Origin of the sequence: Desulfosporosinus nitroreducens (assembly GCF_023897015.1) — a bacterium.
Lineage (GTDB): Bacteria > Bacillota > Desulfitobacteriia > Desulfitobacteriales > Desulfitobacteriaceae > Desulfosporosinus > Desulfosporosinus nitroreducens.
The window spans coordinates 57672-113113 of sequence record NZ_JAMHFY010000018.1; the positions used below are offsets into that span (position 1 = coordinate 57672).

Annotated in this window: 46 protein-coding genes and 2 pseudogenes (1 of these 48 only partly in view); 7 read left to right on the forward strand and 41 right to left on the reverse strand. The window is 43.4% G+C overall.

What is annotated here, in order from left to right:
* Nucleotides 1-93 carry the beginning of a hypothetical protein gene (locus tag M8E35_RS17925; protein WP_252470859.1) on the reverse strand. The gene continues 117 nt to the left of window position 1, outside the view, so the window shows 93 of its 210 coding nt (coding positions 1-93); the start codon lies at nt 91-93; its stop codon lies off the left edge, out of view.
* Nucleotides 94-144: 51 nt separating this feature from the next.
* Here M8E35_RS17925 and M8E35_RS17930 point away from each other — a divergent pair.
* Nucleotides 145-354, forward strand: a pseudogene (locus tag M8E35_RS17930) (DUF3102 domain-containing protein); the annotation flags it as partial.
* A 212-nt stretch (nt 355-566) separates the two neighbouring features.
* On the opposite strand, the pseudogene M8E35_RS17935 reads toward M8E35_RS17930, so the two are convergent.
* The 23 genes and pseudogenes from M8E35_RS17935 to M8E35_RS18040 all read right to left on the reverse strand — a co-directional run.
* Nucleotides 567-989: pseudogene (locus M8E35_RS17935) on the reverse strand (Uma2 family endonuclease); the annotation flags it as partial.
* A 190-nt stretch (nt 990-1179) separates the two neighbouring features.
* Nucleotides 1180-1440 (reverse strand): type II toxin-antitoxin system HicA family toxin, encoded by a 261-nt coding sequence (locus M8E35_RS17940; protein WP_252470860.1) that lies wholly within the window; start codon nt 1438-1440, stop codon nt 1180-1182.
* Nucleotides 1437-1646 carry a 2-oxoisovalerate dehydrogenase gene (locus M8E35_RS17945; protein ID WP_252470862.1) on the reverse strand — a complete coding sequence of 70 codons (210 nt, stop codon included), beginning with the start codon at nt 1644-1646 and terminating at the stop codon, nt 1437-1439. Before M8E35_RS17945 ends, M8E35_RS17940 begins: the two co-directional genes overlap by 4 nt.
* 1165 nt (nt 1647-2811) lie before the next feature.
* Nucleotides 2812-3516, reverse strand: coding sequence for a glycosyltransferase family 2 protein (locus M8E35_RS17950; RefSeq protein WP_252470864.1), 705 nt, complete (start codon nt 3514-3516; stop codon nt 2812-2814).
* Nucleotides 3517-3524: 8 nt separating this feature from the next.
* On the reverse strand, nt 3525-3911 hold the full coding sequence (locus tag M8E35_RS17955; RefSeq protein ID WP_252470866.1) for a DUF2304 domain-containing protein: 387 nt from the start codon (nt 3909-3911) through the stop codon (nt 3525-3527).
* 5 nt (nt 3912-3916) lie between these two features.
* Entirely contained in the window at nt 3917-5266 is a 1350-nt protein-coding gene (locus M8E35_RS17960; RefSeq protein ID WP_252470868.1) for an ArnT family glycosyltransferase, read from the reverse strand.
* Between the two features lie 28 nt (nt 5267-5294).
* Nucleotides 5295-7628 carry a cell wall-binding repeat-containing protein gene (locus M8E35_RS17965; protein ID WP_252470870.1) on the reverse strand — a complete coding sequence of 778 codons (2334 nt, stop codon included), beginning with the start codon at nt 7626-7628 and terminating at the stop codon, nt 5295-5297.
* Nucleotides 7629-7843: 215 nt separating this feature from the next.
* Entirely contained in the window at nt 7844-9016 is a 1173-nt protein-coding gene (dltB, locus tag M8E35_RS17970; RefSeq protein WP_252470872.1) for a D-alanyl-lipoteichoic acid biosynthesis protein DltB, read from the reverse strand.
* Nucleotides 9016-10608 carry a D-alanine--poly(phosphoribitol) ligase subunit DltA gene (gene dltA, locus M8E35_RS17975; protein WP_252470874.1) on the reverse strand — a complete coding sequence of 531 codons (1593 nt, stop codon included), beginning with the start codon at nt 10606-10608 and terminating at the stop codon, nt 9016-9018. Before dltA ends, dltB begins: the two co-directional genes overlap by 1 nt.
* A 20-nt stretch (nt 10609-10628) precedes the next feature.
* Nucleotides 10629-10802, reverse strand: a complete 174-nt coding sequence (locus tag M8E35_RS27000; RefSeq protein WP_366946785.1) for a teichoic acid D-Ala incorporation-associated protein DltX — start codon at nt 10800-10802, stop codon at nt 10629-10631.
* Nucleotides 10759-11979 carry a D-alanyl-lipoteichoic acid biosynthesis protein DltD gene (gene dltD / locus M8E35_RS17980; RefSeq protein ID WP_252470876.1) on the reverse strand — a complete coding sequence of 407 codons (1221 nt, stop codon included), beginning with the start codon at nt 11977-11979 and terminating at the stop codon, nt 10759-10761. The genes M8E35_RS27000 and dltD overlap by 44 nt, the downstream gene beginning before the upstream one ends.
* Nucleotides 11979-12215, reverse strand: a complete 237-nt coding sequence (gene dltC / locus M8E35_RS17985; RefSeq protein WP_252470878.1) for a D-alanine--poly(phosphoribitol) ligase subunit DltC — start codon at nt 12213-12215, stop codon at nt 11979-11981. Before dltC ends, dltD begins: the two co-directional genes overlap by 1 nt.
* Nucleotides 12216-12318: 103 nt before the next feature.
* Nucleotides 12319-12975 carry a sugar transferase gene (locus M8E35_RS17990; protein WP_252470880.1) on the reverse strand — a complete coding sequence of 219 codons (657 nt, stop codon included), beginning with the start codon at nt 12973-12975 and terminating at the stop codon, nt 12319-12321.
* Between the two features lie 22 nt (nt 12976-12997).
* On the reverse strand, nt 12998-14158 hold the full coding sequence (gene pseC / locus M8E35_RS17995) for a UDP-4-amino-4,6-dideoxy-N-acetyl-beta-L-altrosamine transaminase (RefSeq protein WP_252470882.1): 1161 nt from the start codon (nt 14156-14158) through the stop codon (nt 12998-13000).
* A gap of 45 nt (nt 14159-14203) precedes the next feature.
* Nucleotides 14204-15307 (reverse strand): glycosyltransferase, encoded by a 1104-nt coding sequence (locus tag M8E35_RS18000; protein ID WP_252470884.1) that lies wholly within the window; start codon nt 15305-15307, stop codon nt 14204-14206.
* Entirely contained in the window at nt 15300-16538 is a 1239-nt protein-coding gene (locus M8E35_RS18005; RefSeq protein ID WP_252470885.1) for an O-antigen ligase family protein, read from the reverse strand. The genes M8E35_RS18000 and M8E35_RS18005 overlap by 8 nt, the downstream gene beginning before the upstream one ends.
* Nucleotides 16539-16578: 40 nt before the next feature.
* The gene (locus M8E35_RS18010) at nt 16579-17787 is read right to left on the reverse strand and encodes a glycosyltransferase family 4 protein (RefSeq protein ID WP_252470887.1); all 1209 of its coding nucleotides are present in this window, start codon (nt 17785-17787) and stop codon (nt 16579-16581) included.
* Between the two features lie 73 nt (nt 17788-17860).
* On the reverse strand, nt 17861-18934 hold the full coding sequence (wecB, locus tag M8E35_RS18015) for a non-hydrolyzing UDP-N-acetylglucosamine 2-epimerase (RefSeq protein WP_252470889.1): 1074 nt from the start codon (nt 18932-18934) through the stop codon (nt 17861-17863).
* Between the two features lie 7 nt (nt 18935-18941).
* Entirely contained in the window at nt 18942-20390 is a 1449-nt protein-coding gene (locus tag M8E35_RS18020; RefSeq protein ID WP_252470891.1) for an O-antigen ligase family protein, read from the reverse strand.
* Entirely contained in the window at nt 20377-21717 is a 1341-nt protein-coding gene (locus M8E35_RS18025; protein WP_252470893.1) for a flippase, read from the reverse strand. The genes M8E35_RS18020 and M8E35_RS18025 overlap by 14 nt, the downstream gene beginning before the upstream one ends.
* Nucleotides 21714-22601 carry a hypothetical protein gene (locus tag M8E35_RS18030; RefSeq protein ID WP_252470895.1) on the reverse strand — a complete coding sequence of 296 codons (888 nt, stop codon included), beginning with the start codon at nt 22599-22601 and terminating at the stop codon, nt 21714-21716. Before M8E35_RS18030 ends, M8E35_RS18025 begins: the two co-directional genes overlap by 4 nt.
* Nucleotides 22591-23697: a DegT/DnrJ/EryC1/StrS family aminotransferase gene (locus tag M8E35_RS18035; protein WP_252470897.1), complete on the reverse strand. Its 1107-nt coding sequence runs from the start codon at nt 23695-23697 to the stop codon at nt 22591-22593. The genes M8E35_RS18030 and M8E35_RS18035 overlap by 11 nt, the downstream gene beginning before the upstream one ends.
* 232 nt (nt 23698-23929) lie before the next feature.
* Nucleotides 23930-24775 (reverse strand): N-acetyltransferase, encoded by an 846-nt coding sequence (locus tag M8E35_RS18040; protein WP_252470899.1) that lies wholly within the window; start codon nt 24773-24775, stop codon nt 23930-23932.
* Between the two features lie 177 nt (nt 24776-24952).
* Between M8E35_RS18040 and M8E35_RS18045 the strand changes: the two genes are divergently transcribed.
* The gene (locus M8E35_RS18045; protein WP_252470901.1) at nt 24953-25186 is read left to right on the forward strand and encodes a type II toxin-antitoxin system HicB family antitoxin; all 234 of its coding nucleotides are present in this window, start codon (nt 24953-24955) and stop codon (nt 25184-25186) included.
* A gap of 568 nt (nt 25187-25754) precedes the next feature.
* Here the strand turns inward: M8E35_RS18045 and M8E35_RS18050 are convergent.
* The 7 genes from M8E35_RS18050 to galU all read right to left on the reverse strand — a co-directional run bounded on the left by M8E35_RS18050 (nt 25755) and on the right by galU (nt 35190).
* Nucleotides 25755-26798, reverse strand: a complete 1044-nt coding sequence (locus M8E35_RS18050) for a Gfo/Idh/MocA family protein (protein WP_252470903.1) — start codon at nt 26796-26798, stop codon at nt 25755-25757.
* A 437-nt stretch (nt 26799-27235) separates the two neighbouring features.
* Nucleotides 27236-28591 carry a nucleotide sugar dehydrogenase gene (locus M8E35_RS18055; protein WP_252470905.1) on the reverse strand — a complete coding sequence of 452 codons (1356 nt, stop codon included), beginning with the start codon at nt 28589-28591 and terminating at the stop codon, nt 27236-27238.
* A gap of 97 nt (nt 28592-28688) precedes the next feature.
* Entirely contained in the window at nt 28689-30563 is a 1875-nt protein-coding gene (locus tag M8E35_RS18060; RefSeq protein WP_252470907.1) for a polysaccharide biosynthesis protein, read from the reverse strand.
* Between the two features lie 141 nt (nt 30564-30704).
* Nucleotides 30705-31823 (reverse strand): acyltransferase, encoded by a 1119-nt coding sequence (locus M8E35_RS18065; protein WP_252470909.1) that lies wholly within the window; start codon nt 31821-31823, stop codon nt 30705-30707.
* Between the two features lie 312 nt (nt 31824-32135).
* A complete protein-coding gene (locus M8E35_RS18070) occupies nt 32136-32774 on the reverse strand; it encodes a hypothetical protein (RefSeq protein ID WP_252470911.1) in 639 nt (212 codons plus the stop codon).
* A 529-nt stretch (nt 32775-33303) separates the two neighbouring features.
* A complete protein-coding gene (locus M8E35_RS18075; protein WP_252470913.1) occupies nt 33304-34047 on the reverse strand; it encodes a hypothetical protein in 744 nt (247 codons plus the stop codon).
* A gap of 255 nt (nt 34048-34302) precedes the next feature.
* Nucleotides 34303-35190 carry a UTP--glucose-1-phosphate uridylyltransferase GalU gene (gene galU, locus M8E35_RS18080; protein WP_252470915.1) on the reverse strand — a complete coding sequence of 296 codons (888 nt, stop codon included), beginning with the start codon at nt 35188-35190 and terminating at the stop codon, nt 34303-34305.
* A 235-nt stretch (nt 35191-35425) separates the two neighbouring features.
* On the opposite strand from galU, the gene M8E35_RS18085 reads away from it, so the two are divergent.
* Complete coding sequence (locus M8E35_RS18085; RefSeq protein WP_252470917.1) at nt 35426-35836, forward strand: putative ABC transporter permease; 411 nt, start codon at nt 35426-35428, stop codon at nt 35834-35836.
* A gap of 193 nt (nt 35837-36029) precedes the next feature.
* On the opposite strand, the gene clpP is transcribed toward M8E35_RS18085, so the two are convergent.
* Nucleotides 36030-36647: an ATP-dependent Clp endopeptidase proteolytic subunit ClpP gene (clpP, locus tag M8E35_RS18090; RefSeq protein ID WP_252470918.1), complete on the reverse strand. Its 618-nt coding sequence runs from the start codon at nt 36645-36647 to the stop codon at nt 36030-36032.
* A gap of 96 nt (nt 36648-36743) precedes the next feature.
* Nucleotides 36744-41063: a non-ribosomal peptide synthetase family protein gene (locus tag M8E35_RS18095; protein WP_252470920.1), complete on the reverse strand. Its 4320-nt coding sequence runs from the start codon at nt 41061-41063 to the stop codon at nt 36744-36746.
* A gap of 198 nt (nt 41064-41261) precedes the next feature.
* Between M8E35_RS18095 and M8E35_RS18100 the strand changes: the two genes are divergently transcribed.
* On the forward strand, nt 41262-42533 hold the full coding sequence (locus M8E35_RS18100; protein WP_252470922.1) for an HD-GYP domain-containing protein: 1272 nt from the start codon (nt 41262-41264) through the stop codon (nt 42531-42533).
* Here M8E35_RS18100 and M8E35_RS18105 read toward each other — a convergent pair.
* Entirely contained in the window at nt 42524-44293 is a 1770-nt protein-coding gene (locus M8E35_RS18105) for a two-component system sensor histidine kinase NtrB (protein ID WP_252470924.1), read from the reverse strand. The two genes, M8E35_RS18100 and M8E35_RS18105, sit on opposite strands and share 10 nt — an antisense overlap.
* A gap of 186 nt (nt 44294-44479) precedes the next feature.
* On the opposite strand from M8E35_RS18105, the gene M8E35_RS18110 reads away from it, so the two are divergent.
* Nucleotides 44480-45139, forward strand: a complete 660-nt coding sequence (locus tag M8E35_RS18110; protein WP_252470926.1) for a hypothetical protein — start codon at nt 44480-44482, stop codon at nt 45137-45139.
* 152 nt (nt 45140-45291) lie between these two features.
* On the forward strand, nt 45292-46629 hold the full coding sequence (gene gdhA, locus M8E35_RS18115) for an NADP-specific glutamate dehydrogenase (RefSeq protein WP_252470928.1): 1338 nt from the start codon (nt 45292-45294) through the stop codon (nt 46627-46629).
* Nucleotides 46630-46792: 163 nt separating this feature from the next.
* Here the strand turns inward: gdhA and M8E35_RS18120 are convergent, their stop codons facing one another.
* The 7 genes from M8E35_RS18120 to M8E35_RS18150 all read right to left on the reverse strand — a co-directional run bounded on the left by M8E35_RS18120 (nt 46793) and on the right by M8E35_RS18150 (nt 54419).
* A complete protein-coding gene (locus tag M8E35_RS18120; RefSeq protein ID WP_252470930.1) occupies nt 46793-47101 on the reverse strand; it encodes a hypothetical protein in 309 nt (102 codons plus the stop codon).
* Between the two features lie 699 nt (nt 47102-47800).
* Complete coding sequence (locus M8E35_RS18125) at nt 47801-48139, reverse strand: P-II family nitrogen regulator (protein WP_252470932.1); 339 nt, start codon at nt 48137-48139, stop codon at nt 47801-47803.
* 75 nt (nt 48140-48214) lie between these two features.
* Entirely contained in the window at nt 48215-49444 is a 1230-nt protein-coding gene (locus M8E35_RS18130) for an ammonium transporter (RefSeq protein ID WP_252470934.1), read from the reverse strand.
* A 343-nt stretch (nt 49445-49787) separates the two neighbouring features.
* Nucleotides 49788-51098, reverse strand: a complete 1311-nt coding sequence (locus tag M8E35_RS18135) for a DUF445 domain-containing protein (RefSeq protein ID WP_252470936.1) — start codon at nt 51096-51098, stop codon at nt 49788-49790.
* Nucleotides 51095-52348, reverse strand: a complete 1254-nt coding sequence (locus tag M8E35_RS18140; RefSeq protein WP_252470938.1) for a DUF445 domain-containing protein — start codon at nt 52346-52348, stop codon at nt 51095-51097. The genes M8E35_RS18135 and M8E35_RS18140 overlap by 4 nt, the downstream gene beginning before the upstream one ends.
* Nucleotides 52349-52708: 360 nt before the next feature.
* Nucleotides 52709-53947, reverse strand: coding sequence for an acyl-CoA dehydrogenase family protein (locus M8E35_RS18145; protein ID WP_309446482.1), 1239 nt, complete (start codon nt 53945-53947; stop codon nt 52709-52711).
* 76 nt (nt 53948-54023) lie between these two features.
* Nucleotides 54024-54419, reverse strand: coding sequence for a MerR family transcriptional regulator (locus tag M8E35_RS18150; RefSeq protein WP_252470942.1), 396 nt, complete (start codon nt 54417-54419; stop codon nt 54024-54026).
* 252 nt (nt 54420-54671) lie between these two features.
* Between M8E35_RS18150 and M8E35_RS18155 the strand changes: the two genes are divergently transcribed.
* Nucleotides 54672-55223, forward strand: coding sequence for an NADH-quinone oxidoreductase subunit NuoE family protein (locus M8E35_RS18155; RefSeq protein WP_252470944.1), 552 nt, complete (start codon nt 54672-54674; stop codon nt 55221-55223).
* Nucleotides 55224-55442 lie beyond the last annotated feature (219 nt).

A 55442-nucleotide genomic window follows, 5' to 3' on the forward strand; every position in this document is an offset into this window, starting at 1 on the left:
CGACATCTTATCGTGTTCCGCTTTATTGATCTGCGCTAAATGTTCTAACGCCTTTAATATCAGTGTATTCTCTTGAATCTTACGATTTTCCACCTTAATATCCAACTCAAACTTTGGGCAATCCGATAAGGATGGGCAGCCAGTATGAGGATGGAAATTTCCAACAGGACGCCTGAGCAAATCGCGTCCGAGCTTAACTTTATTAAGGAACAAAGCGGCAAAATGCTGCTTAGCAACGCCGTTGAGCTGCTATCCCATGGAGAGTGGCTTAAATGGCCGACTGAATCAGTGAGTTACTCCCCCGTCGGGGAAGAGAGGCCAAATGGTGCACCGGTGCAACATTTGATTTTAACTCCATGGGCACGGTTTTTGACGCCAAAGGCTGTTTTTCCATGCACATTATTTATTAAGGCACTACCCGTAAACCCTTGTGAAGTCTGGACTTTTCGATAAATTAGCAAGCCCTAAATAATTATATCATACCTTGGATGAAATCCATGGTCTATTTTTATCTTTACTTGTGAGATCAGTATAGTTATAAACTATCAAAAACTTTGCTTAAATCAATACTCCTTTACGCCAACCTTATCATAAATGTTAAATTTTAAAAGCCTATCAATTCGCACTGTAGAGGGTGATAATATTTCAATCGCCAGACTAGGAACCCCATGATAACCAGTTCCTTTTAACCGGCTTTTATCACAAACGACCAATAAATCTGGCTGATAAACATTCGTAACATCTTCCTCAATGTCTTTTTCCTCAATCTCAGGCAAACGTAAATCAAATGGTGACGCAAACACCTGACACTGATTATTGCGCAAGTACTCGCCAAACTGCAACATTAATTCTCTGGATATACTTTGATGCTGCCAACTTGGAGCTGATTGCATATAGGATATTCCATCTATGATCTCCCATCGTTCAGAGTCTGGAAATTTCAGATAGTCAGCAAATGTATATTTCTTATTTTCTTTTGACGACGACATTTGACTTCCCCCTTACTTATATATTACCAAATACTTACATATGTGACATCTGGTTTCTATCTATAAATAAGACTTTTATGAATTCTTAAGTGAACTCGTTCAACTAAAGATGAATTTAAAAAAACAAGATCGAAAGGTTCCAACCCTCGATCTTAGCCTTAATCTTACTGGTGTAGTTTTAAAAAAATTGCTAATCATGACCGCGGGGAGTAAAAAGTTTAATAACTATTTCATCTTTACTTACGTTTAAATAATTTGCGATGTCAACCAGAACAGCGCTCAAAGTTCCTATTCTCAGAGGACTATGGTCTGGAATAGTCACATGATGTTCTTCTCCACATATTGTTGAAGTTAACCTAATATGACTACCGGTTTGTCTTGTTACTTTATAACCATATTTCGCAAGCAGTATAGTGAGTTGTTTTCCATCAATATCACGCGGAATCCTCATATAGCGACGATCTCTTCCCTAATAAAGTGCAATCGAATAATTCGAGGAACTTTGTCTTCATCAAAGTGACACCGAACTGCATCCTTTGCTCTTTCTCTAATAGCATCAAGAGAATCACTTTCAGTAAATATCGAATAACCTAAAGCTCTCGCAACATAACCGCCTTCTGGGGCTTCTTCGACCAAAAAAATAATCTCCTTGTCCATTATTTCACCTTCTTCTCTATCATTATATTCAATTATGCCACAAAAAAGCCTTCAAGAGTCATTTCCCAAGAAAACTTAGCAAAGCAACAAGTGAAGACGGTCACCTTAGTTACAATTATGCTTACCCTAATTCATGCTTTCGGATAGTGCAGAAAAGCACTCCCCCCCGTACCCAAGCCCAAGGAGCGCCTTTTACAAAGCTATTCCCTTAAAACTCACCCCAGAGGAGCGCTTTTTTGCTAAGCGGAAGCATTAGTGAAGCCGCGGTCCAGACGTGCGCCGACGGTTCGCGCCCCGTAGCGCGCCGCAGGGCTTGTCCATGGATGGACTGATGCCGCGGTGCCAAGGATGGCAAGGAGCGGCGCACATGCATCACGCCCTGAGGTTCGGACGCGCTCGCGAACCGTCCAGCACGTCAGCGGCGTAACGTGCTGACGTGTGTATAGAAAACTTGGCTAGCGACAAGCTGCAGGCGAAGGCGGTCGCCTTAGTTGCACTTATGCTTACCATAATTCATGCTTTCGGATAGTGCAGAAAAGCGCTCCGCCCGTATAGCCCAAGGAGCGCCTTTTACAAAGCCATTCCCTTAAAACCTACCCCAGAGGAGCGCTTTTCTGCTAAGCGGAAGCATTAGTGGAGCCGCGGTCCAGACATGCGCCGACGGTTCGCGTCCCGTAGCGCGCCGCAGGGCTTGTCCATGGATGGACTGATGCCGCGGTGCCAAGGATGGCAAGGAGCGGCGCACATGCATCACGCCCTGAGGTTCGGACGCGCTCGCGAACCGTCCAGCACGTCAGCGGCGTAACGTGCTGACGCGTGCAGAAAAGCGCTCCCCCCGTATCCAAGCCCAAGGAGCGCCTTTTACAAAGCCATTCCCTTAAAACTTACCCCAGAGGAGCGCTTTTCTGCTAAGCGGAAGCATTAGTAAAACCGCGGTACAAACGTGCGCCGATGGTTCGCGTCCCCGTAGCGCGCCGCAGGGCTTGTCCATGGATGGACTGATGCCGCGGTGCCAAGGATGGCAAGGAGCGGCGCACATGCATCACGCCCTGAGGTTCGGACGCGCTCGCGAACCGTCCAGCACGTCAGCGGCGTAACGTGCTGACGCGTGCAGAAAAGCGCTCCCCCCCATAGCCACCCCCAAGGAAGCTTTGTTCAAAAAGCTCTAATCATTCCAAATCCTACTCATCATCGAGTTAAGAATAATCGCCAAACTCACTTTAAACATATAATACCCGCTCTTAAACGGCGTAATCGACGAACTCCCGGACAAGCGTGCATCCATTTCAACAGAAATCTCTATCACCCGTAGTCTATTCTTAAGCAAAGTAACAATGGCATCGGGTTCCGGATAATCCGTGGAATAATGGGCAGACACAATCCTCAAGGCCTTTTGATTATAAGCACGGAATCCTGACGTAGGATCCGTAAAATTCTTTCGCACAACGGACTGGAGGGTTTTACTCAACAGATAGATCCCTAATCGCCGGGGCCAAGCTGATTTATACGAGGTCTTTTCTAGAAATCTCGATCCGATGGTTACGTCCGCTTCCCCAAGAAGGACAGGATCCACCAATTTCTTGATTTCTTCTCCTCTGTGCTGTCCATCCCCATCAACTTGCAGGGCCACGTCATAGTGGTTCCTTAAGGCATACAAAAAACCTGTTTGTACCGCGCCCCCGATGCCCAGATTAACAGGCAAAGAAATCACTTTTGCTCCATGGGCACGGGCAACCTCGGCGGTCTGATCAGTTGATCCATCATCTATGACCAGCACATCCAGCCAAGGGGATGTTGTAATTAAGTTCCTCACTACGGGACCGATATTATCAACCTCATTTAACGCGGGAACAATCGCTAAAATTCTCATGACTTATCCTACACGTCCTTACAGAATGGCTTATTTTCCAGATTAGCAGAGTTTTCTTCCAAGTTTTTTAAGTCATCCTCAAGCAGGGCGATCCGTTGCACCAAGACTCGATTGTTCGAACTTAATCTGGAAATCTCTAACGAGAAATGAACACATAAAACAAACACCAGAATCCCAAAAATGACAAAGATTGCAGACGGAGCATAGTAAATGCCCATCAAGTCTGCTATGTACTCTATCCCGTCTTTCCAGAGGGATAAAACGATCATTCCCATTCCTGCGACAATCCAAATCAGAGAGTATTCCACAGCTAAACGCCGGCGACGAACTTGCTCAACGATAAAGCCGGTTACAAATAAGCTGATTATTAGAACGACCAATTGTACACGTGACATTAAACTCATAACCTCCTGCCCGTTCGCCGATTAGCTCCAGTTAATTTCCCTATGCCCTTTATAGCTATAACCAAAACCAGAGATCCTAAAAGGATCATCCCAGGCATTACCGGCAGGCGATAGCGAGCGCCATCAACCACAGTGAACATACTCACTATAAAACTGTAATAGACAATAAAAAGCAAGAGAAAGCTATATTTTTTCAAACTAAAAAGGCAAAGCAATGCCCCAACAAGGCCCAAGAGGAGATACCATTTGTCCAGGAGAACTCCCTTGATTTTGTAGGCTCCACCTAAGGTAGGAACCGGTTGCCAAAAAAGGTCCTTTTCTTTGGCAAAGGTTCGCTGCAAAAACAGTACAGGATGTTGAATTATATAGGACACTGCCAATTGCTTATATTCCTTTTCTTGTTCGGGGATGGGCAATTTTTCGATCCGAGCTTTAACTTGGGGGTCATAGCTCGGTTGAGCAAAATAAAAGTATTGATCCGTAATAGTCAAGGGATTATTTCCCAGATAGAACTCATAAGAACCATAATTTGATACGGCAATGAACTGATGGTATTTGATGCCATTGCGAATCCACCAAGGGCTCATCACCACCACTGTCATCACAACGATGACGGCAAAATCCCGCAGAGCCATTTTCAAGTTCCAACCCTTGGCCCACCAAATCCAGATTCCCAAAACAGGGAAATAAAGCAACAGGAGCGGACGAACCAGGTTCGAAACCCCCATGGCTGCCCCTAAGAGCAAGAGGGTTTTTAGTTTCGGCCGGTCGACTTCTTTCGCATAGCGGGCTAAAAGATAAAGGAAAAGTGTGATGGTAAAAACGTAGGTTGCCTCTGTGAGAACGTACATCCCCCAGAAGGCAAATAACGGATATCCTAGTGTCAAGCAATAGGGGATCCAAGCATACCCCTTGCTAAACAAGAGTTCACCCGTCTTATAAGCGAACACCGCGCTGGCAGCTCCGAGCACAGAGTGCAGAACAAGGATAACCATCTTAAAATTCATCATTCCAAATATCCCGTAAATGATGGCCAAGAGCATAGGATAGACTGGGCCTACCACATACTCCCGCGTTTGGGGGACTTCCCATATGTCACCGTCATCCCCCTGGACAAAATTCGCTGTATTCACGAGCCCATTGCCATGAAGGAAATTCTCAGCTATGTTGGAATAATGTAAACCATCAGGAGAAATAAAGTACCCTGCACCATATGATCTGAAATATAGGACTTCTATAGTGAGGGCAATGAGAAATAAGAGCCCCGTAAACCACAACTTTTTTCGAAGCACTAAGTTCGAGGCACGAGATTCGAACTCTTGATTTATTCTATACTCTCTAGTCAATAATTTTTCATCCTCTGCCGATTTAGGATCATTGAGAAGTCAAGAGACTCCCCATTGTTTTTTCATTTGTGCTTGGGATTACCCCGGTCCCACCCAAAATATAAGCTGTTTTGGTCTTCCCGCACAATCCCTTTAAGTAAGTACTGGTATCCGAATTTAGATCTCCTTTGGGGACGAGAATCATTGGGCTTCCAGTCAACGCTGCAAAAGCACCTCCGGATAAGCCATCTGGGAAGGTCTCCCCTGTGGCTATGACGATCGATTCAGGATTTTGGTTAAAATGTTTCACAATTTGTAACATCGTATCATATTTTGTATTCCCAGCCAAGCGCAAAGGACCATAGGATTCTAAGGGACCTCCTTTGGCATCAAACGCAGTGGATACCGCAAATTTCCCTCCTACGATGATGGTCTTTGTCACCCCGAAGTCTTTTAGTATTTGCTTAGTGGCAACGGGCAATTTGTTTTGCTCTGTTAGAAGAATTGGAATCCCTAAAGCCGCTGCCGGAGCAGAAGCTGAGAGAGCATCTGGAAAGCTGGTACTGGAAGCTAAGATCACCTGTGAACTGGGTCCAATCTTCCTGGCAATAGCGGCGGCTGTATCTGCTGCTGACTCTCCGAAGATTCGTTCAAAGGATAAACCCTCTTCTACAAGGACGTTTGTAACTGGCTTCAGTATCGCTCCCTCACCACCAATGACATAGACTTTAGCCTCAGAGGACAGACGTTTTATCTCTTGTAAAACCTCTTTGTCTAACTGATAAGGTGACGTTAAAAGTAAGGGTGCCTTAAGCTTCTTTGCCAAAGGGGCTGCTGCTAAGGCATCTTGGAAGCGGTCTACTCGTGCAAGGAGCACGACTGGGGCAGAATTGTTTGCCCAGCCTGCTTGGGATATTTTGATCGCCGTGTCTTCCGCCCTCGTTCCATAGAGCCGCTCGATGCTTAACTCCTTGGGGTCGGGGTTTGGAGTCGGAGTCGGAGTTGGCGTTGGCGTTGGCGTTGGTAACGGGTTAGGAGTTGGCAAAGGGTTAGATCCCTTAATTTTTTCGTACCCAACTCTAGCGTGTTCTGTGAGGCTGGCATCCAGGACTTGTCCCTGCACAACCGTCAAATAGTATTTTGCCGCAGTCTCATTCGAGGAGGCTGTCCCTTCCAGGGCTAATTTATCTGCTTCAGTCAAGAGTTTAGTATAGGTGTTTTGAAGGCCATTTTTAGCACGTTCTTCAAGGCTGGCATCTAAATTCGACCCCTGTAATATTATTCCATAGTCCTGGGCAGCGGTCGCGTAACTGATGCTGTCTGCAAGCGCCAATTTATCAGCTTCAGCCAAGAGCTTGTTTAAGGCACTGAGATGACCTGTTTGCGCACGTTTCTGGATGGAAGCATCCAGGTTTGGTCCCTGCAAGATTGTCCAGTAGTATTTAGCCGCACTGGCATAGGAAGTGTCGTTCTTTTCAAGCATCAAAATATCTGCTTCCGTTAATAGTTTGCCATAGGTGTTAAGAATTTTCTTTTCGACAACCTCTTTATCAGTAACCGATGGACTCTTATAGGCAGTAACGTAAAATCCTAAAGCATAATACGAACTCCAACGGGCATAGTTGTACCAGTAATCACCATTGGCGGAATCTGCACCGATTCCTCCACCGGAATCAACCAAGCTGTCTTCATCAATCTCTAAATCTCCTAAATGAATCGAGGCCGGGGTACTCCAACGACTGGATAAGTAAGGAGGATTTACCGGAGGTAAGAGTTCCTTCGGGAATTTTGTGGCTCCCGGAGCAAAGGTAATTGCACTATTGTACTTTTGACCCATCAGACTAAACACTGAATCCTGATAAGCAGTTTTACCTGTTAAGCAATTTGGATTATTTCTTGTTGCCCAACTATTGTAACCCCAGATGGCAAAATACCAGTTTTCTAAAACATTACGGTCCCCGTCACCAATCTTGGGGTAAGCCCGCCATTTTTGGTTGAGCATCTGACAACCAATTTCAATATTATAGTCGATATCATTTTTTAGTCTGTCCATCGTCACTGTATCCTTGGGATCGTATGAAGAAACTTGCATGATCCCTATTCCTATTCCGTCACGTCCTATTAACGCTTTATCGGTAATAGGCTTTCCCGTCGCAGTATCCATTTCCCATTGCTTCCAACCACTCTCCATCCAAGCAACTGCTTTGAGGAGTACAGGCGGAATATTATATTTATTGGCCATATCCTCTAACTTTTCACCAATCTCATTATAATAGGCCTTCTGATCTACGGCTGCCATGACCGGTCTAGCTGGGACCATCTGCATCATAATGAGCCCGACGATAAGTAATGCCATGACCTTCTTGAAGCGTTGTACTCTCATACTCCTACTACCCCTCTCTAAATGTGTCCAAGACAATATTCCATTTATTATTCGACACCAAAGGAGAGGATTCCTGCCCAAAAACTGTTAGTCGGTTGCTTATAGAAAACTTAGTCTGACTAGTGGAGAAAATAGTAAAAAAGCCCCCTAAATCTAACTGATACAGTAGACCTAGCGGGGCCGAGAGCATACAAGATGAAATTGATCGCCACCATTTATACCAGGCGGCCGGAAAAGATCAGAAAACCAAACATCACAAAATGAAAGGTAACCAATATCGCTGACAGATCCCAGATCGGTCCTGTCCCCCAATACTTCCAGGTTTTGTTCTTGCGGTCCAGAAAGTCAAAGCCAATCATCAGTCCCGCATGATAGAGCCCATACAAGACATACTGGAGTTGGGTTCCGTGCCATACTCCCATAATGCCAAAAAGGAAGAGATAACCTACATAGGAAGCCGTATAACGATTTTTAAAGCGCTTTTTCTTAGCTGAATCAAGGACAAAACGCATGTAGATGTAATCTCTAAACCAAAATGACAGCGAAATATGCCAGCGGTTCCAAAAATCTTTGATATTTTTAGACATAAATGGTTTATCAAAGTTGATGGGGGTCTTAATACCCATCAGATAACTGACTCCGATGGCAAAGGCGCTGTACCCTGCAAAATTAAAGAAGAGATAAAAGCCGTAAACGTACATGTATTTAAGGGTTGGCAGGAATCCAAAGGTATGGTTCAACGGCTCAAGCCAATACTTATTGATAAGATAGGCGATAATAAACTTATACAGAAAGCCTCGGAAAATATAGTCCATTCCCTGGATGGCCAGCTCTCCATAATCGTGCCGGGTAAGGGGTTTATAGAGATCCGTAACAAAGCGTCGGTAGCGGTCAATCGGACCGGAGGCAATCGTCGGGAAAAAGAGGACAAAGCTGATGAAATCCACTAACCGAACCTCTTTAATCAACCCATCGCGAATTTCTATAATGATCCCTGCCGTACGGAAAGTTAAATAGGAAATCCCTATAAACCCGATCACAGTTTGCCAAAAGCCCAACGCTATAAAGCTTGGGTTAATTTTTACGACCACTAAGGGCAGAATCGCTAAGAAAATTACCAGATAAAAGACACCGGCGCGATTTTTTCCCAGTGCACTCAGTCGATAGGACAAGTAAAGCCGCACTATAATCCATTGGAACAAAAGATAAACTACAATCTGATAGAGCACGCTCAGCGGTTGTCCAATGAGCAGAAGCATACCCAACGTAGAAAGTAAGACCCAGGCAGCTCGTACTTTACCGGATACTCCAAGAATCCCAAGCAAAACTGCCGGCAGCATTGGGATAAGCAAATAGATGAAAAAGGAAAAGTCCTCAAAAGGCGTCATTATTGACCTCCCAGCAAAGCACGCCGGTCTGCCTTACCATTCGGTGTCATGGGCATTTTCTCGAGGAATTTAAACCGGCGCGGGATCATATATTCGGGCAAGTGTCTGCGCAAATCTTCCTTCAGAGCAAGAGTCGCCTTGAATTCGTCTTCCACAGGCTTACTCACTGTAATAAAGGCCTGTAAATATTCCACTTTACCACGTCGTTCAATGGGTAAAACTACGGCATTCTCAACCATCGCTAGTCGCCTGAGATTTTCCTCGATTTCTCCTAATTCGATCCGGTAACCATGGAGTTTAACCTGGAAATCTAACCTGCCTTGGTAAAAGAGGAAGCCCTCTTTAAACAGCCCAGAATCTCCCGTTCGGTAAGCATTCCAAGTTACGCCTTGTTCTTGCCAGCTAAAAAAAGCCTTGGCAGTTTGCTCTGAATTGTTAAGGTAGCCCACACTCACATTAGGGCCTGCAATAATCAGTTCCCCTGCCTCTCCCTCTGACAGGGTCTCAGGTCTTTGGGGCAAAAGCCCCTTCTCGGCGGCTATCGTTGCCGTGAGTCGATCGGTATCACAGATGAGGACCAGAGCATCCGGTTTAACGCTTCCTACCGGAAGTGGATTAAAGGTGTTCAGAATGTCTTGGGTGATCGTCAGATTAGTTACCGCCACTGTGGCTTCGGTGGGGCCATAGAGATTTTCCACCTTAGCTCGCGGAAATCGCTGAGCCAGTTTGGTTGCACAATCATGGGTAAGTATCTCTCCGCAGAAGAGAAAACGCTTGACCTGGGGCAGCAGGGTATCATTAAAACTGGGATCCATTAAACATACCTCGGCAAACGAAGGGGTTGATACCCAGTAACTAGTTTTCGAAGAAGCCAAGGAGGCAAAAAGTTCTTTGGGGTTAGCAATTTGGTTTTTGTCCACACTCCAAAGGGTCCCTCCTGTACTTAAGGACATATATAAATCCATCACTGAAAGGTCAAAGGAAAAAGGAGCCTGATTGAGAAAGACCTCATTCAGTTCCTCTGGCTGAAAGGCGGGGTTGACCCAGTTGAGAAAACTCTCTAAGGCCCCCAGGGTAATCTGAACTCCTTTGGGTACTCCTGTACTGCCGGAGGTGTAGATTATATAGTAAACTTCATCCGGTTGCACCTGCCAAGAGGATGACGGTACTTCCAATTGATATCCCTTAAGGATACTGCCCTGCCCGTCCAGTGAAATCATTTCTTCGATCATAACTTTGTGAGAGGCATTGCCTTTAGGCACAATTTGAGGAGAAAGGACTGCCCTTGCACCAGAAGCCTCAATAATTTGCCAAAGCCGCTCCGCAGGCACGGACGAATCCACAGGAATATAGGGATGGCCTGCTTTGACGCAAGCCATAAATAATACCAGCATCTCATTTTCTTTATGCCCGTACACGATAACCGGGGTTTGACGAGTTATTTCCTCAGTTAAATTCAGTTCATGAAGCCATACTGCAACAGAATTAGATCTGCTTTCTAAAGAAGCATAGGTTAAAACTGAATTGCCATGTCGATGTGCCACCCGCTCCGGACATCTTATGGACCAATCATGGATTTTTTGACTAAGCATGAAACACATTCCCCATTCGCCTAAAAGTTATTGTAAATAAACGGAACTGTAGTTTGTTGCTTTTGCACTAAATAAAGAATAAACAAACCCATCAGGATGAGGTAGTAATAGGCAACTCGACCACACCATATTAAGGTGGGATTCCATTCCTTAGGTCCCTTCCCCTTCGTGATAAAATCCGTCCAATATTTCATCGATGTTCACCCACCCTTTCCAGCCCAAGTGCATCGTGTCCTGCAAGAAGTAAGAATCATATTCGTGATTCCCGAAATTTGCAACCACAAATCCTCTGTCCTTGATCATCTTCTCAGCTCGTAAATAATACGCCTTTCGTTCCTCTATCGAAAAACCTGTATAATCATACCAAGTTCCATTGACCGGCACTATAATAAACATTGGTTGAGCCTTAGTCTCTTGGAGTAAATTTAACACTAATTCCAGATCCTGATATTCAGGAGACGGATATAGTTCTGAATGGGACGATGAATTCCTATTCTCCGCGAGCTTAGGTTGTATATTCTCTGAATAGTACTGATCCAAGATGCCAAATCGATTATTTTGGGTCATTTTTTCACCCTGCCTGGTGGCCTTCTCTTTTAATTCCTGCCATGAGGCAAGAGGCGGCGCCGTTACAGCAGCATTTATTGAAACACTTTTTGGGTTGATTAGCCGGGCGTAGGCAATGGTTTTTAACGCGTCTTGAGCTTCGAGCGCGGCCATTTCAACTCTTCCCCGAACTGCTAATCTCAGACTCCCAAAGCTTGGTTTTTGGCTTGTAAGCAAGTGCTGCTTTAGAAACGCATGGAGAGTGGGTTGCTCCTCAAAGGCTTCAGGAAAGTCTAAGAGGCGGTTTATTAATGAAGTTTTAGTCTCTGCAGATAAAGAGGAGTTAAAAACCATTCGATAGGCGTGGAGAGGGGAAAAATTCTGTTTAAAATACGCGGGACTGATTCCTTCTGGAGTAAACCACTGCGCCGAAAGTATAACGGCAATTTTTTTACCCCTAAGAGACTCTCCTAAAGCTGCCATGTTTAAAGCATGGATGATGTCCTGGGTCCCTCCTCTCCCCACAAGAAAAGGGGCAAACCCGGTGGGTTTTCCCTCAAAAAGAAGTGACGGATGGAATTCCGAGACAGCTGAAAATTCCGAAGACCCGTAAACAGGGAGAATATCCTGGGATTGCAGGGCTTTTTCCTGCAAGATCGTGCCCTGAAAGCTAACAGGAGTTTGCGAGCCGCCGATGGTTTGGGTAACGCCTTGTTTAAGCCAAAAAAGCCCCACAACCTGTTGGGTCAGTGGGCCCATCCAAACTATTGTTACAGCAAAGAGAAGCACGGCAATAAGCATTGGCCCTAGTCGACTTCGAATCATCAACCCTTACGCTCCTCCAGGTAAGCAATGATTTTATTGGCGGTCTCCCATTCCTCACGTTCCATTTCTGTTGGTGCCACTTCAATGGCGAGTTGCTCGTGAATGGCCACAAATAATTCAATGATTCCAAAGGAATCAAGCAATCCATTCTTAAACAATTCCAGATCTGGGTTCCGCTTTATCTCATCCGTACCACAAATATCGGTAAGTATGTCAAGAATCTTTTCTCTTATCACGTGTATACCTCCTCCACCATTCTTTTTCTATTCGACAAGGAAGAAAGTAGTTCCTGCCTCATCCAAAAACCATAGATTCAAGAAATATCATAACCATTATTCATTAGTAAGCCCCTTTACCGGAGAAGACGACCGAGAAAGTTTTCCACAAAATCGATAAATCTAACCAGATATTCCAACGCCTGACGTATTCTACATCATAGGCCAGCGTTTCTCCCAAGGTTAGCTCACTCCGCCCGTTGACTTGGGCCAATCCAGTGACCCCCGGCAAGACGTTAAGGCGCAGGCGTTGTTCTGGCGTGTAGTGTTTTGCGATATCCGGAACCTCCGGGCGAGGTCCTACAAGACTCATATTGCCAAGCAAAATATTCAGGAGCTGAGGGAGTTCATCCAAACTGGTTTTACGCAAAAACTTCCCGCTCCGTGTAATCCGGGGATCATTTTTCTCCTGGAAAACGAAGTTCTCTAGATTTTTTACTTTTTCCAGCTTTGACTTCATTAAGGCATCCGCATTCGCTGACATCGTTCTGAACTTATAAATAGTATAGGGCTTGCCCCAAAGTCCCACCCGTGTTTGCGTGAAAATGGCCGGGCCCGAAGAATCCAAGCGAATCCAAAGGACTATAAAAAGCCACAACGGTGATATGATCACAAGAAGAACAGCAGCAACAAAAAGGTCAAGCAGCCGCTTCAGAGCAAGTTGCCAACGAGAATAAATAAACTCTTTACTTTCAGCAGATGCCGCCAATCTCTGACCCATTGGTTTGTCTCCTTTCCGTATCTTACTTGCGAAAACCCTCGACAATTCGCTCGACAGCTTCAATGACATCTTCCGTATCTTGTTTACTCATCTTCGGATAAAGGGGCAAGGAGATAATACGTTCAAAGGTCGTTTCCGCCTGTGGAAAATCTCCTTTTTGGAAACCGAAGGTATCTCTATAGAAGGGATGCATTGGCACGGGAATAAAGTGCACACTCGTTCCAATCTGTTCCTTTTTCAATTCTTCGATAAACTCTGTTCTGTCTATGGATAGTTTCTCCAGATTTAGCTTTAGGATATACAGATGCCAAGCGTGGCGGGCATATTCCTTTTCAGGTGGAATTTCCAGTTCGGGCATCTTGCCGAATGCTTCGTTAAATCGCTCGGCTATTTCCAGTCGAACTCCCTGCATGCGCTCGAGTTTAGCCAATTGGGACAGACCGAGAGCCGCCTGAATATCCGTCATATTGTATTTGTATCCGGGGTGGAGAATTTCGTAGTACCAGGAACCTGACGCCGAATAGCGGTTCCAGGCATTTCGGCTCATGCCATGTGAACTCATTATCCTGATTTTATCCGCAAGGGCCTCATCGTTCGTGGTGACCATACCCCCTTCTCCAGTCGCCAAGTTCTTTGTGGCGTAGAAAGAAAATGCCGTTGCATCTCCGATCGTACCGATTAATTTCCCTTTGTACTTAGTATACACAGCATGGGCTGCATCCTCTAGTACAAAAAGATTATATTCCTTGGCCAGCTCCATAATTTCATCCATTTCACACGGATGTCCGGCAAGATGAACCGGAATAATAGCCTTAGTACGCGGAGTTATCTTTTTACGAACTTCGTTGACATCGATGTTCATCGTCACCGGGTCGATATCTGCAAAGACTGGTGTTGCTCCAGTATGAATAATAACGTTTGCAGAGGAAGCAAAGGTCATGGGAGTTGTGATCACTTCATCCCCTTCACTGATTCCGGCAGCCACAAGCGCGAGATGCAACCCTGCCGTGCAGGAGTTCACAGCTATAGCATATTTAACTCCGATATACTCAGCAAAGCGTTTCTCGAACTCGTGGGTTTTGGGTCCCTTGGTAATCCAATTTGATCTGAGACTGTCCACAACTTCTGCAATATCATCCTCTTCAATAAGAGGCAAACCGTAGGTTAAAAATTCTTTACGCATTGGATTTATGTCTCCTTTCAAATTCGAGCATATAAAGAATTAACGTTATACTTTCTGACTAGTTTGGAGTAATTGCTGATACACGGCTTCCATTTGAGTTACATTTTTTTGCCAATCATAGTGCTTTAACACATTTGCCCTGCCTTGTCGGCCTAACTTATCTCTCAGGGCAGGATCTTTAATTAGACGTTCCATAGCCTCGCCTAACTCGGCGATATTTTCTGAAGAAACAAGTAAACCTGTCTCTCCTTCTATAATTACTTCGGTTAATCCGCCGACCCTGCTGGCAATCACGGGACGGGCGCAGGCCGATCCTTCCACTGCTGTTACGCCGAAGCTCTCTTGACGGGAAGGAATGACCACAATATCAATACTTTGATAGAAATCAGCAACGTTAGCATTGGGAAGTTGCCCCAGCCATTCAATATATGCGCTAACTCCAAGCTTCTCTGCTAAGTCCTCTAGCTGGCCGCGCTGCGGGCCTTCCCCCGCAATCCGCAGACGAGTCTGTGGAAACTTGTAATGAACCTGAGCAAACGCCTCGATCAAAAGATCTAATCCATACACAGAGTGCAGGCCTTTGGCAATTCCGAACACAACGAGATTATCTGTTCTGCCGCTGCCGCTTTTCGGATAAGAAACGTGTTCTCCCTGCGGGGGAGCAAAGCGAGTCGTATCCACTCCAAACGGAATAATTTCTATAGCTTGTTCCGAGCCAATATAGCGATGCATCTCCTGGGCCATTATTTCACTGCTTGAGCATAGCACATCTGCACGACTCAGAATCCATTTTAACAGTCTTCGATGCAAAAAAGAGGTTCGGGGAAAAGAAAAAATATCACTGCCCCAGGCGGAAATAACCAAAGGATGCCTGCGGGTTAACGCTCCTAGCAAGCCAAAGCTCGTCGCATAATGTGAATGGATCAGATCCGGTTTAATCTCGGCGACCTTTTCCTTGACCCAAGTCTGACGCAATAGTACATCCACCTTATCTCCGGCCAAGCGAGGTATGACATGCACTTTAATCTTCGGCAGCTCTGCAGACAGAAAACTTAGGATTTCTACCTCCCACCCTCGTTCTGACAGAGCTAACGCCCATTTCTCGGTATGAGTGCTGGCTGCGTTGGCCAATAAGCAAAGTTTAGCCATCCCAGCCCTCTCCCCAAGGTTTCCATTGAATGGCTAGGCTCAATCCCCAGAAAGCCCAAACCATAGGGTCTTCGAAAAACCTGCCTTCCCCCTGGGAGCTGAGCCAAACCACGAAAATACTGATTAACATCGCTTGTGCAAAAGAATTCATCTGATTCAACACACGCAAATTCATAGTCGCTATAATAATAAGAAAAACAAACATGCTTACAAGGCCAAGTATGCCCATCTCAGCCGCTACTGTAATTAAACTGGTATGAGAACGAGTGACTGCATCACTCCAAGGTACTAGATAATGGTACGGCTGTTCTATTGCCCACTGAAAATTTCCCAACCCCACTCCTGTCAAGGGGTCTTCGATAAACATGGCCCAACCGCCCTTGATCAGGTGCTCACGCTGTCCGAGAGCGCTCATCCCAGTGAAGAGTGTTTCAAAGCGGATGCGGATACTTGGGATCAGATAAAGAGCAATTGCCCCCACCCCTCCAAGCCCCATTATACTCCAAGTCGTCCTGCGATTTTTCGCTGAGCTAATGGCTATAATAACAATTCCTATCAGCAAGGTCAACCAGCCTGTTCGCGAAAACGTAACTCCCAGAGCTGCCACTTGGATGAGGAGTGCCAATGCTGTCCCGATATTTAAAAACCATTCCCGCCGCACGAGAAGGAGTAAAGTCCCCAGGATAGAGATATTCAAGTAACGTGCAAATAGATTAGGATCAATGAAACTTGCATTCACCCTCCGTACTCCGGAGATATTAATACCTCCGCCCCAAATCCAGTTCCCACTAAAATATTGGGCTAGTCCAATGAGTGCAGTAAGAGTCGCCATAGCAAAAATCACCTTAAACACACGGTCAAAGACTGTTTTTCGGTCCGCACCCAAAGCCATGCTTATCCCGACAGCAAATAGAAGAAGCAGGCGCACCCCTTCATTAATCGTTGTTTGTGATTGCAAGCTTGTGGTCAGTGAAACAAGGACAGCGATAAACAAGGGAATGACCGCCCAAATCAATGGAACCCCAGCAAGACGCTTTAAGGTCTCCCCTATTCCTAATTGAACAAAACGCACTGCTCCCCAAGCTAACAAGAGAATCATCCCTATGCGCAAAAAGGTTAAAGAGGTTGGCGTATCCGCACCGCTTTGATAGGGGGGAAACAGCACTTTACTGATATCCCAAGGCACCAACGCAAAAAACAAGGGAATAATCCAATCACCCCACCGTTTCACACAGCCACTTCCTCTCATTTATAAACTGCTTAACCTCCGGCTATTTTAGCTCTTTTAGCCACTGACTGACGATGCTGTCCCAAGAATAATGCTCTTCTACATAGCGCCTGCCGTTCTCTCCCATAGACTTACCCTGGTCACTTAACTCGTATAGGGAACGGATGGCTTGGGCCATCTCAACAGGGTTTTCCGGTTCAACGGTAAGTCCTGCTCCAGCCTCTCTGATCAGCTCTACGGCTTCCCCTTCTCCACTATAGATAACAGGAACTGCACAGCCCATAGCCGGAAACATCTTAGACGGACGTGCCCCTTCAAAGAGTTTTAGCTTCTTTAAGGGAATTATACTTCCTGCAGCTAAGGACAAATAGCGCGGCATATCTGTAACCGGTTGAAATCCGAGAAATTGCACATTCGGCAGCTTCATCTCTTTGGCCATTTCCTCAAGTCTCGGCTTTTCCGTCCCATCCCCTAGAAAGAGAAAATGATACTGTGGTTCAGAACGTAATAAGTTAGCTGCTTCCAATACGCTTTCTAACCCCTGCGCATATCCCATCGTCCCGGTATAGACCAAGACAAATTTATCTTGAAGTCCCAGCTTCTCCTTAAACTCTTGATCTGGTGGAAGCGAACAAAAGAGATCGAGGTTTACTCCGTTAGGCAAAAAAGCGATTTTCTCAGGCGGTATTCCCCGTTTTATCCAAGTGTCGCGAATTCCTAACGTTACCGCAGACAGTTTCCAAGAACGATTGTAGAGCCAGGTTTCCAAGGCCTCTGTCATACGGATCATCGTCTTATTGGTAACCAATCCCAAAGCTACTGCGGATTCCGGCCAAAGATCTGAAACATTAAACACCAAGCGGGCACGTTTAATCCAGCTTCCGAGCACAGCGGTCATCCCCAGAAATAGTGGCGGGGACTCCACGAAAAGGACATCACAAGGCCCTGCCTTTAGGATTCCCCATAAAGACGAAAAGGTAAATGAAAAATAATTTAAAAGGCGTTTCCAAAAATGTCCCCTTTGTACGGGGTAAACCCACGTCCGGTAGACCGTTAATCCTTCCACTTCATCTTTCATAGACCAATATCCTCGATACTTTGGCGGAATCACCCCTGAGGGATGATTAGGAAAGGCAGTGACAATGACAACCTCATGCCCCTGGCGTTGCAATCCTTTTGCCAGTTCTTTAAGCCGCACTTGGGCAGCCCCTGTTTCCGGAGGAAAGTATTGGGTCAAAATTAAAAATCGCATTGATTTACCTTCCTTATCCAACTTTCTGAGATTGGAGCAATACTTTATTTATCGCCAATTAAAGTCACAAACTTTAGTATTGGTTAATATTTTTCATTCCAAACGTTGCTACAATTTGTTCTGCGGCCTTGCCATCACCGAAAATACTCGGGCGGTTTTCAGGAGGAGTAAACATCTCTACAGCCTCTAGAATTTTCTCTTCATTCGCGCCGGTCAAGCGGTTCCATCCCACGTCGACTGTTTCGACCCACTCTGTTTCATCCCTCATCGTAATGCAAGGGACACCCGCAAAATAAGCTTCTTTTTGGACTCCGCCTGAATCCGTGACCAGTTTTAAAGTATGCGCTTCAAGTGTAATCATATCAAGATAACCAACCGGCTCAATTACGTTGATTCGATCAAGCAGTGAGGTTAAACCCAATTCATGCACTATCTTACGGGTTCGAGGGTGTAACGGAAGGACCACAGGCAGTGAAATCTTGGATAATGCTTTTAATATTTGAGTTAAACGTGCTGGATCGTCCGTGTTTTCAGCGCGATGTATTGTACAGAGAATATATGATTTTGGTCCCAAACCCAGCGTCTGGAGAATATTTGATTTTTCCTTGGCCAACTCAAGGTTATAAAGAAAAGCATCGTACATGACGTCTCCGTCTTGAGCTACTCCCTCAGTAATCCCCTCAGCGCTAAGGTTCCTAACGGCAGTTTCAGTCGGACAGGAAAGCCAACTGGAAAGATGATCTGTTAAAATTCGGTTAATCTCTTCTGGCATTCTGCGATTAAAACTTCGAAGTCCCGCTTCGATATGGATCACTGGGATATGAAGCTTCGAGGCTGCCAAAGCTCCCGCCAATGTCGAATTCGTATCCCCATACACTAACAGAGCATCAGGAGTTTCTTGAATGAGCACTTCCTCAACCTTTTCCAGGATTGCCCCAGTCTGAGCGCCATGTCGACCAGAACCGATTCCTAGGTGAAAATCCGGTCGAGGAATATGCAATTCATCGAAAAAAATATCAGACATGTTAGTGTCATAATGTTGTCCGGTATGAATTAGTATTTCTTGATGGTCCCTTCTTAAAACACGGGAGACTGAAGCCGCCTTAATAAACTGGGGCCTTGCTCCTACGACCGTTGCAATTTTCATAGTTTCCTTATTCCTTTCTTATCTGTTGGTTGGCTAACTGAGAAACTGAGACTAACATTGCCCAAAGGATCCAAAGCAACGGTTCTTCATATAATCGTCCTTCTCCTTGAGCACTGATAAAAATTGCTATTACTCCTGCTACTATGCTGGCATTCAAAAACCGCAGACGTTCATGACGGATTGTACGGGAAATGTCCCACCCTCTCTGGAGTGTCTTACCAAAAAGAAAATAAAGAACGGCAAAACCGATAATCCCAGTTTCCGCCAATACGGTAAGGATCGCCGTATGCGACAGAGAAACATAAAAAGTAGAGTAGGGATTGAAGTAAGGATAGATCGTTGTAAAGGCTACTCCAAAGGCCCCCACTCCAATGCCCACCACCGGGTGATCCCTCACCATGGCCATTCCGGACCGCCACAAATACTCTCGAATCCCTCCGGAGGCACTCAATAAACCCGATCGCAAACTCTCTATCCGTGCCATGATCGCCGGATTCAAAAAAGCTGCCGCAATAATGGCAAAAATCATTAGCACCATGGCATAGAGTGTCAATTTGCGTCGGGGAATAAGAATCACGAAAATGATCGCCGAAACACCCAGAGCCAAAATCCCGCCTCGTGATCCGGTGATTCCCAAACCGGCACCCTGAAGCAAAATGGCGACGAGCGGTATAACACGGGATGACCATGATGTGCGTCGCTCGAGCTCAGCCACGGAGAACAAGAACGTGATAACAAGAAAACGGGCAAAGATATTGGCATCGGCAAAGGTGGCGTTAGAGCGGCGATTAATGACGACAGCCGAGGTCGGGATGAAAAACCACTCTGTTAGATACTGCACAATGGCAATTAAACCCAGAACCGCTCCAGCTGCAATCAGCGTATAGCCTAAGCGCTGCAAATCCTTTTCGTCTTCGACGTAGGCTATGACAAGGTAAAGGGTGATAATCAAGGAAAGCAAGCGCACGGTTTCTGCAAACGAATGTGCCGGCGCAATAGAAAAGGCCGTTGAAAGCAAGTAAACTCCTAAAAGCGCGATTGGGAGCCATAAAAGAGCATCTGTCTTTATACGTTTCCAAATCTTAAATTTATCGGCTATGTGTGCCCGATGGTCTTTATGAGTCTGCCAAAGATCACATAACCAACGCAGGCCTAAGGCCAGTTGTGTAAGACGAAAAAAATCTAAGATTGAAACATTAAAACCAGCTAATCGCTCTGGTAAGCTGTAAGCCGGTATGAACATTTTCGAAACCTCAAGGGGAAATGTGACGATAAGGACTGCCGGCAACCACCTGGGACGTTTTACGGCAACCCAAACAATCCCCCACAGATAACCCAAGGTTATTAAAGTCGACGGATAATAGACCCAGCGAAGGATCATATAAAGCCATAAAATGGTTACAAAGACTTCAAGAATCAGGAGCAAACGGTTTTCACTCAGATTATTTTTTTCCATCTTGCATCTCCTTTCTCCTCGAGATCCATTTAGTGCTCACCTGCTTAATAAACAACGTCATCTCTCTTATGTCCTCCCGCGTAAAAATAAAAACGGTTTTAAACTTTTCGCCGCTTTCACGGCGGTAAAAAACATAGTTCAGGGTAAAAAGTGATATGTAAACTAAACTCGAGGCCATGGAGGCTCCCATAATACCCCAAAGCGGGATGAGCGTAAAATCAAGGATCAGGGTTAGTACGACCGTGATCCCGGAAGAGATACTTGAGTAAATCGGCTTTCCTCGGGCCATTAAATCCCCCGAAAGCACTACGGATCCACCAAGGGCCACAATCCCAGGCAATAATACCAGCAAAGGGTAGAAAGCTCCACTAAAGCGAGCCCCAAAGAAGAGGAGAATCAGCGGGTAAGCGATTATAGCCATTCCGAGCGCGGCAAGAAAGGTCAGCATTATGGTTAGGCGCGTGACTTTCGGAGTCATAGAGAAGGTAAGGCTGTCTTTCTCCGAAGCAAGTTTTGGAATGAGAGCCGTATTGACCGCATTGCCCAAGTATCCGACCATTTCGGCGAGGGTGACAGCAGTGGCGTAAAGACCAACTTCAGATAAGGGCAAAAATCCGGCGATTATGAAGAGGTCAAGTCGATAGTTTATGACCATCATGACGTTAGCTAAGTAGGACTTAGCCCCATAGCTGAGAGTTTGCCTTATGTACGACAGGCTAAAGACGTGGAAACGCCAGCGGACAATCTTCGCCATTTCTGGCAGCATATACAGGGTTGTCAAAATATTTCCTGCCACCCATATCCCAAACCCAGTGGTCACCGTCAAATGATCCAAGGCAGCTGCTGCCGAAACTCCTGCGGAGAGGACAACGAACTGAACCAGTAAGGCCAAGTTGTACTTGCCTATTGAGTCCAATCCCCATAACACACTCAACCAATACAGATTAAGCAGTCCGAAAGGAATTGCCAGCAGAATCAATCCCAATTGGAGGGGCGTTACTGCCTGCATGTACCCATCTTTTAAAAAATGATAAGCAATACCTACACATACAACCATAAAACCGCCCAAAAAGGCAGCCATACCCAGGGAACTTCCCACGGCCTTTTTCCCATCTTCGGGGTTTCGTGCAACGTAGTATGTATTGGCATAATTCAATCCTAAACTGCACAGCGGTACCAATACCGTGGGGATCTGGACAAGAAAGGAATACAAGCCCTTTCCCACGGGTCCCAGTACGCGAGAGATAATGATTTGAGTTACCATGGAAAAAACAACGCGTCCCAGGGTTCCAAACAGGGTCAAAAAACTGTTTCGAACAAAACTCATGGTTTTTCACCATTATCAGGATTACCCCACAAGACATCGGGATCCACAGTCTCCCGTGTGACCACTATACTTGACGGGAATATGGAAGAATACTTTACCTCTAAAACATTCCCGTTTTTCAGCAGATCTCTCTGCTCTTTTGTCAGATAAAATGTCCAAGTATATTTGGCATTCGGCCTTGGCGCCAGAGTGATATAGTAGGGATATTTTTCGAAGTCAAAATCCCTTTCCAATTCTAACCCTTTGATCATGGTGGTTAACCAAAGATCAGTGATATAGCCCGTAGCTACTTTTTGGGTATTAGGGACTAGTTCGACAATACTATCCCCCGGTGAGTGATACGTTACCTGAACACTGTTCAAGGTTTTAAGAGTTGCTAGTTTAGCAGCATCAACAATAAAGCGTTGAACTGTGTCCTCTTTAAAGGAGTATACAACACAATAGAATTGATCATTGTTCTTTGGAGAAATTCTCTCTAAAGAATTGATTTCTCCATCCATGATCCTTTCCTCTGGAAAGACCGTCGTCACGTATGAGACATAATTGTCCACCCCAACCCATTCAACCTTTTGACCTGGGCTTGGTTTGTCCTGCGGGGTAACAAAGGATATTAGGTTCTTTCTGCCTTGAGCTGTTTCTACTTCATAAACCGTTCCAACAAAGAAGTAATGCTTTATATCAATAAGTTGACCTTGACCGATCTCCAATTCTCCGTTAAGAAAACGGGTAGCCCCACTCTGTGCTTCCTGGATTTCGGTTTCTGTAAACGGCCCTTTTACCTGTTTATACCCTGAAAAAATACCCAAGAGCACAAATAGAAACAGGCCGATTAGAACAAGATTCCCTCTGCGCAACGGTCCTAGCTTCCTAACGCTATTTTCCACGGTATACTCCTTCGATCACGCGGACAATTTCTTCTTGCTCCGTTCTTGAAAGTTCGGGATAGCAAGGAATTGCCAGGGCTTCCTTACATGCTTTCTCCGTGATTGGGAAGGAGCCCTCTTTATACCCCAAATCATGAAAAGCCTTCTGTAAATGCAACGGAACCGGATAATAGATTGCACAGGCGATATCCGCTTGTTTCAGCGCCTCCATCAGTTCCTGGCGACGATCCGACCGTAAGACATAGAGATGATATATCGGGGTGCCCGCCGGATCCCGGCCAGGCAGAGTGAGTGGCAGTTGCCCTAATAGTTCGTCATAAACTGCCGCCTTTTCCCGACGACCTTCATTCCATCCATTTAAATAGCGTAACTTAACCCGTAAGATGGCAGCTTGAAGCTCGTCAAGACGGCTGTTATAGCCGATCTTATCATGATAATATTTTACTTGGCACCCGTGAAATCGCAGCATACGCAATTCTGAGGCCAAATGCTTGTCGTTAGTGACGATCATGCCTGCATCCCCATAAGCCCCTAAATTTTTGGTGGGGAAAAAACTAAACGTTGCAGCATGTCCAATTGAGCCAGCTTTTTTACTTTTGTATTCTGCTCCAATAGCTTGAGCAGCATCTTCAATGACCTTCAGGTCGTGGCGTGCGGCGATTTCCATAACTCTCTCCACATCCAGCATCTGACCAAAAATATGTACAGGGATAATGGCCTTTGTCCGAGAGGTTATTTTCTTCTCTAATTGAGTTAAGTCCATGTTAAGTGTCACCGGGTCAATATCAACGAATACAGGGGTCGCACCAACCTGAGCAATCGTTTCTGCAGAGGCAAAGAATGTGAACGGAGTAGTAATTACTTCGTCTCCAGGTCCGATGCCAAAGGCTTTAAGAGTCAGCACTAAAGCATCTGTACCGTTAGCAACTGCGACAGCTTCCTCCGTGCCGCAGAAAGCCGCAATTTCTTTTTCCAAAGCCTTCATCTGCGGCCCCAGAATATATACCGACGAATCCAGCACATCCGTAATGGCTTGATTGATCTCATCCTTTATCGTCAAATACTGAGCCTTAAGATCTAAAAGAGGAATTTTCATTATAATCTTCCCTTTCTCTTCTATATTCAGCCCACGGCACTAGAAACAGTTTGTGGGTTCATTTTGTTGGTCTTTGAGGTCTTTGCAAATAAAGGGCCATTGTACATTCACACACCTTACGTTTCACTTGCTTGTTGGATGTTGAAGTCTTCAACATCTGCACTCGCTTTACTGTGAACTTCACTAATGTTCACTTAGTAATTGTCCCCTCAATTTCTGGTCGCCCGGGGCGCTATAGTAGCTCCTCTTCTGGAACTGCTCGAAGATCTTTGGCGGGGAACCCTTTGATAACTCGCTTTTCCGTGGTATCTTTGCTAACCAAAGCCCCTGCAGCTACAAAGGTTTCCGGGGCTACCTTCACGCCTGGCAAAAGGATCGAGCCTCCGCCAACACGGGCTCCTCGCTGAATGGTGGGGCCTTTGATTTCTTTAAAGCGTTTTTCTGTTCGTCCCATGTAATTGTCATTTGTTGTCGTAACCATGGGAGCTATAAACACTCGTTCTTCGATTTCCATATAGGCAGTTATATATGAACCTGTCTGTATCTTAGTGAATTCGCCAATCTTAGTGTCATTTTCTACTACTACTCCGCTTCCGATAACCACGTTCTGCCCAATTGAACATCTCTCACGAACGACTGCTCCATCTCCGACAAAGGCCTTATCAGCATAGTTGGTGCCGGCATAAAGAACGGCAGAACATCCTATCGTAAATCCATTACCCATCTGAAGAGAGGGCATGTCCGCTTGTGCTTTAACGGTACTCGTTGCCGAAGCCTTCGGCAAACGTCCGATTGAAGAATTGCTGCCGATAAACCCATCTTCCCCAAGAATAGTTTGCGGATAAATGGTGGTATGATCTCCTATGCGAGTTCGCTGTCCTATTACTGCACCTCGACCAATACTCACATAATTACCCAGCTCAACCCCGTCCCCGACTCTTGCTCCGTCGCCAAGGACACACCCAACTCCCAAGATGACATTTTCCCCAAGCACAACATTTTCTCCGATCACACAAAACGGCCCGACGGTTGTGGTTAAGGGCACGGTTGCACTATGGGCTATGAGATTATGATTCATTATTCTTCGCTCCTTTCATGGAAGTCAGTCAGATCTTATCCATCCTGGATTCGCAGACCAAGTAAGGTTAACTACAAGGTATAATTTACGTTTTCACCTAGTTTATTGTTCATGATATAATAATTCAAAAAAGGAAACCTTTGGCTATTAACAATGCAAACTAATGGAGGGATTCAGATGAGCAATAGATTCAAAATTGTTTTAGATTTCAACGAAGAAGACGGTGGTTTCACTGTGACAGTCCCGGCCTTGCCTGGATGTATTACTGAAGGAGATACTATCGAAGAGGCGCTAACTAATGCAAAAGAAGTCATCAAGGGCTATCTAAAAGCTTTAGAGATTCAGGGGCGTCCAATCCCGCAGGGAGAGTTTCTACCTTTTGATAAACAAGAACTGGTGATCAGTGTATGAGAGTTGGGTTACAGCCGCTCCGCCCCCACGCTCGCAGACCAAACTAAAGGCAAACCTGCTAATGCAAGCGGGCGGGGTTCCGCCAAATTCGACATCCGTGTCTCAGTTGGCGCGGGATCCGTCCTTGGATCCCGCCCCGCTGATGTAAGGCAGGTTGGCCTAAGTTTGGTGGGCTGCTCACGTAGAGGGCTCACTTGCTGTAAATCAACTCTCCTAGGCTAAGATTACGGGTCTTTCGAAGCTATGCATGTTTCCATAAATGCTACGAAGACAATCATGCACGTTTCTCATGAGCAGTACGTGGATTTTGATTTACAAAAGAGAACGACTTAAGCGAGTAGCTAACCAAACTTCGCGAAAAGCAGGCAGCGGAGACGAGTTGGAAACAAGGACGTTTCCAACCGGCACTGAGCCAAGGTCGCCTGCCACCATCCTTGGTTCCGGCGACACTCGGCCGTCCTTGGCCATCGGATGGCGAATTGCCGGGAACTCGTCGGAGCGGACGGCTTTGAGCGGTAGTTTGGTCTACGCAGCTTACGGAGCGAACGTTGTAAATCAAAATCCGCCCCTACTCAACCAATGGAAACACGATCGGTTCCTTCGTCTCCTGGCACTTATAAATCGCCAGAATAATCTCTAATGCCTTGCGTCCCTCTTCTCCCGGTATGGCCGGTACTCTGTCTTCTCGAATCGCTTGAATCATATCTGAGATGATTTCTCGGTGGCCAAAGCCGTAAACGTTTGGAGGGTCTCCAGCTTGGCTGGCGAAGATCTTTTCTTTTTCCTCTGCGCTGTCTGGGAATTCCCAGACTTCGATGCGGTTGACTGCGATTCCGCCGACAATGACGGATCCCGTCTCACCGAAAACGTTTAAGGTCTCTTCAATGTTCGTAGGGTAAATAGTAGAGGCCGCCTCAATGATTCCGATGGCACCGCTTTTAAATTTGATAACGGCTGCTCCCATATCTTCCATTTCAATTTTGCGCATAAAGGTTTCTGTATATCCAAAAACTGACTCCACGGGTCCAAAGGTCCACTGCAAGAGGTCAATGTTATGTATCGACTGATTCATGAGTACCCCGCCGTCATGGAGTTTTGTCCCGCGCCAAGGTGCTTGAGTATAATAGTTATCATTCCGATTCCAACGCACTGTAGCCTGTCCATGAGTCAATTTACCAAAACGTCCATCTTCTAATGCCCCGCGAAGGAGTTTCACTGAGTCATTAAAACGGTTTTGATGAATGACACCTAATTTTACACCCGCTTTACGGCAAGCCGCAATCATGGCATCTGCTGTTTTCAAGGTCATAGCCATCGGCTTTTCTACAAGTATATGTTTGCCGGCTTCAGCTGCAGCAATTCCGATTTCGGCATGTATGCCACTGGAAGTTGCGATCGTAATGACATCAATGTCTGTCCTTTTCAGCATTTCCATATAGTCGGTATAGGGCTCTGCCCCATATTTATCGGCAAAGGCTTGGGCCAACTCTGGCACTATATCACATACGGCGACTAGGTCTGCCTCAGGAAGGGAAACTATAGATTCTGCATGTTTTGGGGCAATTCGCCCACACCCTATAATTGCAAACCGAATTTTGTTTTCTCCGTTCATATAAATACAACCACTCTTTCCTTGATTTATCAATTCCGAGACACCCACTTCTTCAAGTGGGTGTCCCTTATTCTACTTCGGTGACGATAGTCTCCGGTGGAGAGTATCGCCGAAGCCGTGGTCCCAATAGGAATGCCTACCGGCGTAGGATAGAGTATCGCCGAGCGCCTTTCCCAGCCGAGCGCCTTTCCCAATAGGAACACTTGGCGCGAAGGAGGTAGACTCCCCAAAGTCTCGATGTTCAGCTTTAGCTGAACGAGTTCACTTTCGACACTTAATGGAATTATCCACTTCTGAGGCTGTAGAGCTAAGGGACTGTCTGTCGGGGTTAGTTTTAAGAATATGCTGTTCTCTGCTGTACTGTACAGCTTTAAGGGGAATCTGATGATTCCCCTTAAAGCGTGGGTTTCTATACTTTAATCGCCATATTTCAGAGTCTAGATTTTAGCGATCTTCTCACGATTGCTGAGGACATTTTTCGTGGCATTACGGGTATCCACTACGAGTTTGGCCTTGTCAACAACTCTCTCATAATCTACTGCCGTATGATCGGTTAGGATTAAGACAGCGTCCGAATTAGCTAAGACTTCATCCGTCAGCGGGACACTCTCCAAGTGAAGCATACTTCCACCGTGTGGCTCAATAACCGGAATATAAGGGTCATGGTAGGTGATACTTGCTCCTTGCTTGCGCAAGAGTTCGATGATTTTCAATGCTGGAGATTCGCGCATGTCATCAATATCCTTTTTATAGGCTACCCCAAGAACAAAGATCTTAGCATCTTTCAAGCTCTTGTTGACACTATTTAAGGCACGCACGACTTTGTTGATAACATAATATGAAACTTCTACATTGATCTCACCAGCAAGTTCAATGAAGCGGGTATGGAAATCATATTCACGAGCTTTCCAGGTGAGGTAGAAGGGATCAATAGGGATACAGTGACCTCCTACTCCCGGACCAGGGTAAAAGGTTTGAATTCCGAATGGTTTTGTTCCTGCGGCTTCAACAACTTCCCATATATCGATTCCCATGCGGTCACAGAGCATCATTAGTTCGTTCACCATAGCAATGTTTACCGCTCTGTAAGTATTTTCAAAGACTTTGGTCAACTCAGCCGCCGCTGGTGAGGATACCGGAACGACATTGGATATGGTTTGGGTATAGAGTGAATAAGCAATCTCTAAGCATGTCGGAGTCATCCCTCCCACCACTTTAGAGGTGTTTTTCGTACTGAAGCGTTTGTTGCCTGGATCGACGCGCTCCGGCGAGAAGGCGAGGAAAAAGTCGTGACCCACTTTGAGTCCTGTCTTTTCTAGTAAAGGCAGAATGACTTGCTCTGTTGTGCCTGGATAGGTCGTGCTCTCTAAGGTGATTATCTGGCCCGGACGAAGATATTTTCTGATCTCTTCTGTCGATGCCTGCATGTAGGAAATATCCGGGTCACGGGTGATCGTTAAAGGCGTGGGTACACAAATGATTATGACATCGCATTCCGCTAAGCGCGAGAAATCTGTGGTTGCGATCAACAACCCGCTCTGCACAACGTCCTTGAGATCTTCATCTTTGACATCCCCAATATAGTTGTCCGCTGCATTGACGCGGTCAACACGTGCCGGGTTGATGTCAAAACCTGTCACGGGAAATCCGACTTTCCCTTTTTCTACAGCTAAAGGAAGTCCTACATATCCTAAACCGATAACTCCAATTCTAGCTTCATGCTTTTCTATTTTTTCTTTGAGAGCTTTGGCTACTACATCTTCGTCAGTTATTACATTCTGTACGGTTAACATCTTATAAATCTCTCCTTAATCCCATTCTAAGACTCCCACTCCATAGTAGGAGTTTCACTTTTCTGTTTCGTCTCAAGTCTGGCTTTTGCTAGCAAGTTCAGTGATTAACCAAAACTTTTTCCACCTTCTTACGGAAAGTGGGGATCACGGTCTGCAACAATTCAATAACTTCATCTCTGGTTAAAAAGCTGCCTCGTTCTCGAATGACATGGGTTAACTCTTCCAGGAGTTTTACGTCAATTCCATTCGGTTTTGCAACGAAGATTCTACTGTGTTTAGTCGACGTGACTCCTTCTTCAGCCGTCAATAATTCTTCGAAGAGCTTTTCACCCGGCCGAATCCCTGTGAATTGGATCTTAATATCAACATCGGGTTGGAAACCCGAAAGCCTGATTAGGTCTTTGGCTAAATCCACGATCTTAACAGGTTTCCCCATATCTAAGATGAAGATCTCACCGCCGCGTCCCATGGCACCTGCTTGGATGACTAACTGGGCCGCTTCAGGAATTGTCATAAAGTAGCGAACCATATCCGGATGAGTAACCGTAACTGGGCCGCCTTGAGCAATTTGCCGTTTAAAGGTAGGAATCACACTGCCACGGCTTCCTAAAACATTGCCAAACCGGACGGCTACAAACTTCGTTTGAGAACGAAGATCCAAGCTTTGGATAAGCATTTCCGCGGTACGCTTAGTAGCTCCCATAACACTTGTTGGATTAACCGCCTTGTCTGTAGAAATTGAAACGAAGGTCTTTACTTTTACTTGATCGGCCGCTTCAGCTAAATTCTGTGTCCCAACAACATTATTCTTCAGAGCTTCTTCTGGGTTTCTTTCCATTAGAGGGACATGTTTATGGGCTGCAGCATGGAAGACAACACCCGGCTTATATCTTTTAAAGATTAAGAAAACCTTTTCCCGGTCTTTGATATCCAAGATCTCGGTTATATAGTCGATTCCCGGATGTTCGACACGCAATTCTTGTTCGATGTCAAAAATACTGTTTTCCCCGTGTCCAAGCAGAACCAGCTTCCCTGGATTAAACCTGGCAATCTGACGGCAGATTTCCGAGCCGATCGATCCACCGGCTCCTGTGATAAACACCGTTTCTCCTGCAACATAACCTGCTACTTCCTCCAGATCAACGGAAACCGGGTCACGACCAAGCAAGTCCTCCACCTGAACTTGTCGAATCGGGTTAACATTTATGTCTCCGCTAATAATGTCATAGACACCCGGCATTATTTTTAAAATGACCCCAGATTTTTCGCATATTTGCACAATTTCGCGAACGGATTCGCCTGAAGCCGATGGCATGGCAATGATAACTTCATCCACATTATGTCCTTTAACAATACGGGCAATATCGATCCTCGTGCCTAAGACTGGGATTCCAAGTAACTGCAACTTCTGTTTCGAATGATTATCATCGATAAAACCAACTGGGCGACCATCCCGATAATTACGGTTTTTTAATTCTCGTGCAGCTAATACTCCAGCATCTCCTGCCCCAACAATAAGTACTTGTTTCTGCGAGCCTGGGACATGACGATCTAAGGTATTTTCCTGTAAGATCCGCCAAATAAACCGCGAACCTCCAATCAAAAAGACCATTGCCAGCCAAAGAAGCACCGCAGCAGTATGCGGCATTCTAACATAAGAGAGAGTGTCAGCATTAGAGAGACCATAAAAATAAACCGCCGCGACAGTTCCGCCCGTTCCAACGGAAACAGCATAGACAATTGAGAGTAACTCCCCTGTGCTTGCGTACTGCCAAAGCCGGTTATACAGCCCAAAGACATAGAAGACCACAAGATATAAAATAGTCCCGCCAATGGCTGTGTGATAATAGGTTTGATAATAATCTAAAGGTATGCCTTCTTCAAAGCGCAAATAAAAACTGCCGAAAGCTGCCAAGTTGATTAACAAAGCATCAATCAGCATTAAAATCAACGTACGTTTGCGGAATAACACGTTGCTCAACCCTTTCTCGCTACACCTCAACATTAAACTTTATCGTTCTAAAGTTTACTACAACTCACATGGTTTTACAACTATGAACAATGGGCAGCCTCTGTTCAAGGCAACTCAAAAAATCCCTTTAATGATCTTAATTTATGGTCTATTTCTGCTCTGAGATCCTACTAAATAGTAACTAAAAGGAAGGAAACTAAGCAGCCTAATACTTAAATAGCTTAAAATAATGGTGACAGCAAATACTATTGGATAAAAAGCCCAACTATCAAAATCAATCTGATAGTTTTTGAGGATTTTGATAGCGGATTGGTTAAAAAAGATATGGATTAGATAGATTCCAAATGAATAATCTCCGATCCTTTTAATAACTTTAGCAAGGATACTTCTCCTTTTCCCAAGAAAGCTCATAGACACATTAAAGAGAAATAAAAAGGTGATGACTCTAAAAACAGGATATATGAGCTCCGGACCTATGAAGAAGTAGGCTGGAATGGAGTCATATCTATAGCCTGTCGATAAACCGATAATTATAAAAAAACTAGTTCCTAAAGTTAGGGCAATGGACATGATGAATAAAAAGGACTTTGGCAACGTGAATTTCCTCTTAAAGGAGTCAAAATGATCCCAGGTATAAATCCCTGAGCAAAAGTAAAAAAGAAAGCCCATAAAGTTAATTTTTGTACCTGATAAATATGAGGTGTGCAGGCCAGCCATAAATAACGTCTGTATCACTAACATTAGAACCAACAACTGTTCTGCTCTATTTCTCTGTTCGAATAACGAGTAAATTCTTATGATCAGGGGATAGAGGATGTAAAATTGAATGATGATCGAAAAAAACCATAGATGATATGAAGCATCTGCAAGCCAAATATTCTTTAGTAAAAGTGCAACGTTAGTATCCAACGAGCTCTTTTTCATGATGTCCCAATTGTTAAATGCTGTATATAAGATAGAAAACAACAAGTATTGGGGAATAATCGAGCGTACTCTTTTTCTGTAGAACTCCTTTAATGAAAATGACTCACGATAGTTCTTAGCTAACACAACCCCCGATATCAAGATAAACAGCGGCACTGCGAATTGAGAAAAAATATCTGCCCATAAATTCACCAGAACCAGGGAATTAAACTGCTTAACTTCTGTAAAGTAGCCTGTTGTATGAATAGCGATTACTGCTAAAACCCCAAATCCTCTTAAATACCCAATTTCCTCAATTATACCGGGTTTAGCAATACTTGTTCTGCTTCGAATCATGTAGATATTCCCTTCTCTGATTGGTGGGTTCTCCGGGTGCAACGAGTTTTCTATATGGAATTGAAGCAACGAGTTCACTAGAGGTGCGCATAGGTTTAACTGAGCACTAGTTTATCATACACCCTGGTTTTATGCATAAAAAAACTCGGCAAGCGCCAAGCTTTAAGAGTGTGGTCAGTCAAAGGCCAAAGCTGCTCATCGCTTTCCAAGCCTAACACGGTGTCATCGTCACAGTTGGATCTTAAAATAACTTAAGCCTATATACCTAAAAAGGACTACTTAGTCATTTTGACTGTAGCCCTTTTTAACGAATTACTGTATTGTACTCTCTCCCGTAATTATCCAACGCGAATTTTGTTTAACAAGATTGACACGAACTTGAACAATCTGTTCATGCTCTTCCCCGACTGCAGTTCCATCAGTTAAATTGTAATCCCTTGCTGTATAACGATAATCCACTCGCAGGGTGGCCGTATTTTCAGTGATACTTTCCACATCAACCTGGTCGAAGACTATTCGACTCACATCTAAGCCTATGCCTTGTACCAAATACTCCTCTGCCCGTCTCGCATGTTTTTCAAATAAATCCCCCGTATACGCTTTAGCTAGTTTGAGACGAAAGCTAGCCATATCTGTTGATTTCCAGGCTCCGAAAAAAATTCCGATGTTCTGCTTATAGTCTGTGATAACTTGTTGCGCCATGAGTGAATCCTTATTAGAAAGGGAGTGAAGATCACTTTCAGACATGCCGGCTGTTGCAGGGTCTAGCGGCGGGGTCTGAATCGGGTCATTCACGGTACCCGAAACTGTCTGTATCTTATCTTGGCCACGCAACTTGGAGATAAATGAAGTTGGGGAACTCGAATTCGTGAGTAAAGACACACCTAGTGTCCCAACCAGTACACCAAGTCCTAACGCCAGCGCTCCAAACAAATAATTCATCTTACGCATAAAGACCAATATCTCCTTCAAATGGTTTTTATTACTATATTGACCAAAGTAAGGGGATATTAGACATTTATTTTCTACCATTAATAAATAACTCAAGGCCTGTCCATTATAGACGGCCTTGAGTTATTTATCATTTATTTAATTTTAAAACAATCTTGATCAGCTTCTAACCTTGTAAACACAAGGTCATTCTCCACTAATCCAATTGCCGATTCAATTTTCAACGGAATAATATTCTCAATTTATTCTTTTCGATAGGCCGGTCTCCCTCCGCTTTAGCAGATTGTCAATCCATAAAATAACCAATTTGATGGATCAATATATATAAAAAATCCGAGAGTCTTATAATGCTCATCAAAACATTGTACTTCTTAGTCTTATCTACGTCTTATCTACAAAAACCTCATTATTAACTACAAGGGCGCCATTGTGCACCTTGAATACAATTTAGTGCAGTTAGTTATCGCTTATAGTGCTACAGCTAAGCTTCATTTCATTCTTATGTTCATTGCCTCAGTTAATACCTAAATTATGTCCGTTTGGTTGCAAATGGCGTCGCTCCGTAGATTTTTGAACTTGCGTCATTGCGCATAAGATGAGCATCGAGATCGTGAATTCCTTGGTGGAACTGTTCGATCCTGGTTTTATCCTTCGAATCAAACGAATCGATCCCACTGTTTAACAGCACATCCAGGTAACTCGTAAAGGCTGAAGCTTTAGAAGCATTCGCTTCATTTTTATACTGCTTGTCCAGCAATGTTTTATGGAATACAATGTACTTCTTAATGTCTTCTTCGTTCATCTGGGGACCCGCTGCTGGCCCATAGAGATAACCATCTACATATTGGTGGATATTCCATGCGGAGCCAAAGGCTAATGTTTTTGCATCATTGCTTAATGCAGCCTCTCCGAAGAATGCAGTGATAGACGGCGCCAAGTCTATCAGCTTAGTGTCCGGTTCCTTGTACTTATTTTTTGATCCCGAATCACTTTGTGGAGGTGCATTAATGGTCGTGGGTGCTGCAGTGGGCGTTGTTTCCGCTCCTCCTTTTACTGCAGGTGGAGCAGTCCCTTCAGGCAACATCGTGCCATTACTGCCGTTATTATTGCCGTCAACGGCTGGTGTTTGAATAACCACCTGGTCAGTAATAGCGCTTTGTTGCCTAAAAACCTTCCAGACACTTGGGCCATACACCCCTGCTGCAACAACAGCACCCGCAAGAACTAACGTTCCGGCTAAGGTTACTATCCTCTTTTTGTCTATTGGTATCATTAGTCTCTTCCCTCCTTTAGACTTTTTTTATACTACGAGAGCATTTTACCAATTTTTGGGAGAGAAGGGTGTCGTTTTTGCTGTAGAGTCTGGTTCATTTTCTGTTCTCTATGTTCACGAACTGTCAAAAGCCTTCAAGCAGTCCGTATAATTCGCGATAATCAAGCAGCATTGTCCAAAAAAAGTCGGTAATTTAAAGGCAAGGAACCTCTGTAAAATATAAAACCCCCACCAACGCGGTGAGGGTTTGAAATATTATCTGTTCTCGGCTTCCCTTCGAACTAACTCTCGAAGATAGTCAAATAGGTCTTCCGAAAGATCTCCTCTGCGCAGGGCATAGTCGATCGTTGCTTCCACAAAACCTAGCTTATCTCCGACATCATACCGACGACCTTCAAATTCATAAGCGAGTATTTCCTGATAGCGCCCCAGTTCCTTTATTCCATCTGTGAGCTGTATTTCTCCACCCCTGCCAGCTGGCAGACACTCCAAGATACCAAATATTTCAGGGTTTAAGATATATCTACCCATGATAGCTAAGTGAGTATCCGGAGCCTCCTCCGGACGCGGTTTCTCTACCATATTCTTGGCACGATAAAGTCGATCAGCAAACTTCTCACCATCCACGATCCCGTATTTAAGAGTATCCTCGAGTGGAACCTCTTGAACTCCTACTATACTTGCCCCATAGCGCTGATAGTGATTGATCATTTGCTTCAAAGCAGGCACTTCTGAATAAATGACATCATCCCCTAAAAGGACCGCAAACGGTTCGTTACCAATGAATTTCCGGGCACTGTAAATTGCATGTCCCAGGCCTAAGGCTTCTTTTTGCCGAACGTAATAAATATCCGCCATCTGAGCAATATCCTGAACCAAATCTAGAAGTTCGTCTTTAGCATTCTTTTCCAAGAAGGCTTCAAGTTCCATCGAACGATCAAAGTGGTCTTCAATGGCCCGTTTATTTCGTCCTGTCACAATAACAATATCTTCTATTCCAGATTGGATAGCCTCTTCTACAATGTATTGAATAGTTGGTTTATCCACAATCGGCAACATTTCTTTCGGTTGGGCCTTTGTTGCTGGTAAAAAACGAGTTCCCAGCCCGGCTGCCGGTATTACTGCTTTACGAATCTTACGCATTTATAACGCCTCTCCTTTTGTTATAAGACTTTGTGCGCTCTATTAAGGTATCTTTGAGCATACATAATATTCGCACATTCTTTACTGGGAGGGTTTCGACATACAACCATTAATTACCTTCTGCCCTCAGAGTATATGTAAAATAATTCAAATTATGGTCTTTTAAAAGACTATTTTCCCAATACATACCATATATTTTTGGAATGCTCTAAAATTATCTTACCATACTAAGAAAATGGAAAAACTTAAACGCTTCTTTATCTACGGAATTATTGGCCTCGTCGTTGAGGTCATGTATACGGGTTTAGCTTCCCTTCTCAAAGGGGACTTAAGCATGCAAGGGTTCACCTTCTTAATAATGATCCCCATATATGGACTCTCGGTATTTCTAGAACCCTTACATACCTCTCTGCGCTCTCATTCCTGGTGGATTAGGGGTTTAATTTATCTTGCCGTAATCTGGACGATAGAATATTCCAGCGGTTCGATCTTGGCTTTAATCTTAGGAAGTTGCCCTTGGCAATATAATGACTCGTTAAATATTAACGGGTACATTACCCTCCGAATGGCACCCGAATGGTTTCTTGCCGGATTAGGGTTCGAATATCTCCATGATTTCATGGATAAATTACCCTTCAAAATATAAAGACGATATAAAGACGGATCTCGATACCGCTATTCGGCAGCACTGTTGACGAGACTTTTTTTCCTAGTCAGATTAATTAGTCTGACTAAACTATTATAAATGCGTGCCAAAGAATTGTTTTATGGTTACAACTAAGAACGCAAGGGCGATAAATCGCCCTTGCGTTCTTAGAGTTATTACTCTTTGTCTTATTTTACTTTTCCTTTTCTACCGGAGCTTCGAGTTTTTCTAGAACTTGGTCAACGAGCCCATATTCTTTGGCTTCTTCGGCTGTCATATAATAATCGCGCTCTGTGTCTCTTTCAACTTTCTCAATGGGTTGCCCCGTTCTCTCAGCAAGAATTCTATTCATCTTTGCTTTAGTTCTGAGCAATTGTTTAGCATGAATTTCGATTTCAGTCGCTTGTCCGGAAAGTCCATGCCCACCAATTAACGGCTGATGAATTAAGACTTCAGCGTTAGGCAAAGCTACTCGTTTTCCCTTAGCACCGCTTGCTAAAAGGAATGCCCCCATACTCGCTGCCATTCCGATACAAATCGTACGTACATCTGAGCGAATATATTGCATGGTATCATAAATGGCCATTCCTGCAGTGATCGAACCACCGGGACTGTTAATATACAGATTAATATCTTTTTCAGGATCTTCTGCTTCGAGGAAAAGCATTTGTGCTACGACAAGATTGGAGACATCATCATCAATGCCACCCCCGAGGAAGATAATACGATCTTTCAAAAGACGAGAGTATATATCGTAGGAACGTTCCCCACGATTTGTTTGTTCTACTACCATTGGGACTAGATAACCCATTTACAATTCCCCCTATTCACTTTTATTAAGGATACTGTACTTAACTCATTATATTCTTGCCGATTAACTTTATTTTAGTACAAAGGTCAGTTAAGGTCAAATGATTTGTTGTAAAAAACCTACCTGTATCATATAATCTAAAATTTTCTTCAGATAATCCTCAGTAATATCTGGCCATTCAAACCCGGTTTCGTTTAAATAGGCTTGAGTAATATTACTCTCGATCTCAACGTTACGCTCCGGGTCAATATCACGCCCCTTAGTCAAGTCTAAAACAAATCCACTGAGCGAAGGCAACGACTCTACATAGTATTCGATTAATTCGTAAAACGATTTCATATCTAAAGGCTTAATTCTGATATCCTGTGTATGAAGGATATCGATTAGTTTTGTCATCTCGATTTTCTTATGGTTAAACATGTGAAATACTCGACCAGCTCGTGCATTTGTCTTAATAATATTGATAATGCCTTGAGCGCAGAAATCTACTGGGGTAAATTCCAGTTCCTGATGCAGTTTATCACTTGGAATCGCTCTTATCTCCAGTATCGATTTTAGCTTCTGATAAAAAGCATTTTCGTGAATATTTTCTTGGAATTGACCATCTGAATATCTGCCGGTCAATACTCCTACTCTAAAAACACTAGCTTGAAGTCCCAATGAGGTTGCTTTAAAAATATTCACCTCTGCCTCAAACTTACTTCTAATATATAAATTATCACGATAATTTTGACCTATATACAGTTTAGTTTCACTAAAACACCTGTTCTCAAATTCACCCGTTAATTGATTCCCAGCAATACTTAGAGTGGATACATGGTTCAAAGGCGTGCTGAAGGTTAAGCAAAAATCTACTACCTCCTGTGTTCCTTGGACATTTACTTTCTCAAAATCAGAATAATCTCCATAATGTTTAACCAGCCCCGCTGCATGAACCACAGTTGAAATATTCTTTCCCAACTTCGTATAATCTTCAGAAGTTAGGCCAAGAAGTTTTCGGGAAATATCTCCTTTGATAATTTTTATTCTATTATAGTCACATTTGGCTGATTCCGAGAAGTAGCTATTAAATAGGCGTCGAAATCGTCTCTCCGTTTCAGTCCCGCGAACTAAACAGTATATAGTGCTTGACGTACTATTCAAGAGTTCCCAAAGCAGATGCATCCCTAAAAAACCAGTTGCTCCCGTTAAGAGTACGTTCTCCTTCAAAACAGGCTTCAAGCTTTGCAAAGGTCGATCATAATCCCCATCTGGCTGTGGAAATTCCTCCTCTAACTTAATAATTCTGCTTTCATTAATTTCTCCCCTTACCTTATCCGATAGTTGTCGAATCGTGGGATAATCATAAAAGTCCTGCGCATTTAAATCCCATTTTCTAAACCAAATCTCTGTGAGTATCTCAATAATCGCGAGAGAATCTCCCCCAAGAAGAAAAAAGTTATCATCAATGCCGACATCTCCAACTCCTAGTACTTTGGACCATAGTCTAACCAATTCTTCTTCTATTGGATTTCTCGGAGGTATCAGTACTGTATCCTCTAACTCTGCTCTCGATATCGGATCAGGCAGACTTTTTTTATCTACCTTGGCGTTGGGAGTCAGGGGGATCGCGTCAAGCCACACAAATTTTGCAGGAATCATATATTCTGGTAAACGTTGCCCTAAATATCCTCTCAATTCTAAGGTAGAGCAGGCCTTATCTCCGACTAAATAAGCACAAAGATAATTCTTCTTATTCCCATCCTCACGAGTTATGACAACAGCTTCTTGTACTTGTTCATGTTTAATTAAACATTTCTCAATTTCCCCTAACTCGATGCGAAAACCTCGGATTTTGACCTGATCATCATTTCGACCTAAATATTCAATCTCCCCTTCTGGAGTCCAACGTCCAAGATCTCCGGTTCTGTACATAATTTTCCCTTCATGAAAAGGATCGGGAATAAATCTTTCTTGGGTAAGATCTGGACGATAGAGATATCCTCGAGCAAGCCCTTCTCCTCCAACATAAATCTCCCCTGTTACTCCCATAGGTACAAGCTCCCTGGTACTATCAAGAATATAAATCTGAGTATTGGCAATAGGCCTTCCTATAGTTACGTGATCATCTTGAGTTGCCTCTTTATACATACACCACACAGTCGTTTCAGTAGGCCCATACATATTGTAAATTCTTGCGGCCGGGGCAACTTTCTGCAGTTTATTGAGCACTACTTCAGAAAGCGGTTCTCCTCCGATGAAAATATCCATTAAGGGTGTCAAACCTGCAGAACATTTAGGGTCTTTTAACAGGGATTGGATTTTTGATGGTGTAGCCTGGAGCATCTCAATATTGTTCTTCTTGACAAGATCGAACAATAGATTTGGAACTATCTGTTCGACTTCATTAGCCATAACCACACATATCCCATAGGATAGCGGTACCAGAGTTTCCATAACAAAGATATCAAATGCTACTGTGGTCAAGGAAACAATTGCCTTACTTTCTGAGAAGCGAAAAAATTTGAAGAGGGCATGAATAAGATTATTAACCGATCGATGTTCAATCATTACTCCCTTGGGAGCACCCGTTGATCCAGATGTATAAATTACATAGGCTAGATCATTTGGCCTATTAACATTGTCCAGATCCGAGGCTAACCCTGAGTATAATGATGAATCATTAAGATCGATCTGCTCTAAGCCTAAGGTTCTTTCTAACTTTTCAACAACCTCCTTTTCCTTAATACTAGAAGGATTCGTTAAAAATATATGTGTTCGGCTATTACGCAACAGATCCTCAATTCTAGCAACTGGGGATTGAGGGTCGATAGGCAGATAGGCGCCTCCTGCTTTGAGTACTGCCAGAATACCAATCATCAGTTCAGGGGAACGACTGAGCATAATCCCTACAATATTATTTAGGGTTACACCTTTTAGCCTTAAGGTCCTGGCTAGTTGATTGGCACGCTCATTTAATTCTCGATAAGTAAGCCTGTTATCATTAACAATTAAAGCAGTATGCTCTGGTGTTTTCATCACCTGTTCTTCAAACAACTGATGAATTAATTTTCCTTTAGGATAATTTAGCTTTGTAAGGTTAAGTTCATGGACAAGTTTGTATTTATCTTGTATTGTCAACAGAGAGATTTGGGATAAGGTTTTGGAAGGCTCTGAAATTGCGTCTTTTAAAAGATTTATAAGGTAACGATGAATTTCTTCAACTTCTTCATCACTTAAAGCTTCAACTAAATAATCATAATCAAGCCTAAACATTCCATCATCTTTCCAGTCACCCATACTAAGAGACAGCGTGTTAATTTCATTACCATTAAAACCCCAAAAGGTTTCTAAATCCATATTTTTAACATCTAATTTAGAAATATGATATGAAAAAGCAACGTCGTTTAATGCTCCCGAATACCCATGCGTGGCCCGAATATCTTTCAGTATTTCTTTATATGGGTAGCGTTGGTTTTTTAATAATCGCTTCCATCTCTTGGAGATACGATCAAGGTAAGTTAGAAAATCCTCTTTGAGATCGAGAGTTAATCGAACGGGTATATTACTGATAAACATTCCCGCCATATTTCTCTGTTGATGATTTGCTCTGTTAAGTACTGGAGTCCCAATCACCAGGTCCTGTTTAGACGTTATTTTAGATAGGCATAAGGCAAAAACTGCGAAGAAAATCACAAAACCTGAAACATTATGTTTTGCTGAGAAAAGGTTAACCTCTTCGCTGAGTTCACGGGGCATAATCTTAGTCCTTCTTTTAGCCCTGCTGTCCCTCTTCCTTTGAGTTCTTCTATTCAATAAAGTGAACTCGGGAATTGTCTCAAATAATTGTTGCCAAAAGATTTTTCGTTCCTTATGTTTAGGGGAATTACCATAATTAGTTTCCTCTAAAATATATTCTATGTAAGAAGGTTTTTCTTCAATCGAAAGGGGTTCATTGTTTACTAAATCCTTGTAAGTATTTAGTACTTCCCTGATAATCATCGTATGACTCCACAAATCAGCAATAAGATGGTGAAATTTAAAATATAGAACTGTTTTAGATTTACTTAGTTTGACGAAAGCAATATAAAATAAGTCATCTTCTAAGACCCGAAAAGGCACCTTTGTTTGTTGTTCCTCCCAATCTTTAAATGCCTCTAATCCAACTAAATTGCTAAAATCTAAAAAATTGACTTGGTATTCCTTGTACTCGGATATATATTGATGAGGTTCTCCCTCAATCATAATAAATTTCAAACGAATGGCTTCATGTTTTTGAATGATTATGTTGACCGCTTTTTCAAACACTTGAAAATTAATATTTTCTCGGACTGTTACTCCACCTACTAAATTAGCATAGCTTGTGTTTTTATAGAATGTTTCAATATCCCAAATGGATTGTTGCGGGAAGGTCAGAGGGTATAACACTGGCTCCATCATTCCATCCTCCTAAATTCACATTTTATATTTTACCATCTATGCACAAGTACCCAGGAAAGAAACTTTTATTATTTGCTTGATAAGAAGGTAATCAATTTTTAAAACTATTACAAAGTTCGTGAAGGAATGTGATTGATTATGTCGAAATATTAATATGTTTTAATTTCTAATATTTGAAAGGTGGCTTTTTTGCCGATGCCTTCTCCTTTTCTAAAACTCCCTGATAAATACGAACAGGAATTCGCGAATGAAATAGTGCGTTTAAACTTTTTACGCTCACGTAACCTTGCCATGGTTCTTTTCTTACTTAGTGTTTTCTTTATTTTTTCGGATCTAGTGAATTATCAAGAAGGTCTCTGGCATTGGGATACACTCTCAGGCTATTTGATTTTATTCTATATTCATGTTGTTTTAGGGCTTTTTTCGTTGGTGTTTCTTCTATTATCATGGATCCATAGACTAAAGTCAGAAGACCAACAATTAACTCGCTGGCATGCTTCATTGGGTACCTTATTTTCATGTTTTATTATACTTTTTAGTTCCTGTATTTCCATAAATGATCAGCTCCTCCACAATCAAATCACTGCCTTTATGCTTGGTTCTATTCTTATTGCAGTCAACAACTACCTAAAGCCGAGTATCAGTATAACTATTTATGCTTCTTCTTGGGTCTTATTTATAATTGGAATAACGTTCTTACAATCGGATTTGGACGTGCTTAAAGGAAATTATCTCAACAGTATACTTTTAATCGTTTTTGCATGGTTTCTATCGTTTACTCTATATAACATGAAGATCCAAGACTTTATTAGTCAAAAAACGATCCAGCAAAAAAACAAAGAGGTCGAAGACTACAATAACGACCTCATCGAGATCAACAACCGTCTTGAAGAGTCTCTACAGGCCTTAGACGAAACTCAAAATGTAATTTTCACCTTGGCTTCGGCCTTGGAATCTAAAGATACTTATACGCGTGGACATTCTGAGCGTGTTGCAAACTATGCCCTCCAGCTAGCACAGACCCTTGGACTTTCAGTCAATGAACAACAAACCGTTTGGCGAGCAGCACAATTACATGATATTGGAAAAATCGGAATACCCGATGCAATCTTAAATAAATCCGGTAAACTTAACGAGGAAGAATGGGAAATCATGCGCTCACATCCTGAAATGGGAGAAAACATTTGTTCCACGCTCAGTTTTGCTCGTGATTTCCTGCCTCTTATTCGCCATCATCATGAACGTTTTGACGGAACAGGTTATCCTGATGGATTGAAGGGAGAGGAAATACCCTTTTTAGCAAGAATTATTACGGTTGCCGATGCTGTAGATGCGATAACCTCTCATCGGTCCTATCGGCCAAGCCGAACCATCGACTATGCATTAGAAGAGTTAGCGATAGGAAAGGGTTCCCAATTCGATCCTTCTATTGTTCAAGCTTTTATTGAGTCCTTTAACTATGCATAGTTGTTAGATACGGGAACTTTGAACTTAACGAAGAATGTTGATCCCATAGGGCTGGATTCAATCGTAATTGTTGCATTATGCCGTGCAACAATTCCGTAACAGACTGCCAATCCTAAACCCGTACCAGTCTCTTTAGTCGTAAGAAAAGGAGTGCCTAGCCGATCTATTATTTCTGGTTTAATACCCGTCCCTTCATCTTGAATGACTAGAATTACTTTTTCGTCCTCAAAGTGTGTTCTTATGGTAAGGCAACCGCCTTTAGACATTGCTTCAAATCCATTTCGAGCCAAATTAAGAATCATTTGACGCATTTCTTTATCATCTAGAATCAGATCGGGTACTACATCCAGTTGAGCGGTTACGGACTTGTCACTCCGAATAGCATCCACCTGAACAAGAGGTAGGATGCTATTAATAATATCATTGAGATTATGTCTGGTAGCCTCAGTTACTTTCGTACGGCTTATGGAGAGGAATTCCGTAATAATATGATTTGCGCGATCAAGTTCGCTAATCATAAGCGGAATATAGCCGCTGTATTTAGCAGAATTAGTATTTTCAGCAAGTAGCTGTAGAAATCCTCTAACGGTTGTCATCGGGTTTCTCACCTCGTGACCGATACTTGCGGCCATTTCACCGACCAAATTCATCTGATCCATACGTGTCATTTCTTTCTCTATCTTCTTTTGAGCAGAAACATCCCTGACAATGGTTGATGCTCCGATAATCGTTTCATTGTGATTCTTAATCGGAGATACAGTCAAATAAACTTCAATAATTCGTCCGTCTTTCCTTTGACGAGTAGTCTCAAAATGTGAGACGGACTTCCCTAGAGAGATAGTTAACAAAATATCATCCAGCTCAAACTGCTTGTCTGCAGGAAACAATTTTCTAACTGACAAGCCCACCATCTCTTCCTCCGAGTATCCGTAAATACACTCTGCCCCTCTGTTCCAATCAATGATGATCCCTTCTAAAGTCATCCCTATAATGCCATCTTCTGTTGACTCAACAATAGATGCTAACCGAAAGATCTTTTTTTCTATTTGTTTGCGTTGACCTACTTCTCGCATGAGCTGATGATTAATTTCTTCCAGTTCCTTCGTGCGTTCTTTTACTAGACGCTCAAGGCTATTTTGATGCAAAAAATCTTGGACTTTAGACTTATAAAGGGTTATGGACAAAACCCAAGAGACAAATATTATCATAAAAGTATTAATGTAATGTCCATTTAGTATTAGAGAATCCGGCTGATTTCGCGCTATTCCCAGAATAACAATAATGTAGGACAACAAATAAGCCCAGAAGCTCTCCATCGGACTTAAACTAAAAAAGACAGCTATTATTAAGCAACTCATAATGTAAACTGTCAATTGTCCATGAATCCATTGATCAACCCAGCCACTTATAACTGCAGCCATGACTAAGCAAAAGACCGCAAAACAAATCTCATATACATTATGAACCCATCTTACATCCTCCACTGACTTAAGATTTGTGTGCCAATATAATACTGTGATTACTGTCATTCCTAGGCCAAATACAATATGAGAGTAAAAAAGCCATTCATACCCAGGAGTACTGCTCCAAAGACCCTGTTGATAATTACGGTAATCCGTAAAAAGAAAGAGCAAATCTAATAAAACCAAGACCATTGATAAAATTCTCATGCGAAAGTAATTTGAGAACACTTTATTCTTGAAAAATTCCTTTTGATACTTATTTATAATAAACTTATTATTTATTTTAATAGTTTCCATTGTCCACTCCTGTTCAATATTGGACTTAACCCCTTATACAATGAAGCTTATATATATTTCTTTTTAATAACCAGATAATCCTTCTTTTCCTCAAAAAATACCCATTAGCTCACATTTAACTTTTAACCCAATTCTGTTCCCTGGAATACAATGGAATATAACTTTGGGAAAGGCGGCGACTCAGACGTGGATCAATCCAAGACAAAATCTCCCCCTTATCCTCCCTATTTTAGCCCTTATCCACTAGCTCCTAACAACTTACGGGGCTATAAACCTTCACTTCCAAACAAGCATAGTTGTTCCACAGCCTGTTTACCTCTTCTTCCCTCAAAGCCCAAGTTTAGTCTTGGCTACTGGGAATTACTATCGCCTGCTCTTTTCGGGACTGCTGGGGCTCTTTTTTTAAGCCTTTTCTCGAGCGAAGATAATCTTGTTAAACAATTTGGAGTAGCCCTCTTTAAATTTTCGATCGTCGGGTATGCTATCGGTGCGACGGTCGCAGTTTCCTTAGCAATATCTAAAGTCATAAAAGAATCCAAAGCTCCCTACAACCATTTACTCTGTCCCATCGGTGGGGGGATTCTCGCAATTATCTTTCTTTTCGCGGCAGAGTATCTACTCCTCTATAGATTTTTCCCTTCCAGTTTTACCGGGAATGTGGGGGATAACTTAGGAATTCAATTTCTTTCATTTTTATATTTGAGCATTACGACGATTGCTACTGCTGACTTAGGCGATATCTTGCCAACAGATATTACGCCCCGTTTGTTGATCGCGACAGAAATAGCCTTTAACCTGTTTACTTTGGCAACCGGAATTCAGCTTCTCCTTGCACAAAACAGCTAAAATCAGGGGGATATTTCCAGAAATGTCCCTCTGAAAGATGGCCTTGACAATGTATAATGAATTCATTCGAAAAGATACTTATATTTGTACAAGATTCGTTGTAATATAAAAGGCGAATTAAAATCTATTAATTACAAAGGGGTAATTTAAAGATGAAAATTTTGGGGAACGTAATGGAACAAGTTGTGAAGAAAAACCCAAACGAAACCGAGTTTCACCAGGCTGTAAAAGAGGTCCTAGAATCTATCGATCCAGTTGCTGAGAAGCATCCTGAATGGGTAAGTGCTGGAATATTCAGCCGGATTGTTGAACCAGAGAGACAAATCATGTTCAGAGTCTCCTGGGTTGATGATAGTGGAAAAGTTCAAGTAAATCGTGGATTCAGAGTACAATTTAATAGTGCCATCGGTCCTTATAAAGGCGGTTTAAGATTTCATCCATCAGTTAATCTAGGAATTATTAAATTCCTGGGATTTGAGCAAATCTTTAAGAATTCACTCACAAGCCTTCCTATTGGTGGAGGTAAAGGTGGATGTGATTTCGATCCAAAAGGTAAATCAGACGGAGAAATCATGAGATTCTGCCAAAGCTTTATGTGTGAGTTATCTAAACATATTGGTGCCGACACAGATGTTCCTGCAGGAGATATTGGTGTCGGTGGTCGTGAAATCGGCTACATGTATGGTATGTATAAAAGACTCCGCAACGAATTCACCGGAATTCTTACCGGTAAAGGATTAGCCTACGGCGGGAGCTTGGCACGTACTGAGGCTACTGGTTATGGCCTTTGCTATTTCATGGAAGAAGCTCTTAATGCTAAAGGCAAATCCTTTAAGGGTGCGACTGTTACCATTTCCGGATCAGGAAATGTTTCTATTTATGCCGCAGAAAAAGTCCAACAATTAGGTGGAAAAGTTGTTGCGATGAGTGATTCCAATGGTTATATCTTTGATCCAGCAGGAATTAACCTAGACACTGTTAAGCAAATCAAAGAAGTTGATCGACTCAGAATCAACAAATATGTAGAATCTCATCCAACTGCAACCTACAAGGATGGATGTGCTGATATCTGGAGTGTTAAATGCGATATTGCTCTTCCATGTGCTACTCAAAACGAATTAGACAGACAAGCTGCCCAAACTCTGGTAGCTAATGGATGCTACGCTGTCGGCGAAGGCGCTAATATGCCTTCTACTCCAGAAGCGGTTAATCTTTTCATTGATAAAAAAGTAGTCTTTGGCCCGGCAAAAGCGGCTAACGCTGGCGGAGTTGCGACTTCCGCTCTCGAAATGTCCCAAAACAGTATGAGATATTCCTGGAGTTTTGAAGAAGTCGATGCGAAACTTAAAGACATTATGATTAACATCTACAAAAATGCCAGTGAAGCTGCTAAAGAATATGGCCAAGAAGATAATCTCGTTGTAGGTGCGAACATCGCCGGCTTTATTAAGGTTGCTACTGCAATGTATGCTCAAGGAATTGCTTATTAAGCTTGATTGTTGATGCACTAAGTTTATACGTTTGATAGAGGAAAGGCACCTTGGCAAAGTTACCAAGGTGCCTCGTTTATTTTTACACTTAGCTCTTTTTCTTAATCACTTACACTTATCAGTTAAAGCGCCTGTAGAAGGAAACTTATTGTCATATGAATAACTATTTGTTTCGGTTACGGCTAAAGCGGCTAAGAAATTCCTTAATTCCTCCACGTTTCTCGGTCGGTTCTTGTACGTTCAAAGTATCTGACAAACGCCCAGCTTCAGCTTGTGAATTCGGTCCTTGGAGGTTTGGTCCTCTGAAATTAGAACCTGGAATATTTCCTCCTTGGGGAAATGGTGGATAATTCATTCCTCTTTTCTGCATAAAGCGTTCAAGACCCCTCATCGGAAATGGGTTTTGTCCCAAACTTCGCATCAGATTTGGGTTATTTGGGTTATTAAAAAGATTAAGTCCTCTAATTGACACTCTACATTCACCCCCTTGACTTGATCAAAATCATGAGACTCCCACTTCAAGTGGTACCCCGGTTCTGCTTCGGTGGGGGTAAAGTCCCCCACCAAAGTTTCGATGTTCAACTTTAGTTGAACGAGTTCACTAAAGGGATTTAACGATAATGGGCTCCCTTGTGATAGGAAGCCCGTTTCAGACGAACCTTAGAAGATAACTCCCAAAGCTATTAGAATTAAAATCGCAATCGTGATGATTCCAACTCCTACTCCAGTACCAACAACGGGAGCAACACGACAACCTCCACCATAACCGTACATATTATTATACCTCCTATATTAGGTGAATTACTTAAACAGTGGGCTCCTTAGAATACAATTCCCATCGCAATGAGGAGCAAAATAATAACAACTACCACTGCAATACCAGCGCCAACGCCGCTAGCTCCGTCAGCTCCGAATGCCATTTAAAATCCCCCTTTCGTTCTTTCTACATTATACGAAGATCCCTCTATTTTGTTTACATATATTGGTTTAATTTCATTTATTTACTTGTATCGTTTTATTCAGTAACTTATCTACTATCAGTTAATTACTATCACAATAGAAAGAAAGACCGTCCCCTTATTTAGAGAACGATCTTATGTCTTTGATTCTTTATTAATGTTCTTTTGATGATCATACCTTAGAGTGTTGATAGTATCCCCTTCTTGTTTAATTATAATGCTTGTTCTCCACTGGCTCCTGTTCTTATTGTATAAACATTATCCACTGAAGATACAAAGATCTTTCCGTCGCCAATCTCTCCAGTCCGTGCTACTTGGGTAATGACCTCGATGACCTTATCAACATCACTGTCAATAACCACAACCTCGATCTTCACCTTTGGAATAAGATGAATGGTATACTCAACACCTCTATAAACCTGAGTATTTCCTTTTTGTTTTCCACACCCGATCACTTGGGTCACTGTCAATCCATTAACCCCATTTGAACCTAACGCATCTTTTACATTGTCTAACTTTCCAGGTCGAATTATCGCCTCAATCTTCTTCATAATCAAATCCTCCATCTATAATTTAGTTTGCTTTCTTTGTTATTAAGCGGCAATGGCTGTAACTGACCTAGCCCATTAGATAAACTCTGAATATGCGGTTTCTCCGTGTAACGATAAATCTAAACCATTTGCTTCTTGTTCTTCACTGACACGCAGTTTGGTGAACAAGCCTATTACTTTTAATATGACGATCGTTGCCACTACAGCAAACACCACAGTAACTAAAACGCTCGTTGCCTGTATACCCAATTGGGACACATTTCCGTAGAGTAATCCATCTGCACCAGCTGAATTGATAGTCTTGGTAGCAAAGATTCCTGTAGCCAGTGCTCCCCATGTTCCTCCAATACCATGGCATCCGAAGGCATCTAAAGCGTCATCATAGCCAAATTTCGCTTTCATTACGCTGATTGCAATATAACAAACTAATCCGCCCACTAAGCCGATAAATATAGAAGAGAGCGGGGTTACGAACCCGCAGGCAGGGGTAATAGCTACTAACCCGCTGATCGCACCGCTGGCTACGCCAAGCATCGTGGTTTTCCCTCGATGGATACGTTCCACAAACGCCCAGGCAATGGCAGCCGCAGCAGCGGCAGTATTTGTATTAACAAAGACCATTCCCGCTAAACCATTAGCACCCAAGGCGCTCCCTGCGTTAAAACCAAACCAGCCAAACCACAGGAGCCCTGCGCCTAAAACGGTCATTGGCAAATGATGAGGTGCCATTGATTCTTTGCCAAGCCCCTTACGCTTTCCAAGTACCAAGGCTGCAACTAAAGCAGAGTAACCGGAACTAATATGAACCACATTTCCTCCCGCAAAGTCTAACGCTCCCATATTCCTTAAGAATCCGCCGATACCCCAGACCCAATGGGCCACGGGATCATAGACAAACGTTGCCCATAACAACATGAAGAGTATAAATGCCGGAAAGCGCATCCGTTCTGCAATTGAGCCGCTAATTAAAGCAGGGGTAATTACTGCAAACATCATTTGAAAAGCCATAAAAACAATAGCGGGGATAGTGGCGGCATAATCCGCATTGGGATCCATCCCAACTCCATTTAAACCCAGCCAGTCTAAGCCACCAATTAAACCGTGTTGATCCGTTCCAAAGGCTAGAGTAAATCCAATTAAAATCCATTGCAATGAGATGAGGCCAATGGCAATCCAACTATGCATGAACGTGCCAAGAACATTCTTTTTTCGAACCATACCGCCGTAGAAGAGCGCTAAACCGGGCGTCATTAGAAGAACCATAGCTGACGAAACTAAAATAAAGGCTGTATCTCCCGTATCCATAATTATTCCTCCTTACTTCGAAAACTTGGCTAAGGCCAAGCCATAAGCGCCACCACGACTCAACCAAGGATGGTTTGAGATTAGAGCATCTCCATAGATGGCTAGATGCCGTAATGGCAAGCCGCCGTGATGACCGATTAGTTATACTTTCTGCCTAGTAAAACAAAAAGGCGCTTTGAGTACTCTTGCGAGTATCCCAAAGCGTCTTTGCTTTGCCTAAATGTATTAACCCATGGGTTTTCGGTTGTGCACAACCTTATGTTAGGTATTCTAGCATAAAGGCCAAACCAATTACAATACTTTCTTTTCATGAATCTTGTATACCTGATTTTCTTTAAGCGGCTCAGCGGACATAGTTCATTAACACTGACATGATGAGGGGGTTATAGACAAACTCCAAGAATAAAAACAAGATGAACCCCACAATTCCACCAATCATCGAGCCATTGATCCGAATCCATTGTAAGTCGTTACCCGCTTTATCCTGTACAAACTGATTCAGGTCCTGATCCGTGTACGCTGCCAGCGTCTCCTTCACCATGAGTCCAATCATGTCATGTTCATTTTTGATTACGCGACATAATGTATCCACGATGAACAAATTCACCTTATCCCTAAGTGCTTTATTTTCCTGAATGTTAACCCAATATTTTTCTAGATAAAAGTGTAACATGCGATGCAGGGCATTTGGCTCCGAGGTTAGTATCGGAGAAGTTGCAGTGTTGATGGCCGTCCCTATGACAATTTCTAAAAATTCCTCGAACAAAGGTTCTGCCAAAAGATCATCTTTCCAGCACTCTATCTGGAGTTTAAACTCTGGATCTTGAGCCAATTCCACTATTTCACCCATTAGATCGTCCCTTAAAGTTACGCGCAAAGGATGGTTTTGATCTTTCAATTTGCGCAAAGTTAGAAGTAACTCAACTTGCAAGGCATCGGCTGCTTCATCAAGGTTTAATCCATCTGACATCTCTACAAAACCTAGTAGAGTACGGAATATTGACCCTCCGTTGCTTACCTTTTCTTGCTTTATCTCCTCGAGGTATCGGAGAATAACTTGCCTTGTTTCCCCTTGGGCAGCTTTATTCCACAATCCTTCTGCCAACTGATCTAATCCTTGATCAATATAGCCATGGTTCAATGCCCATCCGCTCGCAGCCTCAACCTTGGGTGCTAAGTGCCAAGTCTTTGCATTTTCTCGAAGATACACAGAAAGTTTCTTCGCTAACTGGTCCGGAGATTGTCTTTCTATATAACGCTGAAGGTAAGGAGTTAATTTGTTCGTAAGATATACTGAACCGCCTTCCTTTTTAACATAGTTAACAAGGGATTCAATAAAGGGAACTCCTTCAATCTTCTGTCGAATCAGATCAACGCGTAATAGCTCTGACTGCACCATGGACGCAACTGCTTCTATGACCTTTTCCCTGTTTCGCGGGATTAGCGCCGTGTGAAAGCCCCAGCCCAAAGGCTTCTTGAAAATTGCAGTTACAGCAAACCAATCGGCGATTCCACCTACCAATGCTGCTTCCAAGACGAAATACACTAGCCTGATCCCAAAGTTATGAGGATTAAAATGTTCTATGACTGCTGCACCTATAAAAAGGATAAAAACTGCGGTCAAAACGAGATTTGCCTTTTTCTGATAGTTCATGACTGCAACACCATCCCGAGCAAGTAAATCAGCATTCCAGCTAAGCCGCCAACGACTGAGCCGTTAATTCGAATCATTTGCAGATCGTTTCCGGCTTTATCCTCAATCAGCTCAACCAGCTTGTCATCTGTCAAAGGATCCAGCCCTTCGCGGACTATGCGTCCGATGGCGTTGTGATGGTATATAATCTGTTTTTCAAGGATACTTTTTACCTCTTCATTGACTTTCGCTCTTAAATCTTTATTATGTTCGATCTTTTGAAGATAACCCTGCCAATTGTCCCTTAAATTTACGAGCAGGTGCTCAGTCACAGGAGAGGACTTCTCAGTGCTTGTCCCTAAGGAAGCAGAAACTGTGTTCTTTGCCTCCAGGGCTTCCAGTCCCCCATCTAAAGCTTTGATAACAAAGAGATCCAGACGCTCTTGGAGCGAAGTCTTTGTTTTGAGTTCCAAGACAAACTGGAGCAAGTATTCTTTAAGCCACTGTACGACGGTCCCGTCCTGTAATATCTTTTTGACCTTTTCCTGCAGGCCGTGCGCCAGCTCAGCAGGCGAAGGGAGAAACATCCCAACCATTTTGCGTGTGGAATTGTTATCTTCATACCTTTTCAAGGCACCTTCCATCATATCCTTCAGAGTATCTTGGACGACAGGTTGATCTACAAATTCAGTGATTGCATGACAAACAACCGTCAAGACCCGATCGATATCTCCATGTTCTATTGAAAACTCGAGGACTTCTGCCAGAGTTTGAGATAGCTTTAAATCCTTTATGTTCTCTTTAAGCAACCCCTTAATCTGCCCCCTGAGTACTTCCGGCTCCCGATGGTTCCAGATATCCTGTACGAGATTGGCAAGCATAAGATTCACAGTTTCATGAACTTCCCGCTCCAGAAAGACTCGAATTAGCACTCCAGAAAAATCCCAAGCAGACAGTTTACGTCTAAGTATGTCTTGAGAAAGTAATTCGTGTTGCACCATATCTGCTAAAGCTGTAAAAATTCGTTCTCGGTTCTGCGGAATAATCTCAGTACGCACGACTTTACCTGGCCGAATACCTAGCGGCCGCCGAAAAAGGGCCGTTACCGCAAACCAATCGGCAAGCCCCCCTATCATTCCCGCACTGCATCCACTTGAGATGAGCCCACCAACAAAACTGCCTTGTAAATAAAATGGATAGCTCACTAAAAAACCTAGGGTAATTCCTCCCAAGGTAAGGTTGGCACTCTGGGCATTATTTCTTTTCGTCATTTTTTTCACCTGCATCATACATTAAGAGGAAGTTTCTTGTTTCTTTGTCCCCTCCCTACCTATTTTAGCCTATTTTTTATTCCTATGCCAGTCGCCTTAACCTTTGTATCTATTTTACTTCCTGCTGACTATATGCTAAGTAACCTTGGTGCTGCTTGTATCTACAAAAAGTCCGAGATGAGAGCCTCTCCATAGTGCCTGAATGCCGTAACAGACCGGTATCAACGACTCAGGCTCAAATAAAGTACACCCTATAGGGGTGACGTTTTTCAACTACCTCCTCTATAGGGTACACTATGAAAATCTTTAACAGAGCTTGAGTCTCTTTACATTGTTGGCGACCTTATGCTTCGTTAGAGGCTATTCGTAGACCTTCTCTTCCATTAAATGTGCGTTTTCAGCATCTTCCTCGATTACTCGATGGTTTGACATTTGGTTTTTTAATTCCTTGTAATATTCGTGCTGAATAATGAGATCCATCACTTCATTCGTGCCCGTCCAAATCATGATCAGTCTTGTATCTCGCAAAAGCCTTTCTACTGGGAATACATTCGTATAGCCAATCCCTCCCATGATTTGCATGGCATCGTTAACGACGGCCCAGGCTGTACTAGTGGCAAATTTTTTGGCTTCAGAAACCAAGCGTCTGCCTTGGGCCGCTGGCACTCCTGAGTCAATAGCTCGAGCAGTCGTGTAGACTAAAGCGCGTGCAGCGTCCAAACGGGTGATGGAATCAGCAACTTTGAAACTCACTGCTTGAAAATCTTTGATCGTGTGATTAAAAGCCTTGCGCTTGGTACTGTAAACTGACGCTACTTCTAGAGCTGCACGGGCCATGCCTAAGGCCCCAGCCGCACTTGTCATTCTTTCTGGAATCATCATCTGATAGAAAATCTCAGCGGCTCCGTTTTCTGTGCCCAAAAGGTTCTGACGAGGAATACGTACATCCTTAAAGACAACACGCCCTGCTCCGCCACCTCTGGTCCCCATTAGTCCGTACACATGCCCGACTTCTACGCCTGGACCCCTGTCTACGATGAAAGCACTCATGCTTTCATGGGATTTGCCCTCAGGATTGGTCTTGGCATATACCATGAAGTAGTCAGCTCCTTCAGCACCAACCACAAATCTCTTTTGACCGTTAAGTATAAAATCATCACCATCTCGTACCGCAACTGTGGTGGCACCAAAGAAATCTGATCCGCCTCGAGGTTCGGTCAGCGCCTCGGCCGTGTAGATTTTCCCTTCTAGAGTGGGTTTTAGGTAGCGTTGTTTTAAGTCCTCCGAACCAAAACGAGCGAGAGCTTCCCCAACGATAGAAGGCAACGAGTAAAGGCAGGCTAGACTGGTACCTAAAATCCCGATTTCCTCTAAAACTCCGACTTCATCAACCCAGTTGAGCCCCCGACCGCCATACTCTGGGGCAAAACGCAAACCTAAAAGATTTGCTTCTCCAAGATCTTTAATGTATTCAACCGGATAAACCACTTTCTCGGCATCCATATCTAAAATCAATTGCTTGGGGACCTTTTCTTTCACAAAGGCAATTGCCTCGTTTTGCAGTTCTTTTTGGGCGCTGGTCAAAAGAAAATCGAACATCATTCTCTCCTCCTTGTTCATGGTAGATTTATTTGACTATCTTATTGTCCGTTAGCAGGTCATCTTCTTTACGACGTTATTCCTCTGTACATTTCTTCATTAACTCTGTAAATTGCTGATGATAGTCTAGTAATTCTGCTTTAAGCAGGGTGAGTTCTTGGATTTTCTCCTCAAGCTCCTGCAGGCGCTTTTCTCCGTAGGCCACTGCACGTTCCAACTGGAGACCCTCTGTACGATCAATATCATAGAGATTGATCATTTCCTTAATTTCACTCAAAGAAAACCCCAACCTTTTACCTCGAAGAATTAACTTTAAGCGAGCTCTCTCTCGTGCCCCATATAACCTCTGGCTCATTTTTTCGTGGTGTACTGGGGTCAACAAGCCCATCTCCTCGTAATAGCGAATAGTTCTCGGTGTAATTAGAAATTCTTCTGCTAAATTTGAAATACTCACGAGTGGCTGTTCAACCAAAAAATGCACTTCCTTTCAAAATATTAGAGATTACTATTAGGAATATTCTGACACCAGTTTACGTTAACGTCAAGTCCTTTATTTTAAATACCACGTTCCCCATGAAAATTTTTAAGGATTTTTTATTTTCTCGTACGGTTAAACTCTATTTTTAAACTTACAAGGATTCCTTCCAAACTATACGTAAATCTTGGAAAACTGGGAACTATAAAAGAAACTCATCAGAATAGAACCTTACTAAAGGAGGATTCCATGAGCAACAACTCTTTAATTAAAGATCCTTATCAACTGTTGGATGACTATATTGACAGCCTCCCCTACAAAAAAGAAAATCTCATTTTAATTCTCCACCATGCGCAAGGACTTTTTGGCTACCTGCCCGACAAGGTGCAATGGCATATTGCACAGAAATTGGACATCCCCTCAGCCAAAGTCTATGGCGTTGTGAGCTTCTATTCCTTCTTTACCATGAAGCCCCGTGGGCAACACGTGGCGAATGTTTGCATGGGCACCGCCTGTTTTGTACGAGGCTCTGAGAAGTTACAACAGGAAATCGAGAATCAACTAGGGATTAAAACCGGGCAAACTACGGAGGATCATCTTTTTTCCTTAGATTCTGTGCGTTGCATTGGAGCGTGTGGCTTGGCTCCTGTCATAACAGTGGATGGAAAAGTCCACGGACGTTTAGAAAATACCGAGGATATTAAAGAGGTTTTTGCTAAGTATCGCTCGGAAGCGACACCCGATGCCCAAAGCGAGATATCTAACATCGAACCTATGCAAGACGTGAAGCAAGCTACTTGAAACTATTTCGGGGCGCGATACTTAAAAGTCGCAGACTTCAGTTCGGACTTTGAACCTCGAACCTCGAACCTCGGACTTCGAACTCGCACCTCGAACCTCGGACTTCGAACTCGCACCTCGAACCTCGGACTTCGAACTCGCGCCTCGAACCTCGGACTTCGAACTCGCACCTCGAACCTCGGACTTCGAACTCGCACCTCGAACCTCGGACTTCGAACT

Coding starts and splice junctions, on each gene's coding strand:
- galU (WP_252470915.1), bottom strand. CDS start 35,190: ATGCGTAAGATTCGTAAAGCAGTAATACCGGCAGCCGGGCTGGGAACT.
- M8E35_RS17990 (WP_252470880.1), bottom strand. CDS start 12,975: ATGGGTCAGAGATTGGCGGCATCTGCTGAAAGTAAAGAGTTTATTTAT.
- gdhA (WP_252470928.1), top strand. CDS start 45,292: ATGAAAATTTTGGGGAACGTAATGGAACAAGTTGTGAAGAAAAACCCA.
- M8E35_RS18135 (WP_252470936.1), bottom strand. CDS start 51,098: ATGAACTATCAGAAAAAGGCAAATCTCGTTTTGACCGCAGTTTTTATC.
- M8E35_RS18070 (WP_252470911.1), bottom strand. CDS start 32,774: ATGCGTAAGATGAATTATTTGTTTGGAGCGCTGGCGTTAGGACTTGGT.
- M8E35_RS18095 (WP_252470920.1), bottom strand. CDS start 41,063: ATGGAGCCAGTGTTATACCCTCTGACCTTCCCGCAACAATCCATTTGG.
- dltA (WP_252470874.1), bottom strand. CDS start 10,608: ATGCTTAGTCAAAAAATCCATGATTGGTCCATAAGATGTCCGGAGCGG.
- M8E35_RS18000 (WP_252470884.1), bottom strand. CDS start 15,307: ATGGCTAAACTTTGCTTATTGGCCAACGCAGCCAGCACTCATACCGAG.
- M8E35_RS18040 (WP_252470899.1), bottom strand. CDS start 24,775: ATGAATCATAATCTCATAGCCCATAGTGCAACCGTGCCCTTAACCACA.
- M8E35_RS18130 (WP_252470934.1), bottom strand. CDS start 49,444: ATGGATACGGGAGATACAGCCTTTATTTTAGTTTCGTCAGCTATGGTT.
- M8E35_RS17950 (WP_252470864.1), bottom strand. CDS start 3,516: ATGAGAATTTTAGCGATTGTTCCCGCGTTAAATGAGGTTGATAATATC.
- M8E35_RS17955 (WP_252470866.1), bottom strand. CDS start 3,911: ATGTCACGTGTACAATTGGTCGTTCTAATAATCAGCTTATTTGTAACC.
- M8E35_RS17945 (WP_252470862.1), bottom strand. CDS start 1,646: ATGGACAAGGAGATTATTTTTTTGGTCGAAGAAGCCCCAGAAGGCGGT.
- M8E35_RS18085 (WP_252470917.1), top strand. CDS start 35,426: ATGGAAAAACTTAAACGCTTCTTTATCTACGGAATTATTGGCCTCGTC.
- M8E35_RS18065 (WP_252470909.1), bottom strand. CDS start 31,823: ATGATTCGAAGCAGAACAAGTATTGCTAAACCCGGTATAATTGAGGAA.
- M8E35_RS18100 (WP_252470922.1), top strand. CDS start 41,262: ATGCCTTCTCCTTTTCTAAAACTCCCTGATAAATACGAACAGGAATTC.
- M8E35_RS27000 (WP_366946785.1), bottom strand. CDS start 10,802: ATGAAATATTGGACGGATTTTATCACGAAGGGGAAGGGACCTAAGGAA.
- M8E35_RS18140 (WP_252470938.1), bottom strand. CDS start 52,348: ATGACGAAAAGAAATAATGCCCAGAGTGCCAACCTTACCTTGGGAGGA.
- M8E35_RS17965 (WP_252470870.1), bottom strand. CDS start 7,628: ATGAGAGTACAACGCTTCAAGAAGGTCATGGCATTACTTATCGTCGGG.
- M8E35_RS18010 (WP_252470887.1), bottom strand. CDS start 17,787: ATGCGATTTTTAATTTTGACCCAATACTTTCCTCCGGAAACAGGGGCT.
- clpP (WP_252470918.1), bottom strand. CDS start 36,647: ATGGGTTATCTAGTCCCAATGGTAGTAGAACAAACAAATCGTGGGGAA.
- M8E35_RS18075 (WP_252470913.1), bottom strand. CDS start 34,047: ATGATACCAATAGACAAAAAGAGGATAGTAACCTTAGCCGGAACGTTA.
- M8E35_RS18025 (WP_252470893.1), bottom strand. CDS start 21,717: ATGAGTTTTGTTCGAAACAGTTTTTTGACCCTGTTTGGAACCCTGGGA.
- M8E35_RS18055 (WP_252470905.1), bottom strand. CDS start 28,591: ATGTTAACCGTACAGAATGTAATAACTGACGAAGATGTAGTAGCCAAA.
- M8E35_RS18105 (WP_252470924.1), bottom strand. CDS start 44,293: ATGGAAACTATTAAAATAAATAATAAGTTTATTATAAATAAGTATCAA.
- dltD (WP_252470876.1), bottom strand. CDS start 11,979: ATGATTCGAAGTCGACTAGGGCCAATGCTTATTGCCGTGCTTCTCTTT.
- M8E35_RS18125 (WP_252470932.1), bottom strand. CDS start 48,139: ATGAAGAAGATTGAGGCGATAATTCGACCTGGAAAGTTAGACAATGTA.
- M8E35_RS18020 (WP_252470891.1), bottom strand. CDS start 20,390: ATGGAAAAAAATAATCTGAGTGAAAACCGTTTGCTCCTGATTCTTGAA.
- pseC (WP_252470882.1), bottom strand. CDS start 14,158: ATGCGTAAAGAATTTTTAACCTACGGTTTGCCTCTTATTGAAGAGGAT.
- dltB (WP_252470872.1), bottom strand. CDS start 9,016: ATGACGCCTTTTGAGGACTTTTCCTTTTTCATCTATTTGCTTATCCCA.
- wecB (WP_252470889.1), bottom strand. CDS start 18,934: ATGAAAATTGCAACGGTCGTAGGAGCAAGGCCCCAGTTTATTAAGGCG.
- M8E35_RS18035 (WP_252470897.1), bottom strand. CDS start 23,697: ATGAAAATTCCTCTTTTAGATCTTAAGGCTCAGTATTTGACGATAAAG.
- M8E35_RS18045 (WP_252470901.1), top strand. CDS start 24,953: ATGAGCAATAGATTCAAAATTGTTTTAGATTTCAACGAAGAAGACGGT.
- M8E35_RS18145 (WP_309446482.1), bottom strand. CDS start 53,947: ATGTTCGATTTTCTTTTGACCAGCGCCCAAAAAGAACTGCAAAACGAG.
- M8E35_RS18155 (WP_252470944.1), top strand. CDS start 54,672: ATGAGCAACAACTCTTTAATTAAAGATCCTTATCAACTGTTGGATGAC.
- M8E35_RS18050 (WP_252470903.1), bottom strand. CDS start 26,798: ATGAACGGAGAAAACAAAATTCGGTTTGCAATTATAGGGTGTGGGCGA.
- M8E35_RS17940 (WP_252470860.1), bottom strand. CDS start 1,440: ATGAGGATTCCGCGTGATATTGATGGAAAACAACTCACTATACTGCTT.